Raw genomic sequence first — 57,671 nt, 5'->3', positions numbered from 1 at the left:
ATGCTGAACGTCATGTTCCTGTTAGCCGGAACCGTAAGCACGAACCCTTGGTTGCTCGTCCTCGGCTTCATCGTCTTCACGGCCGGCGCGAACGCCGGACGCTTCGGACTCGACGCGTACTTGCTGCCGCTCCTGCGCAAAGGCTGGGCGAAGCTGACCCATCGTCAAGAGAAGGACGATAACGCCGAGACGTTCGGCGGTCCTAAGAATAAAGTCCTCACGCACTAACGGATTTATACCAATAAACCGGATGGGGAGTGGATGGCTATGTCCATCAAAGAAAAAGCGCAGGAGACGATCCTTACGGCGCAGGACGAAGTGAACCGGCTAGCCGAGAGAGCCAAGCGGGCGCAGGAGGCTTATATGGCGCTCGATCAGGAGCAAATCGACCGGATCGTGCAGCGGATGGCGCTCGCCGGGCTCGATCGGCATATGACGCTCGCCAAGATGGCGGTGGAAGAAACCGGCAGGGGCGTATACGAGGACAAGATCACGAAGAACATTTTCGCCACGGAATACATTTACCACAGCATCAAGAACGAGAGAACGGTCGGCATTATCGAGGATAATCCGTACGAGAGCTACCGCAAAGTCGCGGAACCGGTCGGCGTTATCGCAGGTATCACTCCGGTTACCAATCCGACTTCCACCACCATGTTCAAGGCGCTGATCGCAGCCAAGACGCGGAACCCGATCGTCTTCGCCTTTCACCCATCCGCGCAGCGCTCCAGCGCCGAGGCAGCCAAGACGCTGCTCGACGCCGCGGTAGCGGCGGGAGCGCCCGAGCATTGCATCCAATGGATCGAGAAGCCTTCCGTCGAAGCGACGCAACTGCTCATGAACCACAAGGACGTGGCGCTCGTGCTCGCGACAGGAGGTTCGGCGATGGTCAAAGCGGCGTACAGCACCGGCAAACCGGCGCTCGGCGTCGGTCCAGGCAACGTGCCCTGCTTCATTGAACGCACGGCGAACCTGGAGCAGGCGGTGACCGATCTCATTCTGTCCAAGACGTTCGATAACGGGATGATATGCGCTTCGGAGCAAGCGGTCATCCTCGACGAGCCGATCTACAAAACCGCGAAGAAGCTCATGTCCGAGCTGGGGTGTTGCTTCTTGAACAAAGAAGAGACCGAGTCGGTATCCAAGCTTGTCATCAACGCCGATAAATGCGCGGTCAACGCGGTTATCGTCGGGCAATCCGCGATCAGGATCGCGGAGATGGCGGGCATCACGGTACCTGCCGGCACGAAAGTGCTGGTCGCGGAGCTCGATGGGGTTGGGGCGAAGTATCCGCTCTCCGCCGAGAAGCTGAGTCCCGTGCTTGCCTGCTACAAGGTGAAGTCCCCGGAGCAGGGCATCGAACGAGCGGCGCAAGTCGTCGGCTTCGGCGGCATGGGTCACTCGTCCGTCATCCACTCGAACGATCAGGCCGTCATCGCCGCCTTCTCGGAGAGGCTGCAGACGGGACGCATTATCGTCAACGCTCCTTCGACGCACGGGGCGATCGGCGACATCTACAACACGAACTTGCCGTCGCTTACGCTCGGATGCGGCTCTTACGGCAGCAACTCCACGACTTCGAACGTGACGGCGGTCAACCTGATCAACGTCAAACGCGTCGCTTACCGGACGACGAACATGCAATGGTTCAAAGTGCCGCCGAAAGTGTATTTCGAACGCGGATCGACGCAATATCTCGAGAAAATGCCGGACATAACCCGTATTATGATCGTCACCGACGCGGCCATGGTGAAGCTCGGTTACGTCGAGAAGGTCGAGTACTATCTGCGTAAACGCAAGCTTCCGGTAGCGATCGAAATCTTCTCCGATGTCGAGCCCGATCCTTCGGTCGAGACGGTACGGCGCGGAACGCGGTTGATGGAGCAATTCAAGCCGGACTGCATCATCGCGCTGGGCGGAGGCTCGCCGATGGACGCCGCGAAAGCGATGTGGGTGTTCTACGAATACCCGGATACAAGCTTCGATTCGCTCAAGATGAAGTTTCTGGACATCCGCAAGCGGATCTACAAATATCCGCGACTCGGCCGGAAAGCGAAGTTCGTAGCGATTCCGACGACATCGGGTACCGGCTCGGAAGTGACCTCGTTCGCCGTCATTACCGACAAGGAGAAAGGCAACACCAAGTATCCTCTCGCCGATTACGAGCTGACGCCCGACGTGGCCATTATCGATCCCGAGTACGTGTACAGTCTGCCGAAGACGGCGGTCGCCGACACCGGCATGGACGTCCTGACGCATGCGATCGAAGCGTACGTGTCGGTCATGGCGAACGATTACACCGACGGACTCGCGCTCAAGGCGATCCAGCTCGTGTTCGAGCATTTGGAAAATTCCTTCGCGACGGCGGACCCGCTAGCCCGGGAGAAAATGCACAACGCATCGACGATCGCCGGCATGGCGTTCGCGAACGCCTTCCTGGGCATCAACCACAGCTTGGCGCACAAGTGGGGCGGTCAATATCATACGGCGCACGGACGCACGAACGCGATCCTGATGCCGCACGTCATTCGGTACAACGCGCAGAAGCCGACGAAATTCGCTTCTTTTCCGAAATACGACCATTACGTAGCCGACAAGAGGTACGCCGAAATCGCCAGAATGCTTGGACTGCCGGCGGCGACGACCGAAGAGGGCGTGAACAGCCTGATCGAAGCGATTCGCAAGCTGAACCGGTCGATCGGCATACCCGAGACGTTCCGAGAGCTCGGCTTCGACGACAAAGATTTCGAAGCGAGAGTGGACCACCTGGCGGATCGCGCGTTCGAAGACCAATGCACGACGGCCAACCCGAGGATGCCGCTCGTCACGGAGCTTGCCGACGTCTATCGCAACGCTTTCTACGGGAACTTCTAATCCATCCTAACCGACGCAGCCGTCAACAAAGGCGAGTCGTTCGAGCCCAACGAATAAAAATCTCCATCGAGGAGGAGCACATCATGGCAATTTCGGAAAAGCACGTTCTAGGAGAACCCCCGTCGAACCGATTGGACGGCTGGCGGGGGTTCCGCACAGGCCGCTGGATTCACGACGTCGACGTGGGCGATTTTCTGACGCTTAACCTGACGCCGTACGAAGGAGACGAAAAGTTTCTCGCGCCTCCTACGACAGCGACCAAGAGCCTATGGAATATCGTTCTCGAGCTGATGAAGAAGGAACGCGACAACGGCGGGGTGTTGGACGTCGATACGAACACGGTGTCGACGATCGTCTCCCACGAACCGGGGTATATCGACCCGTGGCTCGAGAAGATCGTCGGCCTGCAGACGGACGCTCCGCTGAAACGGTCCGTACAGCCTTTCGGAGGCATCCGGATGGTCATCGATGCTTGCGAGGCTTACGGTTACAAGCTGCCCGACGAAATCATCCGCACGTTCACCGATATTCGCAAAACCCATAACCAAGGCGTATTCGATGCCTATACGACGGAAATGAAGCTCGCCCGCAAAGCGGGGATCGTCACCGGCTTGCCGGATGCTTACGGCCGCGGCCGCATCATCGGCGACTACCGCAGGGTAGCGCTGTACGGCGTCGATCGTCTCCTCTCGGCCAAGCAAGCGGATTTGAAACGAATGGAGCAAGAGAAGCTGACGGACGACGTCATTCGTGCCCGGGAAGAAGTGTCGGAGCAAATCCGAGCCCTCGGCGAGCTGAAACAGATGGCCGCTTCGTACGGTTTCGATATTTCCGGACCGGCCGCTACGGCGAAGGAAGCGGTGCAATGGCTGTACTTCGCTTACTTAGCCGCCATTAAAGAGCAGAACGGCGCGGCGATGAGCCTCGGTCGCGTATCCAGCTTCCTGGACATCTATATCGAGCGCGATATTCAGGAGAATCGCCTAACCGAAGTCGAAGCGCAAGAGCTCGTCGATCATCTCGTCATGAAGCTCCGCCTCGTCAAATTCCTGCGCACGCCCGACTACAATGAGCTGTTCAGCGGCGACCCGACTTGGGTGACGGAATCGATCGGCGGCATGGGGCTGGACGGGAAGACGAGGGTAACGCGCAACTCGTTCCGCTTCCTCCACACGCTGTACAATCTGGGACCGGCGCCGGAACCGAACTTAACGGTATTATGGTCGACGGAGCTGCCGCAGGGCTTCAAGGAATTCTGCGCCAAAGTGTCGATCGATACGAGCTCGATCCAATACGAGAACGACGATCTGATGCGTCCGATCTACGGCGACGACTATGGGATCGCCTGCTGCGTGTCGGCGATGCGCATCGGCAAGCAGCTTCAGTTCTTCGGAGCGCGGGCGAACTTAGCCAAAGCGCTGCTGTACGCGATCAACGGCGGAGTGGACGAAATGCTCGGCATCCAAGTCGGCCCGGCATCCGCTCCGATCGGCGGAGACGTCCTGAACTTCGAGGAAGTGATGAAGCGGTACGACGAGATGCTCGAGTGGCTAGCCAAACTGTACATGGAAACGCTGAACGTCATTCACTACATGCACGACAAGTATAGTTACGAACGGATCGAGATGGCGCTGCACGATACGGAGATCATACGCACGATGGCTTGCGGAATCGCCGGCTTGTCCGTCGTCGCCGACTCGCTCAGCGCGATCAAATACGCCAAAGTCAAACCGATTCGCAACGACAAAGGGCTTGCCGTCGACTTCGAGATCGAAGGAGAATATCCGCAATACGGCAACAACGACGATCGAGTCGATGAACTGGCCGTGCAATTGACGGAAACGTTCATGAACAAGCTGAAAAAACATCGCACTTATCGCGGAGCGATCCCGACCCAATCGGTCCTGACGATCACATCTAACGTCGTATACGGCAAAAAGACGGGCAGCACGCCCGACGGGCGCAAGCAAGGCGATCCGTTCGCTCCCGGCGCCAACCCGATGCACGGAAGAGACCGCAAAGGCGCACTGGCCTCGCTGAACTCGGTAGCGAAGCTGCCGTACGAGAGCAGCCTGGACGGCATCTCGAACACGTTCTCGCTGATCCCGAAAGCGCTCGGCCGGGAAGCTGACGCGAGAGTACGCAATCTCGTATCGCTGCTCGACGGTTATGCCGCCAAGAGAGGTCATCACTTGAACGTGAACGTGTTCAATCGCGAACAGTTGCTCGACGCGATGGAGCATCCCGAACAATACCCGCAGCTGACGATCCGCGTATCCGGCTACGCCGTCAACTTCATTAAGCTGACCCGCGCGCAGCAGATGGACGTCATCAGCCGCACGTTCCATGGCAGCATGTAACGATTAACCGAACGACGAGAGAGGGGAAACCGCTATGAACGCGATGCACATGGGGAGGATTCACTCTCTCGACACGTTCGGAACCGTCGACGGACCAGGCATTCGTTTCGTCTTATTCATGCAGGGATGTCCGCTTCGTTGCCAATATTGCCACAATCCCGACTCGTGGGAACGAACGGGAGGCACGCTTAGAAGCGTCGAGGAAATTCTGGAGGAGATCGAGCCGTACGTCGATTATTATAAGAACTCGGGCGGAGGGATCACGGTCACAGGCGGAGAGCCTACGCTGCAAGCGTCGTTCGTGGCGGAACTGTTCAAGGCGTGCAAAGCGCGATGGGGACTGAATACCGCGCTCGACACGTCGGGATATTGCGATCAGAACCGCGTAAGCGAATTGTTGGAAGTTACCGATCTTGTCCTGCTCGACCTGAAGCTCATGAGCGCGGACGGTCACCGCAAGCTGACCGGACAGACGAACGAACGGATCCTATCGTTCGCCAAACTCTTATCGAAACGGAGAAAGCGGATTTGGATCCGGCATGTGCTCGTACCCGGTCTTACGGATGGAGCTGGCGATCTGATGGCGTTAGGCCGATTCGTCGAAGGGTTAAACGTCGTCGATAAAATCGAAATATTGCCTTATCACCGAATGGGAGCTTACAAGTGGCAGCAACTTGGCATTCCATACCCGCTTGAAGGAGCGATGGAACCGAGCGCCTTGGAAGTCGATCGCGCGGAACATTATATCGAGCAAGGGAAACTCCTCGGAAGAAATTCCGTCGTGTAGCCGCTGAACAACGCCGCAACGCCGCCAGAACCATAGGTTCCGGCGGCGTTGCGGCGTTGTTTACGCCATCGGTTGAACATGCTGCGCGTTGGCGGGCATCTCGGCATACGTTTTATGGCACATCATGTTGGAAATGCGAGGGATATGAACCGTCTCGCCGGGCTTGAGTTGCTGCGGATTCAAATGCGGGTTAGTTTCTTCAATAATCGCATGCGGCATGTTGTATGCATGGCCTATCGAAGCTAACGTCTCGCCAGGCTGCACTTGGTGCTGCGCGAACAAGGAGGCTTCGCCTCCGCCTTGCTCCGCTCTGAAGAAAGGAAAAAAGAACGGAGAAAAGAAGAAGGTTGGGAACAAAAACCGATTCGGGAAAAACGGGGAAGGGAAAGGCCGGAAGAACGGCCGTCCGAAACCTCCTCCGAATCCGGGCCCGAACCCGCCGCCAGGGAAAAAACCGCGATCCATATGAATACCTCCAGTCGAATAGTCATTCGTCTATAGGATATTGACACGATTGCTTTTGGTTACTGTTGTAAACAAAATAGGCTGCGGTTGCGACGAGCACGCCGACCAATGCGACCGCCATGTCCTTCTGCGTATCGAAGATATCGCCTTGCATCCCGATGAACCGCTCCTCGCCGCCTTTGCCGTATATGGCCGCAGCCAACCATTCGACGATTTCGAAAAACCCGCTAATCCCGGCAATGAACACAATCGGAAGCACGTAGGACCAAACGCGTCGGAATTTCATCGTGTTCTCGAGCAGTTCGCGAATCGGATAAGAGATGAGAACGCCGAAGAAGAAGTGAACGACGCGGTCGTAGTTGCTTCGCTTCGTATGGAACAACGGTTTGAGCCAATGCTCGAACGGAGTTCCCTCGTAAGTATAGTGAGCCGCAACGACATGAAGAGAGAAGAAGATTAACATCATTAAATAGGACGAGTTGGAAAAACGATTGCGCTTATAGGTGAGAACGAGCACGATAAGTATCGCCAGCAGCGGCGTGCTTTCGGCGAACCATTGCAAGCGCTGAACCGGAGATATCGCCATCAGATCGAAGTAAGCGATGAACAGGTAGATCATATTGTGCAGCGGTCGATTGCGAGCGAACGGAATGCTATTGCTCGTCCAACTCGTACGTGAAGAAGGCATGGGAGAGTCCCTCCGTCCATAAGATGTCAATAGGATACCCCAATATCGCCAAAGCAATAGACCCGCCCGAAGGCGGGGCGTGTCGGTTATCGGCGGCGTCTTGACTTAGCGGTTGGCGGAATTCTCCCCAAGGCTCTGGCATATCGCAGCACTTTGCGGTGGATGCGTTTGTCCTTCAAGAACCGGAATAAATAAGGGTCCGGCGCCGTGTTAAGCTCGATGATCCAAGGACGGAACGAGGTATCGAGACCGATATCCGCTCCGACCATGTTAACCGTGGGATAGGCTCGGTTAAGAGCGACGGCGGCATTATACCCGACCGAAGCAATGCGACGTTCGATACGCGCTCTAACCGTCTTGGTCGAAAGCGGAGCCAGCAGCGTTTGCAAAGCCGTCGGCTTTCCGCCGCTATGATAGTTAGTGACGATCTTCCTCGGATGGGCAACTCTCCCGATGATGCCGGTCGTTTCCCAGCGTCCCCGTAAATTCCGTTGGACCATCACGCGAATATCGAATCGGCGGCCCTTATATTTCAATAAGCGAATCCCCCTCTGGACGAGGTAGGACCGTTTAAGTTTATGGCGCGTTATGGAGCGGTATAAATCCTCGACCGTCGCGAAGCTGCGTTTGGTCTGTTCGACCTGATACGTGTAAGCCCCTATGCCGGCTTCGACGCGCATGACGCCTCTACCGTACGTTCCGGATACCGGTTTAACGTATACCATGCCGTAGCGGCGCAGCATGGCTCGGAGCGAGGAAAGGTTCATCAACCTCGTTTCCGGCACCCATCCGCGGACTTTGGCGTCCCGCGCGATCGCTTTCGTTTTCAGCCATTTGTTCGTAAGATGCTTGCTCGCGTACCGCCTCATCTGCCAACCCTCCGCACGTAAACTTTTCGTTTGTGGAACGACAGCGATCGGAACTTATGAACCAGCTTGCGCCGCATGGCACGCGACAAGCGGGAAGGATTGCCGGATAAGCTACGATTAAGCGCGCTCTTGAGACGAACGGATCCCGGGCTTAGCGAGTAAACGTAATTTCCGTACGTCTCGTATTCGGAGAATCCGAACTGCTTCGACCGATTAACGCTCCTCAGAATCGCTTGATACCATCGCGTGCCGTGTCTAGCTTCGATCGTATGCTTAAGCGCGCTGAGCTTCGTCTTGTCGAACAGCATATAGTGGGTCACGAAGGAACGGGGTCTGGACGCTTTCCTGCCCAACAGCTTGCGGTAAGTAACGAAATATTCCGGCTGACTCCAGCCGCGGCAGTAGAAGACGTGTCTGCCGTTCTCGCGAAAGCGATGACGTCTGATCAGCACCGTATCGGCGTCAAGGACGAGGAAATAGCGCCTCCCGGTAATGGAACTGCTGCCAAGCTTCAACAGCTGCTGATAGAGCCAACCGGATCTATCCCATCTCTTGGACCGATAATGGATATGGTGCTTGCGTAACGGGAGAACGTTGCTCTCATGGACGAACGTGCAGCCTTTGCGCTTACAGAGCGCTTGGATGGCGTTGCTGGAGGGAGCTACAATATAAATTCGTCCGATGGGATGAGCAACGTATTTTCTTACGCTGTCGATCGAATAGGGGAGAGTGCCTAAGTCTTTGTCGATGGCCGGAATGACGACGTCGATCTTCATGGGCCCGCTCCGCTCCTTTTCTCTGATTCGTAGGTGATCGCCATAGATCATATGCTTGAGAGGAGAATGTGGAAGCGGCTTTCGCCTTGTCTGTTCAAAAGGGTCATGCCATTTTCACGCAGATATGTTATCGTTAAGACCTGCAGTACAAATCGAGAGGGGCAGCACGGTGAATGTAACGCGTATTTGCATCGTATTCCTATTCGGGATATTCCTTGCGGTTGGAACAGGATGCGCGGACAACGGCGAACGGTACGGGACTTCCCGATCGCCGCAAGCTTCGCAAGCCGAGCAGATCGTGTACACGAGCACGGTCGTAAGCAAATCGATCAAGAGCGACAAATTCCTCGTCGAAATTTCCAGTCCGGATATACACGAGTTTATCGAGGTTACCGCGATCTTATGGGACCGAATTAAAATAAACGATACGGTAGGGTTCAATGCAAGCAAGGAAATTGTCGCGATCAATAACGTTCTGATCGAGTAGCGGGATTTCGATATGAGGAGTGACAATCACGATTTACGTTATTAATACTATTATCGTCGTATTCTCGATCGCGGTCGTACTCGGAGCGATTCAGCTCTTCAAGAAGGACAGGGCATATACGACCGCCCTTAACTACATTAAATCGAACGCCGAAATCCGAAGCATTGTAGGAAGCCGTATGCGCTTCAGCTATTTGCCGAGGGCGGATATCGAAATCGATAACGGTTACGGCAAAGCCGAAATCACGATTAAAGTAAAAGGCGACAAGAAACGCTTAGTCGTTCGGTTCGAGCTGCATAAACAACCGAATAGCGATTGGGTTATCGATCAAGTCACGTACAAGTAGCAAGGCGAATAACAATCGCCCTTCGCCTATCCGAGATAGGCGAGGGGCGATTGTCGTATTGCTATCGGTCTTTCGTAAGATGGTTCGATAATAACAGCATGAGAAAAGATAATACGATCATCGCGATCGCCCAAGCCCAAGCCATCCGCATGTTTCCGCCGTCGGTCGCTACATAGATAGCCGTAGGAATCGTCTGCGTTCTCCCCGGTATGTTGCCTGCCACCATGATGGTAGCCCCGAACTCTCCAAGCCCCCTGCAAAAGCCTAGAATATATCCCGAAGTGAGCGAACGGGAGGCAAGCGGGATAGAAATGTATCGCAGCACTTGCCATTCCGTCGCGCCAAGCGCCCTCGCCGAATCCTCCAGTTCGGCGTCGATGCTCTCGAATCCGGCTCTGAAAGTCCGGTAAGCGAGCGGAAAGGCGACGACGGTCGCCGCGATAATCGCCGAAATCCATGTAAAGACGAGCGGACCTTCGAATAGCCATTCGTAAGCTTGTCCGATCCAACTTCTTCTGCCTAACAGAACGAGCAAGAAGAAACCGATTACGGTCGGAGGAAGCACGAGCGGCAGCAGCAGAATCGTGTCGATCGCGTTCTTCCCGATAAAACGTCGTCTGGCCATTCGCCATGCGAGCAGCGTGGCAAGAACGAACACGAGCACGCTCGCGACAACCGATATTTGCGCGGAAAGAATTACGGGTTCGAAGAAGTCGGACCAATCGATTGCCATTGCCATCATGAGGAACTCATTCCTTAGGTTAGTGTAAAGCCGTAAATCTATTTTATCAGAATAGATGAATAAGCGAATCCCCGGAATGTCCATGACGCCGAATACATAAAGTGTAAGGATTACTTCATGTCCAGGAGAGGAGGACCTTCGCCGTGCATTTGACAATAATGGGCATCGGTACGGCCGTTCCGGCTTCTCGATTGGAACAACGGAACACGGCGGAACGGTTAGAGGAAGCGCTGAAGAACGACCCCGAGCGCTCTAAGTGGGCAACCCGCATATTCGCGCATTGCGGGGTCGAGACGCGATACACCTGCGAGCCGAATTTACTGGAGTCCGCCGGACAATGCCGTTACGTGCCCGTGTCGCCCGAAGTTGCGATTCCCACGACGGAAGAGCGGATGCGGATCTATGAGCGGCAATCCGTTCCTTTGGCTTTGCGGGCCGCGACTCGAGCGCTCGAAGATAGCAGGGTAGCGACCCGCGAGATTACGCATCTGATCGTTGCGAGCTGCACGGGCCTTTTCCTTCCGGGCCTGGATGCGGTGCTTGCGCAGGAGCTCGACCTTCCGCGGGACGTAACGCGGGTTCCGCTCACGTTCTTGGGCTGCGCGGCGGGATTAACGGCGCTTCGCGAAGCCGCGCGGATCGCGCGGGCGGAACCGGCGGCCAAAGCGCTCGTCGTTGCCGTCGAGTTGTGCACGATTCATATTCAGCCGACGTTCGACAAAGAACATTTGTTCACGGCAGCTTTTTTCGGGGACGGTGCGTCGGCCTGCGTCATCGGCCATTCGGAGAAACCGTCAAGCGGTCAGTTTACGCTAGGTCATTCTCGGTGCATCACGCTTCCGGAGACGTCCGATACGATGAAATGGACAGTCGGAGACTACGGCTTTCGTCTTGAGCTGTCTCCTCGTATTCCTCGGATCATCGGGGATGCGGTTCCGCCGATCGTAGAGACGTTCTGGGGCAAGACTCCCATGCCGAAGCTGTGGGCGATTCATCCGGGGGGCCGGGCGATTATCGACGCGGTAGCCCATACGTTCCGGCTGACCGACGAGCAGACGGAAGCAAGCCGGAGCGTTCTAAGGGAGTTCGGGAACATGTCCTCCGCTACGATCCTGTTCGTCATGGATGCGCTCAGAACTCAAGCTCCGGCAACGGACGGGTTGACTGAAGGAATCGCGCTCGCTTTCGGTCCGGGCGTCGTTGCCGAGTTGCTCCGGTTCTCTTACCGGCCATGAGCGGATTTCTTGCGGAACGTTCGCCGGAACCGGAACGGATGGACGACTTCACGACGGGCGGAGCGGAGCTGACGGAAGCGCTCGTCCATCTACGCAGGCTGAACCGGATCTTCGGCGCCTCCGGTCCCGCGCTGTACGGCGTTAGAACGCTATGGGAGCATCTTGGCCGCCCGCGTCAGTTGACTTTGTTGGACGTTGGGGCGGGTTCGGGAGACATTAACGTGCGCCTTCTCCGTTGGGCGCGCAAACAGGGCGTGGAGTTGAACGTGATCTTAGTCGACGTTACGGAGGAGGCGATTGCGGAAGCCGGACGATTGTTCAGAGACGAACCGAGGGTGACTTTCTTTCGAAGCGATCTGTTCGAATTGCCCTCCCGTTGCGCGGATATCGTAACCGCTTCGCAGTTCGCGCATCACTTCGATTCGGGGCTGCTGCCGAACGTTATCGATCGGATGTTGGACGTATCGAGAGCAGGCATCGTCATCAACGACATTCATCGTCATTGGATCGCATGGAGCGCGGTATGGCTCGCGACGCGACTCCTCTCGGCTAACCGCTATATCCGGCATGACGGGCCTTTGTCCGTAGCCAAAGGCTTCCGGAGAAGCGACTTTCGCGATGCTGCTCGGAAGCTGGACATTCCGAAGATGACGGTCAGCTGGAGGCCGTTATTCCGTTATTCGGCGATCGTTCCGAAGCCGTGGGAATAGGAGGAATGCACGGATGCGCATCGAATCTGATGTCGTCGTGATCGGAGCAGGCATCGCGGGAAGCAGTATGGCTTACAGGCTTGCCAAAGACGGCTGGAAAGTCGTCTTGCTGGACAAGAACAAGTATCCCCGGCACAAAGCCTGCGGGGAGTTTCTGTCTCCCGAAGCACGTTCCACGCTGCGCCGGTTCGAACTGGAGGAACATGTCCGCGCTTTGAATCCGGCTGAAATCGTCACGGTCCGCATTCATTCGGAAAGCGGCGGCAGATTGGAGATTCCATTGCCCGGACAGGCCTGGGGAGTCAGCCGGTACGCGCTAGACGCGGCGCTGCAGGAAGCCGCTGCGATGAAGGGAGCTAGCATTCATACGCCGTGCGCCGTTTCCCGGGTGACGCAGTCCGAGCGCGGCAATCGCGTCGAGGGAGCAAGCGAGAACGGTCCGCTGGAGTTGTTCGGCCGCGTTGCGATCGGCGCCTGGGGACGAAGGCCGTTCTCCGCTAATCGAACGAATGCGCACGCCGGCGGCCGGACTTACGTCGGCATCAAGTCCCACTATGCCAGTTCGGATCGTCAGCCGATCGTCGATCTTTATTTTTTCCGCGGCGGTTATGTCGGAGTATCTCCGGTCGAAGGCAATCGGCTCAACGTTGCCGCGCTCGTCACCTGCTCCGCATTCCAATCGCTCGGAGCTTCTTCCGCATTGGAACGGATATTGGACGGCGCATGCAAGCATGTTCCCGAATGGAAAGAGAGATTAGCAGGCGCGACGCCGCTGACGGAAACCCGCTCGGCGACCTCGCCCGTACTCGTTCGCCGGACGCCGACCGCCTGGAGCGATATTCCTTGCATCGGCGATTCCCTCGCGGTTATTCCGCCTTTTTGCGGGGACGGCATGTCGATGGCGCTTCGGTCGTCCGAGTTGTGCGCGCCGTTGGCGGATGACTATTTAAGAGGAATTATTACGGAAACCGAATGGAGAATCCAATATACCGGTCTGATCGAGCGGCAATTCAGCGGCGCTCTGCGGTGGGGCAGCGTGCTGGAACGGACGCTGACCCAGTCCGTTCTATGCGGGGTATTGCTTAGATTAGGCGCCATATGGCCTAAAGCGGCGCAGGCGCTCGTTCGCGCGACAAGACTCGGTAGCGATTAAGGATGGGGACGAGAATGACCGAGAGAGTTGTTGTGACAGGAATGGGCTGCGTCACTCCGATCGGCATTGGCAAGGAGATCGCATGGCGCAATGCCTTGAACGGAGTTTGCGGCATTCGCAAGCTGCCCGAGAGCAACAAGCTGCCTGCGAAGCTGGCGGCTTATATTCGCGATTTCGAGACAGCCGCGTACATTGATCCTAAAGAGGCCAGGAGGATGGATCGCTTCGTTCATTTCGCGATCGCCTCGGCCGACGAAGCGGTACGGGATAGCGGGCTCGCAATCGGCGACAATGCCGACCCTTTCCGTACCGGCGTATGGATCGGAAGCGGCGTTGGCGGCATCGCGACGTTCGAGAACGGCATGAAAGACGTGCTTGCGCGCGGATACGGGAGGGTTTCACCTTACGCGTTAACGATGTATTTGCCCAATACGGCGGCCAGCCAAGTGGCCATACGATACGGGGCAAGAGGTCCGACGGAATGCTCGGTCACCGCATGCGCATCCGGATCGAACGCCATCGGCGGTGCGTTCAGAGCAATACAGAGAGGGGATGCGGACGTCATAATCGCCGGCGGAACGGAGGCGCCGCTATGCGATATCGGCATCGCTTCGTTCGCCGCGATGAGGGCTCTATCTCTGCAGGACGAGCCCGAATCGGGAAGCCGTCCTTTCGATCGGCGGAGGGACGGTCTGATCATGGGAGAAGGCGCGGGGATACTCGTACTCGAGTCTTGGCGTCATGCGCGAGCGCGCGGAGCCATGCCGTATGCGGAAGTGCTTGGATACGGCGCTTGCGGGGAAGCGTACCATATCGCCGCCCCCCGCCCGGACGGCAGCGACTGGTCGCGGGCGATGACCCTCGCGCTGAAGGATGCTGGTCTACGGCCGGAGCAGATTGACTATATGAACGCTCATGGAACGGGCACGATCGCGGGCGACCTGGCCGAGACCAGGGCGATCCGAAGCGTATTCGGACAATACGCCTACGAAGTGAGCATCAGCTCGACGAAATCGATGTCCGGCCATTTGCTGGGGGCATCGGGAGCCGTGGAAGCGATATGGTCCGTACTTGCGTTGCATGACCAGATCGTACCGCCGACGATTCATTACGAAGAGCCGGACGAGGAGATGGATTTGGACTACACGCCGAACGAAGCCAGAAAAAGACCGGTCGAGACGGCGATGTCCAACACGTTCGCGTTCGGAGGCCACAATGCCGTGTTGGTATTCGGACGCATGCCTGAACGCGGGGACGCAAGCGATGGGCTGCCGTAAGCTTGCCGAATTCTCGATTCGACGCTTCAAGGGGATCATCGCCTGCTGGGCGGTCATCGCCTGCTTGTCCGCCGCGTTCGCCGTAAAACTGCCCGATGTACTCGGCGACCACGGGCTGCGGACGAATGGCCCGTACGCTCAGGCGCAAGAGCTGCTCCGGAGCGAATGGGGCATCCCGGGCGAGCCGATTATCGTTCTCTTCGAGAACAAGCAAGAAAGCTCGGCTCAAGTCTTCCGATCGTACGTCGCCCGTTCTCTGGCAAGAGTGGAGGCGATTAGCGGAGTCGATGTCTCCGCTTCTCCTCTCGAGCGCAGGGAGCTGCGGGACGACCGATACGCGTACGCCATCGTGTCCGCGCTTGGTTCGTCCGAAGCCGTGACCAAGGCGATCGATCGCATTCGCGGAGAGATGAAGGCCGATCCGCGCTTCGGCATCCGTCTAACCGGCAAACCGGTCGTACAGGATGATGTGAATAGATCGAGCCGAAGCGATCTGAAGTCGGCCGAGGCGATGGGCATTCCCGTTGCGTTGTTCTTGCTGCTGATTACCTTCGGCGGGCTGTGGCCTGCCTTGATCCCCATTCTCGCGGGCGTCGTGTCGGTTGTCATTGCCATGGGCTTGACGTACGCGATCGGGGCGCTGAAACTCGCCGAGTTATCCGTGTTCGTCTATAACGTCATTCCGATGGCCGGTATGGCCGTATGTATCGATTTCGCCTTGTTGATGGTCAGCCGATACAGGGAAGAGAAGGCAGCCTATTCTGCTCCTGAGGCGATCATCCGGGCAACGGCCTATTCCGGTAGAGCCGTCGCGGTGTCCGTTGCATGCGTGATCCTCGCTTTATTAGGCATGCTGTTTATTCGCATGCCGATATTCCATAGCGTCGCCTTGACCGCGATGATCGTCGTCGCGACGGCGGCTTTGATCAATCTGACTTTCGTGCCTGCGTTGATCTATGCATGGAGACATCGAATCGGCGAATCGGACAGCGGAGGGAAAGCGAGGAAGGCACAACGCCGTCTGCTGGCTAAGGTAGTCGAAACGGCCATGCAAAGACCATTCGCTGCCGTCGTTCTATCCGCGATTATCCTTGTCCTCTGTCTACTTCCTATTCGCGATATGCGGTTGACCGTTCCCGGCCCCGAATCGCTGCCGATATCGACGGAATCGCGGGAGGCCGCGGCTATCGTCGCCGATCGCTTACAGCCTCCCGGCGTATCGCAGCTGCAGCTCATGGGGAGCGAGCGGAGCTTAGAGCGAATTCAAGCCGCATGGGCTTCGGATCCGGGCGTGATTAGATTCGTACCCGAAGCGCGGCACACCGGTGGGGATACGCGATTGCTTACCGTTCTCATTCGAGGCGACGCCTCGTCCGAAACGGCGAGAGAGTGGATTCGCGACCGCGAGCATACTCTCGGCGAGCTGGATGTGATCGTCGGCGGCGAATCGAAATATCGGCAAGAGATTCATGATGAAATATTCGGACGGATGAAGCACGCGCTAGCCTTTATTATCGCTTCCAACTACATCGTTCTGGCCTGGGCATTCCGTTCACTGCTGCTACCCGCCAAAGCGATCGCCATGAACTTCTTGAGCATCGGAGCTTCATTGGGCATCGTCGCCTTGGTTTTCGAACGAGGCCTAGGGGGGATAGAACCTTCGGACATCGCTATCATGATCCCGGTATTCCTATTCGGATTAACGTTCGGAATCAGCATGGATTACGGTATATTCCTTTATTCGAGAATGTTCGAAAGCTATAACCGCACTCGTGATAACGAGGCTTCGGTGCGGGACGGCATGGCTTCATCGGCGGGCATCATTACTTCCGCCGCTGCGATAATGATCGCCGTGACGGCGCCCTTCGCGCTTGCAGGCGTTTCCGGTGTCAAACAGCTCGGCGTAGGCATCGCGGCAGCGTTGTTCATCGATGCGACCGTCATTCGGTTGATGCTCGTCCCTTCCCTGATGAAACTGTTCGGCAAATGGAATTGGAGGTTTCCTTTTGTGAGAAGCTAAGCCATAATCATGCAGCAAAGGAGCCTCATCATGGCACAGCTTCCGCAATTTCCCGAGTCGTATTGGACAACCTCCGTCGACATTCCTTCGTTCCCGGAACTGAGTAGCGATCTATCCGCCGACGTCGTCATCGTCGGAGCAGGCATTACAGGCATAACCGCGGGATATTTACTCTCCAAGCAAGGAGTCAAAGTCGCGATCCTGGAAGCAGGACGCATTCTTCACGGCACGACCGGACATACGACCGCCAAAATTACCGTCCAGCACGACGTGATCTACGACGAGTTGATCGGCCATTTCGGAGAGGAGCAAGCGCGTTTGTATTACGAGGCCAACCGCGATGCGTTGCAATTCATGAAGCGCACGGTGGAGACCGAGAACATCGCCTGCGATTATGCCATAGAGGATGCCGTTCTTTACGCGCAGACGTTCGAATCCGCCGACAAGCTCGAGAAGGAGCTCCGGGCATACGAGAAGCTCGGCATCCCCGGCGAGCTCAAGGATTCGATAGATTTGCCGTTGAAGATCACGTCCGCGTTAGCCGTTAAGGAGCAAGCGCGGTTTCATCCGATCCCCTACTTAACGACGTTAATCGATCGGATCACGAACGCCGGATCTCACGTTTTCGAACATACGACCGTCATGAAAGTGGAGGATGGCGCTTCGCCCGTCGTCGTGACGGAGAAGGGACAGCGCTTGACTTGCAAGCATGTCCTATCGGCATCCCATTTTCCGTTCTTGGATTGGAAAGGCATGTATTTCGCGAGATTGCACGCGGAGCGTTCCTACGTCCTCGCCGTAAAGATCAAGCAGCCGTACGGGGGCGGCATGTATTTAAGCATCGATAAGCCTTCGCGTTCGATCCGGTTGGCGCAAGACGGGGACGAGCCTCTGATCTTGATCGGCGGGGAAGGACATAAAGCCGGCCAAAGCCCGTGCACGATCAAGCACTACGAGGCGCTGCAGACGTTCGCGGCAACGACGTTCGACGTGAAGGAGATCGCTTATCGTTGGTCGACGCAAGATTTGGTCACGACCGATAAAGTGCCTTACGTCGGGCGTATCAACGCCGATAACCCTAATATTCTTGTCGCGACCGGCTATCGCAAGTGGGGGATGACGAACAGCACCGCGGCCGCGCATATGCTGACGAATATCGTACTAGGCAACGAAGATCGTTACTTGAAGCTGTACGATCCGGCGCGGTTCCACGCCGATCCGGACCTCAGGACGATCATTTCCCAGAATGCGAACGTAGCCAAAGAGCTCATCTCAGGCAAATTGGAGACGACTCACCGCAGCGTGGACGAAGTGCTCGAGAACGAAGGAGCGGTCGTTAACATAGGCGGCAAAAAGGCCGGCGCCTATCGGGATCCGAACGGCGTCCTTCACGTCGTCGATACGACGTGCACGCACATGGGCTGCGAGACGCATTGGAACGACGGAGACCGCACTTGGGATTGCCCTTGCCACGGCTCCAGATATTCTTACACCGGAGAAGTGATCGAAGGACCCGCGAAGGAGCCGCTGGCAAAAATAGAAGTTTGATCGGATAACAACAAGGCAGCGATCTCCGCTAGGAGCGCTGCCTTGTTCTACATGCTCTCGTTCCCGGTCCGGCCTTGGTAGGCATGAACGTGCGGATGCCGGCCATTCACCGTCGTATATCCCGAGAAATAATGAATGTGCCCTCCGCCCGGCAGCGGAACCGCTTCGCCGGTCGTACCGCGAATGAAATGGGTGTGGCCGTCGTTGAATGTCGTTTCCGTCTGAAAGGCATGTACGTGAGGGACGCCCGTCGGAGCGGGGGCCGTAACGCCGGCATATTGATGGGCGTGACCGTCATCCACGGTGGTCATTCCAGCAAAACCGTGCACGTGTACTTGCCTGCCGTCCCATGTGGTGATGAACAGCCGATGCGAGTGATGATCTCCGGAATCGTTCGTGCACAGCACGTATCCCGTGACCGGAATGTCCATCGAAACCGCTCCTTATTCGTTCGGATTTCCTTTAGGTTATGAAAAGCACAAGCCGTCCTGACACAGGAATTGTGCTATAATAATTGCTTCAGGTTATAGCAGGACATTTCGCGGAAGGAAGAGGCCGTACATGGACAAGTTTATCGCACAATGGACAACGAAGCGCCAAATGGGGAAGAGAGCCTATATCCTTCGGTACGGCGTCCTGTATATGGGAATGATCAGCACCGTTCTGTTCACGCTGCCCGAGCTCATTAACGAAGGGAAGATCAACGTCTGGTTTTTCATTATCCGATTGTTCTGCTTCCCGACGATCGGCGCGATGATCGTAGGCCAGCGTTGGGACGGCAGGGAACAGAAGTATGCGAAACGGGTCGCCGAGATCGGCAATTAGACGTTGAATTTTACTTCCCAGCATGATAAGATGCATTTAATTTAAGGATTGGAGCTGAAAAGATGGATATTTCTTGCTAACGAAAGATAAAACAGCCAAACGATTTGTTTCGCGCGTTTTATTTTCGTGTGCAAGAAAGTTACTCTATCTTTTCGCTCAAACGGGATCTCCTCGTCCGGCTTCGTACCGGGTTGGATTTGCTGTAGATAGGTTGAGCTGCGAGAAAGGTAACTTTCTTGCGGCTTTTATTATTTTCAGCGGGAGGTCACGCTTAATGTCATTAATTAAAGTATCTAATCTTACGTTTGCCTACGAGGGCAGCTACGATAACATTTTCGAGAACGTCAGCTTTCACATCGATACCGATTGGAAGCTGGGCTTTACGGGCAGGAACGGGCGGGGAAAAACGACGTTTCTGAACTTGCTGCTTGGCCGGTACGAGTATAGCGGTCATATTACGGCGAGCGTCGGCTTCGATTATTTTCCGTTCGCCGTAGAGAACAAGGAACGCCGCACGATCGACATCGTCGCCGGCATCGTTCCCGACTTCGCGGAGTGGGAGCTTGCGCGCGAGTTGAGCTTGCTGAAGGTGTCCGATGACGTGCTGGACCGTCCATTCGAGACGTTGTCGAACGGGGAACGGACGAAGGTATTGCTGGCGGCTTTATTCCTGAAGGAAAACAGCTTCCTGCTCATCGACGAACCGACCAACCATCTGGATATGACCGGCCGGCGGATCGTCGGCGACTATCTCCGTTCGAAGAGCGGATTTATACTCGTGTCTCACGACCGGTCGTTCCTGGATCGATGCATTGACCACGTCCTGTCCATTAACAAGACGAACATCGACGTGCAGAAGGGCAATTTCTCGGACTGGTGGACCGGCAAACAACGCCAAGACAACTTCGAGCTCGCGGAGAACGATCGGCTGCAGAAGGATATCAAACGGTTGTCCGAAGCGGAGAAACGAACGAACCATTGGTCGCACGAGGTAGAGAAAACGAAGATCGGACACGGCGTACCCGACCGGGGTTATGTCGGCCACAAAGCCGCCAAAATGATGAAGCGCTCCAAAGCGATCGAGCATCGGCAACATGCCGCCATCGAGGAGAAGTCGAAGCTGCTGAGGAACATCGAAACATCGGAAAGCTTAAAGCTGTCGCAGCTTTCCTATCATAAACGGCTGCTTGCGGAATTCGACGGCGTGACCGTTCATTACGGAGACAAACCGGTATGCAACGGAGTCAGCTTTACGATCGAGCAGGGGGACCGGATCGCGTTGTCGGGCAACAACGGTTCGGGCAAGTCGAGCTTAGTGAAGCTGATTTGCGGCGAACCGTTAGATTACGCGGGATCGTTCAGACGGGGCAGCCAGTTGAAGATCTCCTACGTGTCTCAGGACACGTCGCATTTGAGGGGAAACTTAAAGGACTACGCGATAGAGCAGGGGATCGACGAGAGCTTGTTCAAAGCGATCCTGCGCAAGCTTGACTTCGCCAGGGTTCAATTCGAGAAGGATATGTCCGCGTTCAGCGGAGGGCAGAAGAAGAAGGTGCTCATCGCGCGAAGCTTGTGCGAGCAAGCTCATCTGCTCGTATGGGACGAACCGCTCAACTACGTCGACGTCATCTCCCGGATGCAGATCGAGGATTTGCTGCTGGAATACGAGCCGACGATCGTATTCGTGGAGCATGATCGCGAATTCCGCGATCGGATCGCAACGAAGGTCGTTGCCCTTTAAAGCAAGTCCGTAAAAGACGATGTAGGTTGCCGCATGCAACCGAACATCGTCTTTTACTTCTTGTTCAGCGCCGAGGCGCTAACATCCGTCGAATGAAACGAAAAGCAACGTAGAACAAGCCGACCCAGATCAACACAGCCAGCAAATTGAACCCGCCGAAGCCGAGTCCGCCGTATCCGAACGGGTTGAACAAGCTGCCAAGCAAGCTGCCTGCGAACAATCCCCCGAAGAACCCGCCGAAGCCGCCCCAACGCGATGCTGGCGCGCGCGTTACCGGAGTGCTTGAGACGGGACGCTGACCGGTTCGAGTCGCGCCGGGCGCCTGCACGCCCGTATTGCCGCCGCGCGCCGGAGCCCGGTATGTTCTTCGCCCGGAGCGAAACGCGTTCGTTTCGACCTGACCGGGAGCGTCCGGGCCAGGAGCCGGAGACCGGATTTCCGTCGCCGTGCGAACGGTAATGAGGGAGCTATCCATGACGAACGGGGCAACAATAGCGCAACAGACGACGATCCCTGCAACAAGCCGTTTCAAGCCTATACCTCCTCGTCTTCGATTAGAGGAACGCAATCTCTGCTAGTTTTAACGAATGAACGGAGCTTATTCCTGCTTTCGCCATACGTTCGAGTTGCTCTTCTTGCATGTTCTCGATTTCCGCGAGTATGTTAGGATAATGCGACTTTCGAGAACGGGGGAATAGGCGTGGGATATTACGTAACGGTAGAGACAGGCATTAAGCTCTACATTGAGGATTTGAATCCCGGGGGAAGCAGGACGATCGTGTTCCTGCACGGATGGCCGCTGAGCCATAAACAATTCGAATATCAGTTCGACGTATTGCCGACTATGGGTTTCCGTTGCATCGGCATTGACTGGAGAGGATTCGGTGCGTCCGATAAACCGATCGGCGGTTACAACCTCGAACGGTTGGCGGATGACGTTCGCATGGTCGTCGAAGCGCTGAAGCTGAACCGTTTTACGCTAGCGGGGCACTCTACGGGAGGAGCGATCGCGGTCAAATACATGTCGCGTTATAACGGCTTCGGCGTATCGAAGCTCATCCTGATCGATGCCGCCGTTCCGACGGGGTTTACGAAGGAAACCGCCGCTCGTTTCATGAAGCTGTGCCTGAACGACAGGCCGCAGATGATGCAGGAGGTGACCGATCAATTTTTCTTCCGGTACGTGACGAAACCTTTCGCGGGATGGTTCAACGCGATAGGGTTAGAGGCGGCCGGATGGTCGACGGCGGCGATCATTCAGTTGCTGAGCGAATTCGACTTGAATGCCGATTTGCCGTTTATCGCCGTGCCGACTTTAATCGTACACGGCATTCACGACAAAGTGATCCCGTTCGCGCAAGCGGAGGAGATGCAGCGGGCGATCAGGAACGCGCAGCTCGTTCCGTTCTCCTACAGCGGCCATGGTTCGTTCTACGATGAACGCGACAAGTTCAATCTGTTGGTCAATCAATTCGTTGGCGCGTAAAGTTTAACGAATCGGCTTCCAATCATAGTATTTCGTCGTTTCGTCCTCCGCCTCGGGCATGCCGGGGAGGATCAAACCGCCGTCTACTTTTAGACTCGTGCCCGTAATATAAGAGGCCGCATCCGACGCGAGCCACAGTACCGCTTCGCCGATATCCTTCGGCTTGCCGACTCGCCGAAGCGGTATTTTCCTGCCTAATTTGCCGTAATATTCATCGCTGACCCGCTCCAGTTCCGTCGCGCCGGGAGCTACGTTATTCACGCGAATGCCATGCATGGCGAGTTCGATTGCGATAGACTCGCTCGCGCGGCGAAGGCCGGCCTTCATTCCTCCATATACCGAATCGTGCGGATAAGCGCGTTCGGCTCTCGTAGAAGTAATGTTGACGATGCTGCCTTGGATGCCGCGCTCCAACATCTGACGGGCGACGAGCTTCATCAGAATCATCGGAGCGACGAAGTCGATTTTGATGAAGCGCATCATCTCATCAGGCTCTAGTTCTAACAATTTCTTCGCGTAACCGGCCCCGGCATTATTGACAAGCAGATGGACTTGGCCTAGCGCGCGGATCGCCGTGTCCGCATAGCTTTCGGCGAAGCCGGGATCGGACAAGTCGCCTTTCATGACGTGCAGCCGTCTGCCATGATTCACGGTAACGATCTGCTCGAGCTCCCGTATGCCGTCGTCGTTGGAGCGGTATACGGTGGAGAGGTCGTATCCTTCTCGCGCGAGCACGGCGCATATGCCTTTGCCGATGCCGCTGCTGGCTCCGGTAACGATCGCCGTCTTGTTCTTACCCATTCCGCATTCACCACCCGTTATGTTGTGTAGGTTTTAGCGGTAGCGAATCTTTTATGCAACGAACAGGCAGCTTCGTGATGGATCGTGTTGGAGATCGCCGTGCCGTAGCAAAGGATGAAGCCATAAACCCGCACATGATCTTGTCGCGAGAATGCAAGCAGGAGAACTCGAAGCTCTGGAATGATCGGAGCCAACGCTTATTTAGGCGTTGGTATTTTTTTTACCGTTTGACATACGGGTGGGGGGTATATTATGATGGAATCAGAAAATGGAATGATATCCTACAGACCAGAACGATTAGGGTGATGATACAGATGACGAATAACCGACAAGCAACGCTGCAAATTACGGGTATGACCTGCGCGGCCTGCGCGAATCGCATCGAGAAAGGCTTAAACAAGCTGGACGGCGTGAAGGCTTCGGTCAATCTCGCCTTGGAAACCGCCCATATCGAATACGTGCCGTCGATGACCAATACAACCGATGTGATTCGTAAAGTCGAGTCGCTAGGCTATAAAGCGAAGCTGAAATCCGAAGCCAAAGGGGACGGGGATCACCGGTACGAAGAGATTCGCCGGCAACAATGGACGCTGCTGATCTCCGCCGTACTGACCATCCCTCTCCTGTGGGCGATGGTGGGACATTTTTCATTCACCTCGTGGATTTGGTCGCCGGAGCTCTTCATGGAGCCTTGGTTTCAGTTCGCCTTAGCAACGCCCGTACAATTCGCGATCGGGGCGCGATTCTACGTCGGTGCCTACAAAGCTCTGCGTAACGGCAGCGCGAACATGGACGTTCTGGTGGCACTCGGGACATCCGCGGCTTATTTCTATAGTCTGTATATCACCCTATGGGACGTCCCCGACGCGCTTTACTACGAGACTAGCGCCGTCTTAATTACCTTGATTCTGCTCGGAAAGCTCTTCGAAGCGTTGGCCAAAGGGCGGTCGTCGGAAGCGATTAAATCTCTGATGGGATTGCAAGCGAAGACGGCAACGATCGTTCGCGACGGCCAAGAAGTGAACGTTCCGGTGGAGGAAGTGATCGTCGGCGACGTCTTCTTGGTCAGGCCGGGCGAGAAAGTCCCGGTTGACGGAATCGTCTTGGAAGGCGCGTCCGCGGTCGATGAATCGATGCTTACCGGGGAAAGCATACCGGTCGACAAACGTTCCGGCGAGACGGTGATCGGAGCGACGCTGAACAAGAACGGAGTACTGAAAGTCCAAGCGACTAAAGTCGGCAAAGAGACCGCGCTTGCGCAAATCATTAAAGTGGTGGAGGAAGCGCAGGGCTCCAAAGCGCCGATCCAGCGGGTTGCCGACGTCATATCCGGTATCTTCGTTCCGATCGTCGTCGGGATTGCCGCCGCAACTTTCGCGGTTTGGTACTTTGCCGTGGAATCGGGCGACGTCGCCGCCGCGCTGGAAAAAGCGATCGCCGTTCTCGTCATTGCGTGCCCATGCGCTTTAGGTTTGGCCACTCCGACGTCCATTATGGCAGGATCGGGACGCGCCGCTGAGCTCGGCATTCTGTTCAAAGGCGGAGAACACCTAGAAAATACCCACCGCATCGATACCGTCGTGCTGGACAAAACCGGTACGGTTACGAAGGGCAAACCGGAATTGACCGATATCGTCGCGGCAGACGGATTCGACGAGACGCGGCTATTAGCTTGGGTTGGCGCAGCCGAGCGAAATTCCGAGCATCCGCTTGCCGAAGCGATCGTGAGCGGAGTAAGAAATAAAGGAATCGCGCTGCCGCAGACCGATTCCTTCCAAGCGATTCCCGGTTACGGAGTTATGGCCGTCGTCGAAGGCAAAGGCGTCATGGTCGGCACGAAGAAGCTGATGGCCGAGTACAGCGTACAAGCGGACGTCGCGTTCGAGACGATGGCGAGACTGGAATCCGAAGGTAAAACCGCCATGCTCATCGCCGTCGACGGCAAGTACGCCGGGATGGTCGCGGTTGCGGACACGATTAAAGAAACTTCCGCGGAAGCGATCGCTCGCATGAAGGCTCTTCGCTTGGAAGTCGTCATGATTACCGGCGACAACGAGCGTACGGCCAAAGCGATCGCCGAACAAGTCGGCATCGATCAGGTGCGGGCGGAAGTCCTTCCGGACGGCAAAGCGGGGGAAGTCAAGAAGTTGCAAGAAGCCGGACGAACGGTCGCGATGGTCGGAGACGGCATCAACGACGCTCCTGCATTAGCGACGGCGGATATTGGAATGGCGATCGGAACCGGCACCGATGTAGCGATGGAAGCCGCGGATGTTACGCTGATGCGCGGAGACCTGAACAGCATCCCCGACGCCATCTCGATGAGCAAGAAGACGATGGCGAACATCAAGCAGAATTTGTTCTGGGCGCTGGCGTACAACGTGATCGGAATACCCGTAGCGGCGCTTGGCTACTTAGAGCCATGGCTAGCCGGCGCGGCCATGGCGTTAAGCTCCGTATCCGTCGTGCTCAACGCTTTAAGATTACAGAACGTGGATCGTAAACCCGGGGAGAGAAACAATCGAATGAATGGGAAGCTTCGGTTTATCGTAGTGCTCGTACTCGTCGTCCTGTCGTTCTTGGCCGGCTACGGCTTCGGCAAGCAAAGCAATGAAAGCTCGTCCACCCGGCCAGTCGAGCAGGGGCATGGACACGGCGGTTCACCTTCTCATGGAGACGAAACAGGGGAAGAAAACGCATTAAAGACGAACGTCGTCTGGGAGACGTCGAATGCCAAGGCCGGTGAAGACACGGGAATCCGTATCGTCATCCGGGACGAACAAGATCAGCCGGTCGATAACTTCGACATCGAGCACGAAAAGCTGCTTCACCTGATCGTGGTCAGTAAGGACATGTCCTACTTCAACCACATTCATCCCGAATATATCGGTGACGGGGTATTCGAGATTACGAACCGTTTTCCGGCGGGAGGGGAATACAAGCTGATCGCCGATTACGTACCGGGCGGAGGCGGCAAGACGACCGCTATGGAATGGGTGACGATCGAAGGCGCCGCTGCCGATCCGATCACGCTTACGCCGGATAAGTCGCATGCCAAAGTGGTCGAAGGTATTGAAGCCGCGCTCGCGAACGACCATCCGGAACCAGGCGAAGACTTTGAATTATCGTTCCGGCTTTCCGATGCGAATACGGGGCAGCCAATCAAGGATTTGGAACCGTACTTAGGCGCGGTCGGACACGTCGTCGCGCTCAGCGAAGATACGGAGCAGTATCTCCACGTTCACGCGTTGGACGAAGAGGCGAGAGGACCGGAAGCCCAATTCATGACGGGCTTCCCGCATGCCGGCATCTATAAACTGTGGGCGCAGTTCCAACGAGAAGGCAAAGTCATTACCGTTCCGTTCGTTATCAACGTGCAATAAGGCGAATAGCCGATTCCGAGTTTGTCGGGATCGGCTTTTTTGATAAAAAATTAAACTCGAACGCGACTCGGATTTGTTATGATAAAGATGCCTATAGGAAAATAATGACTATTCATGCGACTGGGTATAGGGGGGGGCCATGCGCACAGCCGAACTGATCGAACAAGCCATCGATTATATCGAGGAGCATCTTCACGAGCCGATCGAGCTGGATCGGATCGCCGAAGCAAGCAGAATGTCCGTTCCGAACTTGTACCGGATGTTCTATGCGATGACGGGCCACCCCGTTAAGGAATACATACGCAAGAGGAGAACGAGCGAGGCGGCTTTTCTGCTGCGGCAATCGGAGCTGCCGGCTAACGAGATCGGCTATCGGCTCGGGTTCGACGCATACCAGACTTTTAACAACGCGTTCAAACGTTATACGTGTCTGACCCCGGCGACGTACCGTCAATCGGAGTTCATCTTCAGCTTCGAGCGGATTAGACTTCTAGAGCAAGTATCTTATATCGAGGATCGCGAGGTATCCGAGCGTTATTCGGACGTCAGAGTCATACGGTTGGCTCCTCAAAGCGGTATCGGTTATTTGCACCTAGCGGACTCCGAAGAAGGAATCGAAGACGAAGCCATTCGCAGGTTCAGGAACGCATTGGCAGCATGCGATATCGATCTCGGTAAAATGAAGCTTTGGGGCTGGAACGTGGACAAGGACGCTGTTGCGCCGAAGTTCGGATACCAGCTTGTCGCGACCGGCGATACGGCGAGTATTCCGGGACACCCGCGGCTCCGAACGGTTGATGTTCCCGGCGGACTATACGCCGCAACCTGGGTCGCCGCGCAGTCCGGTTCCGCCATCGTTGCCGCATGGAATCGAATGCTGTCGGAATGGTTGCCCGGAAGCACGTTCGAGCTCGGCAGCCACGGTTTTCTCGAAGAGTTCCAGCAATATAACGGGAGGATCGTGCGCTTAAAGCTATTCCTTCCCGTCAGCCGCAGACAAGCAACGGAGACGATCGATATCGTTACTCGCAAGGAAGCGCGAACGATTCGGTTTCGGGCCGAAGGTCCCGATTGCGCGAAGCTTGCCGACGAAGCGGCGGTAGAGTGGATTTTGAAGCATAATCGTGTCGGTGACGCAAGCTTCCAACTGCTCATGAGCTGCAGTTACGGGAATGCGTCGGAGGACGAAGGCTATTGCGAAATTTATGTTTCCGTGCCGGAATCGTTCGTCCCCTCGGAGGAGGACGCTCCCCGAATGTTCCAGTTGGAAGGCGGAAGTTATGCTTGCGTGACAACCGGAGCGTACGGCGCGATGACAGGCGTGCTTGATCGGCTTTACCGCTGGCTCGGTTCGTCCGAAGACTATATGCCGGACGGTAAGAGAGCGTGGTTCGCGCGATACTTGCCGGATCGTTCAGCCGACCTGGAACATACGGATTTCGAGCGCGCGGTCGGCGTCGAATGTTACGTGCCGGTTATTGTACGACATGAATTAAAGGGGGCGTAAGAAGCATGAACGAGCAGTCTCGGCGAAGAGAATCGCCGGATAACTATAAACCGGCGATAGTGCCTAAAGCTTTAAGAATGATTATAGGAGGAAAAGCAATGAATGAACGACAAGCCACGGCGAACAACGTACGCAGCAGCCCCGTCAACAATAAAATCGGCAATGTATTCATCCCGGTAAAGGACATCGAAGAATCCCGCGGTTGGTACTGCCGCATTCTCGGATTGAACGAGAACGATTGCGAACTTTGGCACGGGCATTTATGCGGATTGCCGATGGAAGGCACCGGGATCATATTGGATACGATGCCGATGTGGAGAGACAACGAAGAGGTAGGGGCACCCGTATTCCAAACGCCGGCGTTCATGTTCATGACCGAGGATGTTCATCAATCGTTCCAATATATCAAGGGGCTCGGCGTGGAACTCGTCACGGAAATCGAGAACGGCAAGTGGTTCGTCATTAAAGATCCTAACGGCAATCAAATCATGATTTGCGGAGAGTAAGCTGAGGGAGGACCCTATGGACAATAGCGCTTGGCAGATTAAAAAAGAGAAGCATCCAGTAAGACGCAACGCCGACGGCTATAAGCCGAAGCTCGTACCGAACGCGTTAAAGACGATCGAAGGAAACGCGAATCGCAACCCGAGAGGAGAGGACGACAACATGCAAGAGACGAATTCGATTCAAGTCGTCGATATCGCCCCGTTCAAAGCGTTGGCGGTTCGTACGGCGATGACGCCCGACAAGAGCGGAACGCGCGCAGCCTGGAGCAAGCTGAGCGAGAAAGTGCCTCTTGACGACGCTCGAATAACGGATGAGCCTTCGGTGTTCGTGTTTATCCCGCAAGACCAATGGGGAAACAAAGTCGATACGCTTTGGGTAGGGATAGCGGTACGCGAATTCGGAGACGTACCCGAAGGCGTCGAGGCGTTGGAGCTTCCTGGCGGACCGTGCGCAAGCGCTCGCGTATCCGGAGACGAAGCGCACATGTGGCGCGTTTATGATGAGATGTTCGGAGGGCTGGACCAATCTCCCGAATACGAGCTCGATCGCCAACCAGGCGTTCTCGGCATGGAGACCGTACCGTTCGAACCGTTCAACTCGCTTACGGTGCCTTATTCGGAGCTCGAAACGTTCCATTTTACGATGTTATATCCCGTACGCAAGAGAGTATGATTTTAATGAGAGCCAGCCGCCCATGGCGGCTGGTTTTATTTACATTCCTTCTTGAAGGAATAATTCGATTCTGTCTTTGATGGCATCTCGTGTCGCTCGGAACAGCGCCATGATTTCCTCTTCGGCGATGTTAATCAAAATATTTTGATTAACTATTGCAAAGTACATTTTGCCATGTTAGGATGAATTCATCAAAAGATTTTGATTAAGAATAAGGCGGGGATCGTCTTGATAAAGGAACTTCCAGTGAACGTACAAACCGCATCTCCTGTCGACTTCTCCGTGTTCGAAACGAAATTTAAGGCGTTGGCGGACGAGAAGCGGCTGCAGATCATGCACGAACTGACCCGAAGAGGGAACACTTGCGTATGCGACTTAACGGAAATCGTCGATATGCCGCAATCGAAGCTCTCGTATCATCTGAAGATACTGCTGGACGCCGGACTAATCAAACGCGAAACGAGAGGAACTTGGAGCTTCTACGAGCTGAATCACGATGAAGTGAATCGTCTTCTTTCTCCGGAGCTATGCTGCATATTCCGCAACGAAGGTATTCCATCAGGCGATTTCTGCTAAAGCTTTCGTCTGTCGAATAGATCAAAAAAAATTGATTAATTAGGGAGCGATAATCGATGAACCAAGTAAAACACGACGAAATTCGTCAGCATGTTCGTAACCGTTACAAGCAAATCGCGATGCAAGGAGCGTCCGAAGAAGGCTGCTGCGGTCCTTCAAGCGGTTGCTGCGATACGCATTCCGAAGCAAATGCCGTCTCTTCCGTTCTCGGCTATTCCGACGCGGAATTAGGCGACGTGCCGAGCGGCGCGAATTTAGGACTTGGATGCGGGAATCCGCAGGCTATCGCTTCGTTACGCGGAGGCGAAGTCGTGCTCGATCTAGGGAGCGGCGGAGGATTCGACTGCTTTTTAGCCTCGCGGCAGGTCGGAGAAACCGGTCAAGTGATCGGGGTCGACATGACGCCGGAGATGATTAGCCGCGCGCGCTCGAACGCGGCGAACGGATCTTATCGCAATACCGAGTTCCGCCTAGGCGAGATCGAACACTTGCCCGTTGCGGATAACAGCGTAGACGTGATTATTTCGAATTGCGTAATCAACCTATCGCCGAATAAACCGCAAGTATTCAATGAAGCGTATCGGGTTCTGAGACCCGGCGGTCGTCTTGCGATTTCGGACGTGGTCGCGACGGCGACGATGCCCGAAGAATGGAAATCCGACCCGGAGTCGCTCTCCGCATGCATCTCGGGAGCTTCGACTGTCGATGAAATGGAACAGATGCTGCGCGCGGCGGGTTTCCGCGACATAAGAATTCAACCGAAGGATGAGTCCCGATCTTTTATTAAAGAGTGGGTTCCGGGAGCCAGCATCGACGATTATATTGTATCCGCGACGATTCAGGCCCTTAAGTAAAGGAATATTGCCAAAAATCCCTTCGACGACTAAGATGATAGACAGTCAGCAATCCGGAGGGGTAAATCAGATGACAAGAATCGGTTGTTTCCACGCCCATTATTCGAATATCGAACAAATCGATGACGCTTTGAGCGATTACGACGTCGAGTGTATCCACTTCGTAGATCCCGGACTTGACCGAATCAAGAACGAACCGGATTTCACCCGCGAACAAGCCGAACGCAAAGTGCTTGATACGTTGAACTGGATCGCCCGCAGCCAGGTGGATGCGATCCTGGTGACATGCACATTCTACGCGGCGCTGATTCGCGACGATATTCATCGTTTTCCGGTACCGATCGTTAAGATCGACGAGCCTCTCTTTCAAGACTTGTTGAACGGCGCTCAACCGATCGTCCTCGTATTTACGAACCCGAACACGGTAGACGGTACGCTGGGGCGACTGCGCCGGTATTTCGAAGAGCATGGAGCTGCGTTGGATGCGAGCGCTCGCATAGTGCCCGGCACGTTCGAATTGATCATGCAGGGGAAGAAGGATCAATACCTCGAGCAAGTTGCAAGCGGAATGATCGGAATTGCGCGGGAACTCCCGGATCAGACCATCGTCGCCGCGCAACTCTCGATGGTTCCCGCGGCGCGGAAAGCCTCGGAGGCGACCGGGACCGCGATAGGCAACGCCGCAGTTTCCTTGGCCGAGTATTTAAGCCGACTATTATCACTGGAGTTCAAGCCGCGATAATCTCGCGGCTTTTTTAATAGCATGACTATTGCTATGATTGAGATAACGAACGGGATGAGAGGAGAGGCGTATCGACTATGGACCAGAAAGACTTGCACATCCAAGAGTTGACTACGCTGAAGACGATCGCCGAGACGCTCAACGAGTCCAACGACCTGAACGCCATGGTGAACGTCGCCATCGAGAAGCTGTTGGAGCTCACGGGATTATCGACCGGATGGATGTATCTCGTGGATGAGCATGGCGACTATGAATTTAAAGCCGGTATCAACCTGCCTCCGGGCCTTACCCATAAAGAGAATGAGCCCATGCGCTGCGGCGGCTGCTGGTGTCTGGACCGCTACGGAGACGGCAGGCTGAAGAACGCCGTCAACATCATGACTTGCAGACGAATCGACAAAGCGAAAGCTTGTTCCTGGGGCGATACGCGCGGGATTACTCATCACGCTACCGTGCCGATCCGATCGGGAAGCAGGCGGTTCGGCTTGTTGAACGTGGCGGCGCCGGGTAAAATCCATTTCGACGAGGCGGAACTCGCATTGCTGCAATCCGTTGCGTTCCAAATCGGAAGCGCAATGGAGCGGATGCGTCTGTACGCCGCGGAACGGCGCAGGGCGACTTTGTTCGCCAAGCTAGGCGAATACGGATCGGCGCTCGGCGTTGCGGCTTCCCAATACGGCGAGTTGGCCGAACTATGGGAACAGGCGATGACGCTGATCGGTCGGAATTTCGACTGGCCAAGCGCAGCGCTGCTTGAACCATCGGGCGGCAACTGGACCGTTCGGGCCGTCTATTCGGAAGGTCGGACGATCGTTCCGCAAGTGCAAGTGCCGATGGATGGGATCGAAGGTTACTTGGATCGCGCGGTTCAACGCCCATCTGAACCGCTATGCTATGAATACGCAAAGAAACTGGCCGCATGGCTCGCGCAGCAGGAATTGCTGCCCGAGGCCGCGCATGCGGCAGCGGCTTTGATCCGTTCGCCCGGAAAAAAAGCGACGGGAATTTTACTCATCGGTTATGAGACGAGAGACGAACGCTATCTATCGGATTCCGAGATTACCGAGGCGCTGGCGGAGCTGATCGGCGTCACGTTCGAACGGGTTCGGCTGGAAGACAACCGAAGGGAGCTCGTGCGAATGGATGAGCGCAATAAGCTGGCGCGGGATTTGCACGATTCGGTCAGCCAGACGTTATTCTCTCTCACGATGATGTCCAAAGGCTCGTCCGGACTGCTGTCTTCGGGCAACGAGGAACTGCTGCGGAGGACTTTGCAAGAAATGCAGGCGCTGTCCCAAAGCGCGCTCAAGGAAATGCGCGAGCTCATCATGCAGCTTCGGCCAGCAGGGTTGGAGGCGGGGTTGGCGACAGCGCTCAAGCATTACGGGGAACGGTTAAGGCTTCATGTGTCCACCAAAGTTAATGGCATTAACGAATTACCGAGGGCAGTCGAAGAGGCTTTATGGCGAATCGGCCAAGAGGCGCTCAATAACGTAAGCAAGCACTCGGGTTCGAATGATGTCGGGGTTTCTTTGCATCTAGGCAGAGAGAGAGCGGGTTTGACAATAGCCGACCGCGGACAGGGGATAACCCCGCAAAGGCTGAACGAGTTGAAGCGGCATTCGATCGGCTTATCGACGATGAGAGAAAGAGCGGTGGCGCTCGGAGGATCGTTCGCGCTTCACACAGTCCCTTACGGCGGAACTACGATCGAAGTCGTCATCCCCCTCGATCGCGCGGATGATTGATAGTTAACGAGGAGAGATCAGTTATGGCAATCCGATTATTCATCGCCGACGATCATGCCATGGTCCGACGCGGTCTGCAAGTTTTCCTCGCGACGCAATCGGATATCGTATGGGTAGGTGAAGCGGCGAACGGCCAGGAAACGTTGGATCGAATCGCCGAGGCGCGGCCGGACGTCGTTCTCATGGATTTGAACATGCCCGTGATGAACGGAATCGAGACGACGGCGTCGCTGGTTCAAACTTGGCCGGATACGAAAGTCATCGTCCTCACCTCGTTCGTGGATCAGGACCATGTGTTGCCAGCCATCCAAGCCGGCGCCAAAGGCTTCTTGTTGAAAGATATCGAACCGGAAGCGTTGGTCGAGGCGATTCGGCGCGTCCACGAAGGACGAGTCGAACTGCATCCGGACGCAGCCGGTTTGCTCGTCCATCATTTATCCGGAGCAGAACGTCAAGGGGACGGGAAGGCAGGCACGGATGATGCGCTGAACCAGCTCACGCCCAGGGAGTTGGACGTATTGCGACTCATCGCGTCGGGCAAGTCGAATAAAGAAATTAGCGAATCGCTCGTCATTACGGAGAAAACCGTCAAAACCCACGTCAGTCATCTTCTGGATAAACTCGGATTCAGCGACCGTACGCAAGCAGCGATCTACGCGGTTAAACGCGGGATCGATTCGTAGCTCAGGAAAGCAAGAAGACATGACCTCATCCTAAAGTCGTAGAAGAATGAACGAAAGTTCATCCTGTATGCCGACGCGATCCCAAATGCCGTCTCGCTACAATGTAACTAATCTTAGAGAAGCCTCATTGGACATAGGAGCGAGAAGGGGAGCGAAATCAATGAAAATCGCGTTTCTGACGGGAAGCAACAGGAAAGGCGCCTCAAGCACGATATTGGCTAAATCGATGGCCGAACGAATGGAACGGATGCATGTGCAAGCAAGCGTGTTCGATCTGGCGGAATGGCAGTTGCCGATTTATTCGCCGGACTCAGATTACTCGAATCACGACGGCGTACAAAGGATGAGCCGGTTCATGATGGAAGCCGACGGCATCGTTCTCTCGACGCCGGAGTTCCATGGCTCGATCAGCGGCGCGCTCAAAAACGCGCTCGATTATTTGGGGCAAGCGCATTTTGCGGACAAACCGGTGCTGTCGATCGGCTCCGCGGGAGGACCGGTGGGCGTCAGTTCTTTGACGCAGCTTCAAGCGATCGTGCGCAACCTGCACGGCATTAACTGCCCGCACTGGATCTCGATCGGAGGAGACGGGCGCGCAAGATACGCGAGCGCGTCAACCGCGGAGCTCGATAACCGGGCCGAACAGGCGATGGAGGCGTTGCTCGATTTGGCGGGAAGATTGATGCGTTCCCGCGTGTAATCGCGCCAGCGCGACGTAAGTCGTACGATAAAGAGGGGATATCGAATATGGAAGTCGTTATTTTCGATATGGATGGCGTTATTATCGATTCGCATTCGATCGCCATCCGGCTTTTGCGCGAAGCCGCGAACAGTTACGGCTGCAACTTGTCGGACGAGGAAATCCAGTCGTGGGGAAGCTTAAGCTCCCGCCAGTTCTGGACGAAGGTAAAAGAAGATTTCCAGCTTCCTCACGAGTTGAATGAATTGATCCAGTCCTATAACGTGGATCGAGAAATCGATTTATATAGAGAGATCGAGCTCATTCCAGGCGTTAGGGATTTTCTTGTCGCCCTGAGGGAACGCGGCATTAAGACTGCATTGGCCACCAGCGCTTCCAGAAAGCGGATGAATGCCGTGCTGGACATTTTTAATATCGGGAAATACTTCGATCAATGCGTATGCGATGATGAAGTGGAAGCGTCCAAGCCGGATCCGGAAATTTTCTTGCTTGCTGCAAGCAAGCTGCAGGTTGATCCGACTCGTTGCGTCGTCATCGAGGATTCCCGCAACGGGCTGCTTGCGGCGAAGTCTGCGGGAATGAAGTGCGTCGCCTTTAAAGGCTTGGCCCACGTTCAAGAGAAGATGGATGGAGCGGATATCGTCCTGACCGATTTTAATGATCGAGAAATCCTACATACAATGAGATAATAGTGTGTAATGCCTTTAGTGAATGCCGCGATAAAGGAGAAAACGCATGCAAGCATGGAAGCGCAACTTAGAGAAGTACGCGGAGCTCGTCGTTAAAGTCGGCGTCAATCTTCAGAGCGGACAAGACTTGATGATCGAATCGCCGCTGGAATGCCTATCATTAACGAGATTAATCGTAGATCGAGCGTATGCGGCCGGGGCGGGCTACGTACAAGTGAACTGGCTGGATGACACGATAACGAGGAGCCGGTTCGTCCACGGCGATGAATCGTCGGCCGACTATTATCCGGATTGGCATGCGGATATGCTGGCGCGATTCGCGGAGAGAGGCGGGGCTGTGCTGCATATCAAGGTGCCCGACCCCGATCTCTATCATGGCATCGATGCCGAGCTCGTGTCGCGCGCTTCTAAAGCGGCGGCAGTGGCGCGCAAGACGTATCAGCATTACGTCCGCACGAGCAAGTTCAGTTGGTGCTTGATCAAAGCGCCGACGAGCGCGTGGGCGTCCAAGGTATTCCCCGATCTCCCCGAAGAGACACGGGTGGAAGCGATGTGGGACGCGATCTTCCGCATGAACCGCATCTATGAGGAAGATCCGGTAGCGTCATGGAAAGCGCATCTGGAACAACTGCGACTCATTCGAAAATTTCTGAACGGGAAGAGATATGCCGCGCTTCATTATCGCTCTCCGGGAACCGACCTTCGCGTCGAGTTGCCGGATGGCCACATCTGGCTAGGCGGCGATAAAGACAACGAGTCGGGTTTGCGGTTCGTGGCCAATATGCCGACGGAAGAAGTGTTTACGATGCCGAAGCGAACGGGCGTGAACGGTACGGTAACGAGTACGAAGCCGCTTAACGTGAACGGCACGATCGTGGACGGTTTCTCGTTCGCGTTCGAGCACGGGAAGGTTGTCCGACACGACGCGAAAGTCGGCATTGAGCATCTGAATCATCTTCTCGCGATAGATGAAGGAAGCCGCTATTTAGGCGAAGTCGCGCTCGTGCCTCATCGTTCGCCGATTTCGGACATGAATCGAATCTTCTACAATACCGGTATCGACGAGAATGCGTCTTGTCATTTTGCGCTCGGAAGCTGCTATCCGACGAATCTAGAGAACGGAACGAAACTTTCCGAGGAAGAACTGGTGCAGCGCGGGGGAAATACTTCGCTCATCCACGTCGACTTCATGATGGGAGCAGAGGATTTGGACATAGACGGCATCCTCGAAGACGGCCGTTCCGAACCTCTTTTTAGACAGGGAAATTGGGCGGTGAGCTTTGAACCGCAGAACAAGCCATAACGAAGGCGAAGGCGACAATCCGGAATCGGAATGCCGCCTTCGTGATTTTACGCGAACGTATAAGAATGGAATCTCATCGCATTGCGCAAGCTCGCCCACACGTCGACGCTTCGCCGCCTATATACCAGAAACCGTAACCGGCCAACGAGAAAGATCCGCCAATCGTCACTTTCTTGGCTAAAGAACGGCCGTCCTCCATCCAAATCCGATTAAGCAGGGTTGGCTCGGAGTATTGGGCATAATATTGGCCAAGGAAATCGGCCCATACGGACTTAAGCATATTGTCGATTACCGCCGCGCGCGCGATGGGCTTGTCAGGCTCGAAGGTATGTATTCCGGTCGTTGAAACCCGGAAAGCGCAATCGCGTATATTTAATGACCGAATGCTTAGGCTTCCAACGGTATTCACATCATATGGAGGGACTATTGACGAATGTCATCAGACAGCGAGAGTAGAAGTTTCTGGAAATTACTCAAGAGAGGCAACACATCAAGCGCAACTGCGGCAATTGGCAACACGGGCATCGCGATCATTAAAGGGTTCGCGGCATTCATGACGGGGAGCGGCGCCATGTTCGCTTCGACGATGCACTCCATCGCGGACGCGATCAACCAAGCGTTCGTATTCACGGGGAGCGTGCTTGCCGAGAAAAAAGCGACCAAGCGATTTCCGACGGGCTTCGGCAGGGTCATCAACTTATTCTGCATGGTTGCCGTTATCGTCGTAACGGTAATGGCGTACGAGACGATAAGAGAAGGTATTCATTTGCTCCAACATCCCGCGGAATCGCAGGGGTTCTGGATCAACTTCGTCATCCTCGTTCTATCGATAATCGTTGACGGTTTCGTTTTATGGAAGGCCATGAAAGAAATCGTTCTTGAATCGAGAAGCGAAGTGAAAGGATCTTCGGTCATCACCGCCGCCTTCGCGAACGTGGGACGAGCCGCCCCTCCGACGCGATTGGTGTTCTATGAGGATTTAGTAGCTACGACAGGCGCGCTGTTGGCGTTGATCGCGGTCGTGTTCACGGCTTTCACAAGCTTTTCGTTCCTGGACGGCGTATCGACGATACTTATCGGGTTGCTGATGATCGTCGTCGCTTTCAGAGTCGGTTACGACAATATGGTCGGATTGATCGGAGTCGCCGCACCGCCGGACGTGGAAGAGAGAGTGGCGAACCTTATTTTCTCCCATACGGAAGTGACGGACATCTACTCGATGCGAATCCTGCAAGAGGGCAGGTACTATCACGTCGAGGGATTAATCGAGCTTAAGCCCGGAATGACGCTGGCCGAAGCCGACGACATCAAATTCAAAGTGCGGGACAGCCTGATGCTCGATCCATCGATCGCGGACGTCACGATCGGCATTATCGAGGACAACGGCGTTCGCAATTGGCAGCCGGAATCCGTTAACGCATAAGCATAGATGATCTTTCAAGTCTTCATCGGCATCCGGCCGAATGAAGGCTTTTTCTATGTAATGGGATGTGGAAGCGAAGGGAAGAGCGACAAATTTCTAAACATTGATAGGTAGGAAACTATACCCGTCCTCTTATACAATGAAAGATACGACTTCAAAGAGAGGAATTCAGCCATGCCTGCGACTAAACCGAACGACCAACTTGCATTGAACCGATCACCGACATTGTTCGCCCTGACATGGCCGATTTTCATCGAATTAGCGCTTAACATGCTGATCGGCATCGTCGATACCTTCATGCTGGGGCAATACGACGATAGAGCCGTCGCGGCCGTCGGCGTCGTCAACCAACTTAACAATACGATGAATTTGATTTTCGCCGTTGTGGCTACGGGTACGACAATCTTGATCGCCCGCCAGATCGGAGCCGGCAACCGCAGCGACGTCCCGCGATTCGCCGCTACCGCGATCACGTTGAACTTCGCTTTCGGACTCATCATCAGCTTGGCGATACTCGCCGCCGGAGAGCCGATCCTTCGCATGATGGGCTTGCAAGACGAACTGATGCCCTACGCGCTGCAGTACTTGAACATTACGGGCGGATTTATTTTCGTTCAGGCGCTTATGCTGACGGCATCGGCCGGATTGAAAAGCCATGGACTGACGCGACAAGTCATGTTCGTGTCGATCATCATGAATCTCGTACACATCGGCGGCAACTACGTTGCTTTGAACGGCATATTCGGCATCCCGTCCTTCGGCGTTTCCGGCGTTGCCGTATCGACCGTGTGCAGCCGCGCTTTCGGCTTCGTCGTCATGTTTTTCCTGCTGATGAAGGTGCTGGAGAAGAAACCAGGCTTCCGGGATTACATTCGGCTTCGCATCCAATACGTCAAAGAGCTGCTCGGCATCGGCGTTCCGGCGGCTGGAGAACAGTTATCGTACAACATCTCGCAGCTCGTCATTACGAGCTTCATCGCCATGCTGGGCGTTACCGCCATGATTACGCGCGTCTACACGTTCCAGATCATCTATCTGATCACGCTATTCTCGCTTGCGATCGCGCAGGGCACGCAAATTCTCGTCGCGCGGCTGATCGGCGCGCAAGACAACCAAGGCGCCTACCGCATCGGATTTCGCAGCCTCGCGTACGGCGTCGGAATCAGCCTTGTCATAGCCGGATTTTATAATCTAATCGGCGGGTATATGCTCGAACTGCTAAGCGGCAACGAGGAGGTCGTAGAGCTAGGCCGGAAGCTGCTGCTGCTTTCGTTCCTTCTGGAGCCCGGCCGCGCCTTCAATCTCATCCTGATCAGCGCGTTGCGCGCCGCGGGCGACGTACGTTATCCCGTCTATGTCGGCATCCTGTTCATGTGGGGGCTGGCGGTACCGAGTGCCTATCTTTTCGGTATCCATTTCGGCTGGGGGTTGTTCGGCATACTCACCGCGTTCGTCATGGACGAATGGATTCGCGGATTGATGATGGCTTACCGATGGAAGAGCAGGCGATGGGCGATGCCGCGCGAACACCGCGTATCAACTAATGCGGCGGAAGCATAAAAGGAGAGAATCTTGACCGAATAGGGGTCAAGATTCTTTTTTATTAAAAATATATTTATTGATTTCTATTCTCAATCATATTATAACTTTAATTGTAGTAATTCTAATTTAGAATTTAATATAAATTGATTGGAGATGTTGAAATGGATTCCATGGCTACTGCTAATGCTGGAAAATGCCCGTTCTTGCATGGAAGCGCTACGACTCACAACCCCGCGATCACATCGAACAAACATTGGTGGCCTAATCAACTGAACCTTAATATTCTCCATCAGCACGACCGCAAATCGAACCCGATGGGCGATGATTTCGATTACGCGGAGGAATTCAAGAAACTAGACTATCAAGCGCTGAAGCAAGATTTACGCGACCTCATGACGAAGAGCCAAGACTGGTGGCCGGCAGACTATGGGCATTACGGGCCGTTGTTTATTCGCATGGCTTGGCATTCGGCCGGTACATATCGCACGGGCGACGGCCGCGGCGGCGCGAATACGGGGACGCAGCGATTCGCTCCGCTGAACAGCTGGCCGGACAACGGCAACCTGGATAAGGGTCGCAGGCTGCTATGGCCGATCAAGCAGAAGTACGGCAACCGAATTTCCTGGGCCGACTTGTATATTCTTGCGGGCAACGTCGCGATCGAATCGATGGGCGGCAGAACGTTCGGCTTCGGCGGAGGACGGGCGGACGTCTGGCATCCGGAAGAAGACATCTACTGGGGCGCCGAGAAGGAATGGCTCGGAGACAATCGCTATACGGGCGATCGCGAGCTGGAGAATCCGCTGGCAGCCGTTCAGATGGGCTTGATCTATGTTAATCCGGAAGGACCTAACGGCAATCCGGACCCGCTGGCGAGCGGACGCGACATTCGCGAAACGTTCGCGCGGATGGGAATGAACGATGAAGAGACGGTCGCGCTCATCGCCGGCGGACATACGTTCGGCAAGGCGCACGGCGCCGGCGATCCTGCTCACGTCGGGCCTGAACCTGAAGCGGCTCCGGTCGAAGCGATGGGTCTAGGCTGGCTGAGCACGCACAGCACCGGCAAAGGCCGCGACGCGATCACCAGCGGAGTCGAAGGCGCATGGACATCCAATCCAACGAAATGGGACAACGGCTTCTTCGATAATCTGTTCGGTTATGAATGGGAGCTTACGAAAAGCCCGGCGGGCGCGCATCAATGGGCGCCGGTCAATCCTAAAGACGAGCACCTCGCGCCGGACGCGGAGGATCCGTCGATCCGCGTCAGCACGATGATGACGACTGCCGATATGGCTTTGCGCGTCGACCCGATCTATGAGCCGATCGCTCGCCGTTATCATCAGAATCCGGAAGCGTTCGCCGAAGCTTTCGCGCGCGCTTGGTTTAAGCTTACCCACCGGGACATGGGACCTCGCGCCAGATATCTTGGACCGGAAGTTCCATCCGAAGAGTTGATCTGGCAAGACCCGATTCCGGCTGCCGATTACACGTTGACTGATGCGGATGTAGAGGAGCTGAAGACGAAGATTCTAGACTCCGGACTTACGATCAGCGAACTCGTTACGACGGCTTGGGCTTCCGCCAGCACGTTCCGCGGCTCCGATATGCGCGGCGGCGCGAACGGCGCCCGCGTTCGGCTTGCTCCGCAGAAAGATTGGGAAGTCAATCAGCCGGCCCAGCTTTCGAAAGTGCTGACGATTCTCGAAGGCATTCAAGAAGACTTCGGCAAGAAGGTCAGCTTGGCCGATCTGATCGTCCTGGGCGGCAGCGCCGCGGTCGAGAAAGCCGCTCGCGAAGCAGGATTCGACGTATCCGTTCCGTTCGCGCCGGGACGCGGCGATGCGACGCAAGAGCAAACCGACGCGGAAAGCTTCGCGGTATTGGAGCCAGTCGCGGACGGCTTCCGGAACTATCAGAAGAAGCCATACCGCGTAAGTTCCGCCGAGCTGTTAGTCGACAAAGCGCAGTTGCTCGGATTGACCGCGCCGGAAACGGCCGTGCTCGTCGGCGGCATGCGCGTACTCGGCGCCAACTATGGCGGCGCCCCGCACGGCGTATTCGCCGACCGCGTCGGAACGCTCACCAACGACTTCTTCGTCAATCTGCTCGACATGGGCGTACAGTGGCAGCCTGTAGGCGGCGACGTGTACGAAGGACGCAGCCGTAAGACGGGCGAAGTCGTCCGCACGGCGACTACGGTCGATCTCGTGTTCGGGTCGAACTCCGTCCTGCGGGCAATCGCCGAAGTTTACGCGCAAGAGGATAATAAAGAAAAGTTCGTGCGCGACTTTGCGGCGGCATGGGTTAAAGTCATGAACGCGGACCGGTTCGACCTCAAGGCGTAAGGGGAGAACGATGAGCAAGGACGCCGTATTGGACCGAATGAAACAAGCCGGTTTACGCCATACGCCCCAGCGCTCTCACATTGTCGAGCTCTTATTGGAATTATCCCATCCGACCGCGGAGCAGATTTATGCAGCGATGTCCGAGCGCTATCCTTATGTCAGTCAAGCGACCGTATATAGCACGTTGAAGAAGCTGAAGGAACTGGGGATCGTCAGCGAGCTCTCTTACGGCGACAAATCCAGTCATTTCGAATTGGCCGACAACGACCACTGGCATTTCAATTGCAAAGTTTGCGGGGAAATTTACGATCTGGAAGCCGGAGAAGCCGACGCTTTAATGCAGGTCGGTTCTAACCGCGGCGTTTTTCAAGTCGAAGGTTATCGGGTCGAGTTTTACGGCATATGTCCGAAATGCAGTTGATAAGAGGATGTCCCGAAGGTCGATTCGACCCGAGGGACGCCTCTTTTCGTATTATCAGGTCAACCAGAGATTTCTGGTTGGCCTATTTTTATAGGCGTTCTATGATGGCGGTAGCCGGGAGAACGTGGCTCTTTTTGGGGTAGTGACCCCGTAATAAAAACTGTTCTCCCACTACCTCCAATGACCATGTTTGAGCTGGTTGGGGCAATTGACCTCGCATCACAAGCGAAGCTATGGGTTTGGAACCATCGTGGGATTGCCGGCTAATTTTACATCAGGAGGTGCTGACATGGAACCGGTTATCGGACTGGATGTATCAAAAGGAGCGAGCGTATTTCAAGCGTTTGTCAGACGAAATGAAGCACACGGAAAGCCGGAAACAATTCGGCATACAGAAAACGGGTTCAGCAGACTTGGTAACGTGATTCAAGAGCTTAAGGAGCGTACCAAAAAGGAACCTGTTGTCATACTCGAGGCAACTGGTCATTATCATCGCATTATCGTAGCGTATTTGGCGGACATCGGAGTTAAACACTTCATCATCAATCCTTTGCTGTCCAAACGCGCCAAGAGCGCGCAACTCCGCAAAGTAAAAACGGATGCAGCAGATGCTTGGCATCTAGCCGAAATGTACTATCGAGGCGATGTAGAGCCGCATCGGAGCTGGAACGAGTGCTATACGGAGCTTCAGCATGTGACTCGGCAACATGAATTCATCACTTCGCTATATGTACAGGCAAAGCTCAATATGCGTGCGTTGTTGGATCAGGTGTTTCCAACCTTTGAGAGTGTGTTTTACGATTTGTTTTCAGTTACAGCGCTTGCTACATTGCAGGTTTGTTTGTCCGGTCAGGATCAAGAATGGGAAGAAGCCATTCGAAAGCAAGCAGGTAAATCGCGCTCGACATCCTGGATTCGAACGAAAGTCGAGCATTTAGAGGTCATCTATGAGCAATGGAGCAAGAGCAAGAAAAGCGCTACTCAGATACAGATGCTGAGAAGCATGGTATCGTTGCTTCTCTCCATGCAGGAGCAACTCGAAGCGATTGAGAAGCAGATGAAACAGCTAGCAGAACAACTGCCAGAAGTGGGGCTTGTTAAGAGTATCCCAGGGGTGGGCGATAAACTTGCTGCAACGATCATATCGGAAGTTGGGGACGCACAGCAGTTCGGGGATGCAAAGCAACTGGTCGCATATGCGGGGCTAGATCCAGGTGTTTACAGCTCAGGACAGTTTGTGGCCACAAGCAATCGAATAACAAAGCGAGGTTCAAAGCGGTTACGCAGAGCGTTATATCTGGCCGTACAGTGCGGACTCAGGGGAAGTACGAACGAGAGACTTCGAGGATATTATGACAAAAAAAGAGAAGAGGGCAAGCCCTACAAGGTGACGGTGATTGCTTGCGCCAACAAGCTACTGCATCACATCTACGCCATCTTGAAGAAGGGCCAGCCCTACCAAGCATAAACCATATTTAACCAAAACCCTCCACGCCAATGGAGGTTATTTGGTGTGCGGTAAAATTATATCAGGTTCTTGCTGTCCGGCCAACACACTAAAGCTTGACAAACATTAGCTGGTTTTTATTGATCGATATCAACCAGACCGACGCGGCGTCACCATCCACTCGACACGAACTGTATTCCATGCTGTTGAGGCGGAAATTGGTTGTACGTTACTTTCCCCGATCCGAACGATCACGGACCCAAGCCATGATTGTAATCTACCATTTTCTATGGCAGGCGTGAGCAAACTTAGTATAATAGAACTAGTTTATGTCTAACGTCCCAATCCTTAGGAGCGGAAATCGATGCCAGAAGTTCGCAACCGAACGATACGAACACGATTTGCCCTTATCTCTGTCTGTATGCTCTTCTTAGCTATGATCGGCCTCGCAATCTCGCAATCCGATGTTTCGTCGCGTCAAGTTAAACCGGAAGCAAAGCGCGGGCAATTGGATGCAAGGCAGTGGAGCTTTAGCGAAGACGGCATTCTTAAGCTGAATGGAGAGTGGGCGTTCTATTGGGAGCAGCTTCTGACTCCTGAAGATTTCGCATCCGATTCCGTTCCTCGGCCAAGCGGCTTCTTCGTCGCACCGGATGTGTGGACCGATTATCGCGAAGACGGTAAGCGTATGCACGGACATGGCTATGCGACATATCGTCTCAGCGTGAGAACCGGCGGCAGTCAAGAGGAGCTAGCCTTGAATATCCCGGCGATGGCGCCTTCCTATAAAGTGATCGTAGCAGGAAGGACCGTTGCCGAAAGCGGCATCGTCGCGCCCGATGAAGAACATGCCAGATCAGCTTATCGGCCAACGATCGTCACGTTCACGGCGCCGGCGAATGAATTCGATATTATCGTTCAAATATCGAACTACTTATTCGCGCGAGGCGGCATGTGGTTCGGGCTTGAGCTCGGCACCGAAGATAAGATTTACGCGGCTCGCGAAGAGAATCTTGCCATTGATATGATTTTTTTCGGCTGCGCCATCCTGTTAGGTTGCTATCACTTGCTCGTTTTTGCGCTGCGCCGGTCAGACCGGTCTTCGCTCTATTTCGGAATTTGTTGTTTGATGGGGGCATTATGGCAGTTGGTCGTAGGAGAACTGTATATTCTGCATGCGTTCCCGGGCGCCAGCGTTCAACTCATCAACTGCCTAGGATATTTGGCCTATTACGGCGGAGTCGGGTGCGGCGCGTTGTTCATGCGCGAGCTGTTCCCGCATGAATTCTCCGCCAAAGCCATAAGGGGCTTGGCGGGCATCTGCGTCGCGTTTATGGCATTGGCCGTTGTACTGCCGATCGAAATCTATACGCAATGGATCGGTGTATTTCATGCGATAGCCATTACGGGAGGACTCTATTTCATCTGGGGATTGGTCATGGCCGTCATCCGCAATCGAAGCGGCGCCATGCTGCAATTGGTCGGTTGGCTGCTCTTCCTCGCGACTTGCTTGCACGACATTCTGTACAATGCCAATTACATCGTTTGGCTGGATGAACAATTAACGCCATACGGGTTGTTCATTCTAGCGCTCATCGAGGCGACGGAGCTCGCACGCCGATTCTCGCGAGCTTTTCAGACGATTCAATCCATGTCCAATCAATTGTTGTCCATGAACCGACTGAAGGATGATTTCCTCGCCAATACGTCGCACGAGCTAAAGACGCCATTGCATGGCATCATTAATCTGTCGGAGGCGATGCTGGAGGGAGGAGCCGGCACGATGAACGACGTTCAACGCGAGCAACTGGGTGTGGTCGTATCGGTCGCGCGCAGAATGTCCAATCTAATCAACGACATTCTTGATTTCTCGCGTTTGAAGCATAGCGATATTCCGCTCAGCCTGCGGAGCGTCGACCTCCGTGCGATCTTGTCGGCGAACATGGATATATTCCGTCATTACATTCGCGACAAGCAAGTGACGATCAAGCTTCAACTGCCGGAGAGACTGCCTAACGTGCATGCAGACGAGAACAGACTGCTGCAGATTATGTACAATTTAATCAGCAATGCGATCAAATTTACCCCGCAAGGCGAAATTATCGTCACGGCGCAGCAAGAAGAGGGAAGGTTGAGAATTGACGTGACCGATACGGGCATCGGAATACCGGAAGATAAACGCGAAGTCATCTTTCAGTCGTTCGAGCAAATCGGAACGTCAGTAGCCAGGGAATACGGGGGAACGGGTCTTGGACTCGGAATCTCAAAGCGTCTGGTGGAGATGCATGGCGGGAAATTGACCGTAATCTCCGAGGTTGGTCAAGGTTCCACGTTCTCATTTACTCTCCCGATCAGCGAAGTGACGAGTCAAGACGATAATAGGGTCGGGGCAGGCGGTCGGATCGTCGCCGATCTCGATTCGCAACATAAGCAGATCGCCGCCGCGCACGAACAGACGCGGTCAGAGGATAGCCTGTATACGATTCTTGCCGTAGATGACGATCCCATTAACTTGAAAGTGCTGAAGGGTGCGCTTGCGAACGAATCCTACGCGATTCTGACGGTATCCAGCGGCGAAGCCGCGCTCGCTGTGCTCGCGGAAGGTCATTCGGTCGATCTCGTCATTCTGGACGTGATGATGCCGGGAATGTCCGGATACGAAACATGCCTACGGATTCGCAGTCAATATTCCGTGCTGGATTTGCCCGTCTTGCTCACGACCGTGAAGAACGAGCCGGAGGATTTGATTAACGGGTTTGACGCGGGAGCGAACGATTTTCTGACCAAACCTTTTTACTCGCGCGAACTGCGCGCACGTGTGAGGACGCTCCTCGAGATGAAGCGGTCGGCGGAAGAAGCGGTTCGCACGGAGATGGCGTTCCTGCAAGCGCAGATCAAACCGCATTTTCTTTTCAACACGCTTAATGCCATTATCGCGATGTCGCAGAGCAAGCCGCAGCTGACGCATGATATGCTGATGGAGCTAAGCAAATACTTGCGCAACAGCTTCGATTTCGGCAACAGGAACAAGAATACGTCGCTATTCAAGGAATTGGAGCTTGCCGAAGCGTACTTGTTCATCGAAAAAATCCGGTTCGGCGATCGGCTCCGAGTCGCATACGACCTTGAGGAAGGGCTGGAAGGAATACTGCCTCCGCTTACGATTCAACCGCTCGTTGAGAATGCGGTTCGCCACGGCGTAACGAAGCGCTGGTCCGGCGGAACCGTAACGATATCCGTTCGATCGACGGATCAAGGGATCGTCATTCGCGTCCATGACGACGGGGTAGGAATCCCTAAAGAGAAGCTCGATCATATTTTCGAGGCGAGACAAGAGACCTCCGGCGTAGGATTGCGGAATATTCATCAGCGGATGCTTCGGATGTACGGGCACGGATTGGAGATCGAAAGCGAGCCGGTCCTTGGAACGACGGTGTCGGTGAGAATCCCGCAAGTCGAACAGTCTAAACCAACCGGCAGACACGAGGAAAACTTATAGCGCTTTACGGCGGGGGGACGGGGGAAATGGAGAACGAAGAGGTTCGCTCGGTATACGATGATTATCCGATGATGAAAGCGGTTGTCGATCGAATCGTCCCTGCGGATGCGTGGCCTTCGGCTACGGAGGTTGGCGTTCTCGCATACGTCGAGCGATATATTCGCGAGAATGCCGCGATTTGGAACGATCATCTTGAGCCTGGATTAAGAGCTTTGCAAACCATGGCGATCGCCCGGGAAGGTCAACCTTTCGAAGCGTTGTCCGCGGATCAACAGGATCGCCTATTGGAAGAGCTGGAGCTCGATTCGATTCAAGATTGGCCGGGCTCGGCCAAGCGGTGGTTCGATACGTTGGCAAGCCTTGCGATCGAAGGCTACTATGGCAATCCGGAAGCTCGGGGCGGCTCGGATACGAAGCCGTGGGACATGCTCGGATTTCGTCCCGGCACGCTCGATAAAGATAAACCTTCCGCTCGGGAAGTCGATCTACAATTAACCCCATTAAATAAATTGAAAAACCGATACGATGCCGTTATAGTCGGGGCGGGGGCGGGAGGCTCGATCGCCGCGGCCGTACTGGCGGAATCCGGACGGAGCGTGCTCGTCGTCGAGCGAGGCAGTTGGCTTCGTTACGAGGAAGTCGGCAACGACCACTTGCGCAACCATCGGCTTAGCAAATACGGTCATAACACGGGGCCGGACCTTGCCGGCAACCCTCGCACGATGGAGTTAGATAACGGCGGGGAGCGGATCACTCTCCCCTATGAAGGAGACTATCACAACAACGCGATGACGGTCGGCGGCGGGACGCGGGTCTACGGCGCGCAGGCATGGCGGTTCCATGCGGACGACTTTCGGATGGCGACGCGCTATGGCATCCCGGACGGAAGTTCGCTAAGCGATTGGCCGATCGGCTACAGGGAGCTTGAGCCGTATTATGAGCGGGCAGAGTGGGAGGTCGGCGTCTCCGGCGACGGCGAAGCTCACCCAAGCTACGGGCGCAGGCAACGTCCTTATCCGATGCCTGCGCTCCCCGGAACGGCGGAAGCCGCGCTCTTGGCGAGAGGAGCGGCGAAATTAGGCTGGGAAACCGGTCCGGTGCCGCTGCTCATCAATTCGGTTGAACGAGACGGAAGGCCGGCTTGCGGCAGATGCGGCCAGTGCGTGGGATTCGCGTGCCCGACGAACAGCAAGAACGGCGGGCACAATACGATGCTCGTGCGCGCTCTGGCAACCGGCAATTGCGATTTGATCCCGGATACGATCGCGGAGAGGATCCTAACGGAGAACGGCAAGCATGCGACGGGCGTCGTCTTGGCGCAAGAAGTCGAAGGCGCGATCGTCCGCAAGCAAGTGCAAGCCGGGCACGTCGTCGCGGCGGCCGGAGCGATCGAGAGCGCGCGTCTCTTGCTTAACTCTTCAAGCGACGCGGAGCCTGACGGAATCGGCAACCGCAACGGACTTGTCGGACGCAATCTGCAAGGTCACGTCTATTCGGGCGCTTTCGGGCTGTACGACGAGCGGGTTCAAGACGGACTAGGTCCTGGCGTGAGCATCGCTTCATTGCGATTCGCGCACGGCAACCGCGACGGGATCATCGGCGGCGGACTGCTGGCGAATGAATTTACGCGGCTGCCGCTCATTCATTACTACCGCGCGTTGGCACCTAACGCTCCCAGATGGGGGATCGCAGGCAAAGACGCGATGCGCACGAGTTACTTGCGTACAAGCCAGCTTATGGGACCCATTCAAGAGATTCCGAATCCAGACGCTAGAGTTCGGTTGTCCAAGACCGTCAAGGATCGGTACGGCATTCCCGTCGCGATGTTGTCCGGAAGCGCTCATCCGGAATCGATACGCGCTTCGCGGATGCTTGCGGAGAAAGCGGAGGAGTGGCAACGGGCATCGGGCGCGCGTCAAGTATGGCGTGCCGAACCCGGTACGGGACTTAGCGGCGGCCAGCATCAATCGGGCACGCTGCGCATGGGCGAAGACCCCGCGACGTCCGTCACGGACCCGTCGGGTCGCGTACACGGCTACGACAATCTATGGGTGTGCGACGGCTCCGTTCATGTCACCAACGGCGGCGTGAACCCGGTGCTGACGATTATGGCGCTGGCCTTCCGGACAGCGGACAAGCTGCTGAAGCAGGGGGAGTAATCCGATACCCGCGATTCTCGAAATCGCGGGTATTTTATTTAATCCCATCAATTCATGACTGCGAACGATGGCGAATGCGGATGGATATTCTCTAGATTTGTTAGATGCTGTCGAAGCTTCGTTGCTGCTAGCAAAAACATATTGACTGAATAAAAAGCTGTTGCTACACTTAAACAGTAAATTTTACTAGATATAGATTCGTGAGGTAATTAACTAACTAAATAACAGGAATCCTGTGTAGGAGCTGATGTTGGATGCCGCCCCGCAGTCTGGATGAAAGGGCGTTCGAACGACAAGCGATGTCGTTCTGGAAAACGGCTCTAGCCGGATGGGTGAACGAGCCCTTCCTGGAACCCGATCTCATCGGCGCCTCGAGACGCTTGCGCACGATCGAATTCCGAATACCCGAATCGATCACGAGCGCCATGGAACGTACTTGCAGGCAGCGCGACGATCTCAGGTTTATCTATTACGTCGCCGCGATGGCAATCGTATTGGCGGCATTCTCGCGCGAACGACGCACGATGGCCGTCGCCGTACCTGCGGCGCCCGATTCCGCGGCGGGTCCGCTGATCCCGATCTTGTACGGGAATCCGCGGGAAGAGGGCACCTTTAAATCGTGGCTAACGCGAATGTTCGAGACGTTCAAGCTGGCTTATCGATATGCCGATTATGCTTGGAACGCGCCGGCGGACGAGCACGAGAAGACCGGCTTGAAGCGATTCCGGTTATCCGATCAAACATGGCAAGGGAGGGAATTAGCGAATTCGTCCGGAGAGTCGGACGACAACGAGGTTTGGATTCATTTCATCTTGAACGAAGTCGGCGACAGGACCGCGATTGTTCGTTTCGACGAGGGACGATATAGCGAACCTCTCATTAGGAGCGTCATGGATAGCTTCCTTGCCGTATTGACACAATCCGCGGATAATCCCGAAATTCCGCTCGCCTCCTTGGATATGCGATCTTCGGAAGAGAAGTCGCGCCAACGGGCATGGAACGACACGGGAGCTTTTTTCGAGCAGGAACTTACGATTCACGAAAGATTCGCGCGGCTCGCCGGGTCGCAGCCGGAGCGCCTGGCCGTCATGGACGGTACGCGCAGCCTGACGTACGGAGCGCTTCATGAACGCTCGGATGAGCTTGCGCACCGTCTGCTCGGGGAAGGAATTTCTCCGGGAGATCGCGTAGCCGTTATGCTGGAGCGATCCGCGGAATGGGCTGCGACTTTTCTCGCCGTGCTTAAAGCCGGCGGCGTATACACGCCGATCGACCCTTCTTACCCGACGGAACGGATCGCTTATATGCTATCGGACAGCCAAGCGACGGCTTTAGTCGTGTCCGAAGCACCGGCAACGGCGCTCGACTTCCGCGGACGGATCGTGCATCTTGCCGAATCTTCGCCGAAGGCGAGTCCGGAAGTTAACCGTCATCCGCCTGGGATGCCCCGCCGATCTGCCGACGATTTGGCTTACTTGCTGTATACGTCTGGCTCTACCGGCGTACCGAAAGGGGTCATGGTCGAGCATCGCGGCGTCAGTAACTTGCGTAGCTTCTTCGAAGACCGTCTTGGCATCGGGCCGAACGATCGCGTGCTGCAATTCGCGAGCTTATCGTTCGACGCTTCCGTCTGGGAGCTGACTATGGCGCTGTTGACCGGAGCGGAGCTTCATATTGCGGGCGCCGACATCATCGGCGACGTGCCGCGATTCACGCGGTTTATGGAGGATAGGCGCGTGACGGTGTCGACGCTGCCGCCTACCTACGCCGTGCATGTGAACCCGGAACAGCTCGGATCGCTTCGGTTGCTCGTCACCGCGGGTTCGGAAGCCGGCAAGGAATTGCTCGAGCGATGGCGCGAACGCGTTACCTATATCAATGCCTATGGTCCGACGGAAACGACCGTTTGCGCGACGTATTGGAACGGGAGCTTAGAGCCGTTGCCGTCGTCGGCTCCCGTCCCGATCGGGATTCCGCTGCCTAACACGCAAGCATGGATCGTAAACGAAGATCTTGAGCCCCTTCCGGCGAACGTTGCCGGCGAATTGGTCATCGCGGGGACCGGACTGGCTCGGGGTTACTGGAACAAGCCCGAGATGTCGGAGCAGCGGTTCGTCCAGCTCCCTTCCGAAGGAATACGGGTGTACCGAACGGGAGACTTGGCGAGATGGACGCCGGACGGACGGCTTGTTTTCTTGGGCCGGATCGACCGCCAAGTGAAAATCCGAGGGTACCGGATCGAGACGGAAGAGGTTCGGCTTGCGCTGCTTGCGCATTCCGGCATTCGGGACGCCGTCGTCACCGTCAAACCGGATGCTCTAGGCGAACCCGCCTTGATTGCCTATTATGCAGCCGATGCGGATGGGAATAACCGAAGGCCGGATCCCGAATCTCTTCGAACGACTTTAGCCGGTCGCCTGCCAAGCTACATGATTCCTTCGTATTTCATCGAGCTTGCGGCTATTCCGTTAACGCCGAACGGGAAACCGGACTTGAAGAGCCTCCCGGATCCAGCCGACGCGGCGGAGAGCGAGGAGCGGACGGAAGGAGAGACTCCTCTCGGCGAGACGGAGACGAAGCTGGCCGAAATGTGGACAAGCTTGCTGGGCTTGCGTCGCGTTCGCCGAGACGACGATTTCTTCAAGCTCGGAGGGCATTCCATGAAGGCGGTCAACATGGCCGCGCAAATCCATGAGACGTTCGGAGTAAACCTTCCGCTCGAGATGATGTTCCGATACGCTACGCTAGCCGAAATGGCTAACCGTATCGAACGAATGAGCGAGGAAGGGACGAGGATCGCACCGATCGAACCTGCTCCGGCGCGGCCGGGTTATCGGTTGTCTCCGGCCCAGACGAGGGTATTCACGATCGAAAGCTCTCGTTCCGCCAGTACGCTGTATGTGCTTCCGTTCGCATTCTGGCTTAATCCGGCTCCTCCGTTCGATCTACTTGAAACCGCTTTCAACCGATTGATCGAACGCCACGAGCCGCTTCGCACATCGTTCGGCTGGGACAAGAGCGAGCCCGTTCAGATCGTCCATCCGTTCGTTCCCTTCGGCCTGCGTCGGATCGAAGGGGACCCCGATCAATTAGACGATTTAACCGGAAAGTTCGCGGAACCGTTCGATCTCGCGTGCCCGCCCCTGATTCGGGCCACGGCCGTGGAATTCCGGGACGGACGATTGATGCTGTTGCTGCATCTCCATCACATTATCGCGGACGGTATATCGCTAAGCATCTTGATGAACGACCTCATGTCTTTGCTCGCCGGGCGGGAGTTGCCTCCTTTGACCTTGCAATACAAAGATTACTGCGAATGGCTGAGCACCCGGGACATGTCCGAGAACCGCGAAGCTTACTGGTCCGATAGGTTCCTAAATTACGCTTCGACTCCCGACTTGCCGCTCGATCGTCCAAGGACTTCCGTGCGGAGCTACGAAGGAGATACATTAGCGCTTCATTGGGACGAAGCAACCGCAGCTTCCGTCCGAGAGCTTGCCGCCCGATGCGGAACGACTTTACACCTCACGATGTTAGCAGCCTATTACGTACTCCTGTCCAAACTGACGGGAACGGAGGAAAGCATCATCGGTTCACTTCATGCCGGGAGAGACCATCCCGCCGCCTCCAATATGGTCGGAATGTTCGTCCACACGCTAGCGCACCGCATCAAAGTTAACCCGCAGCTTACTTTTGAAGCCTTCACGCAAGAAGTCAAGAATCGCATATCGGAAGACTACGAGCACGCGGATTATCCGTTCGAACGGCTTGTGCGAAGATTGAAACTGCAACCCGGTTCCCGCAACCCGCTGTTCGATACGATGTTCGTTCTGCAAAATTTGGAGTTGCCGGAGCCGGAAATCGGACAAACCCGCGCCATTCCTCACGTGCTCAAGGAAACATGGTCGCGCTTCGATCTCGTGTTGCAAGCCTGGGAAAACCCGAACGGCTTGCTGCTTTGGATTACCTATTCCGTCGCCCTGTTTCGGCGGGACACCGTGGTTAAGTTGGCGGAAGAGTACCGGAAACTGATCGAACAACTGACGAGACAACCGGACATCGTGCTAAGAGAACTAACCATGACCTCGGAATACCGGCCGATCGCCGCTTCGCGCCACTCGCTGGATTTTCAATTTTGATGCTTTATCGATACGAGGAGGGTACCTTTATGGGAGTCCGAAAAGTATTGCCGATCGCCGAGCCCGATATTACGTCCTATGCGCACTTGTCGTATTCGTTGTCCGTGATGCACACGGACGAAAGTTGCCTGGATTGGATATACAGCAATTTCATCCAGCTGTACACCATGGATCGCGGCGAATCCCTCTTTCTGGACTATTTCAGTCCGACGGTCACCGATTATCCGATTCCGGCCTTTTACGGCAAATCGCATTTGAACCGGGATTTGATATTGCGAAATTATGAGCGCTTCGGCGACTTTCTTCGGGAAAGCATCGATGACGGACGTTATGTGTCGACTTACGTGGACGATTACTTCATCCCGGGAACGGTCGCCTATCAGAACCGCAGCAATCCGCACGGCATTCTGGTATACGGTTACGACGATGACAAGCGCCATTTCCAAATAACCGGCTATTTGGCCAATCAGACCTACGGGCATACGACCGTAGACTACGATAACATCGAAACCGCCTTCAAAGAAATACGCCTGTCGGACGAGTCGGATTATAAGAATTTCACGCATTTGTTCAAGCTGAATCCGAAGTACGGCTACGACTTTAACCTGCAATGGGTCATGGATCAGCTGGAGGATTATACGTTCGGGAAGTCTTCCGTCTGGCGATGGGAAGGGTTTCAAGGCAAAGACGGCCAGCGCCGCGTATGGGGAATCGGGATATACGACGAACTCATACGGAAAGTGCGGGAACAGATGGAAGGAACGTTCATCCTCGACCATCGGCCGATCCATGTCATATGGGAACACAAAAGGATGATGAACAAGCGCATTGCTTATATGGAGAGCCGCGATTATTACTTCTGCACGCACGAAGTTAAGGAAGGGTATGCCCGGCTTGAGAGGATGGCGGCGACCAGCCGTCATCAGATCTTGAAATACTGGATGACGAAAGACAACCGGAGATTGGAAGAGTTGATCAATCAATTGAATCAATTGAAACAAGAAGAGGCGCAAGTCAACGAACGGATGCTTCAGGAATACCGGAACGCTTGAACGTTCGCGAGGAGGAACCGAAGATGGCAGCCCGCCGACTATTGCCGATTACCGAACCCGATCTCGTCTCCTACCCTCATCTGGCGTTTCCGCTTGCGATGCTGCAGACGGATTCCGAGGCTCAGCGATGGGTGTACAGCAATTACGTCCAGTTGTACTTGAGCGATCGGACGGACGAGATGATGATGGATTTCTTCACGCCGAATCCGTTCGACTATTTCGTTCCCATCCTGCACGGCTCTCCGCGCATGAATCGGACGCTGGTGCGCAGATCGTACCCGAGCTTCGCCGAGTTCGTCCGGGTCAGCATCGACGAGAGTTATTACTTGTGGACGCACGTCGACGAATACTACATCCCCGGGACGTCATCGTATCGGAACAAATCTTTCCCGCACGGGATTATGATCCACGGGTATGACGACGAGCAAAGGGTGTTCCACGTCGTCGGTTTCCTGTCCCATCAACGATACGGCAGCGGCGAAGTCGGATATGACGACATGGAGAAAGCCTACTTCGATTTCGAACCTCCCGAATGGAAGGCTTATACCGAGCATTCGATTCTGTTGAAGACGTATCCCGGCTTTCTGAAAGCCAACGCGTTCAACTTGCGATGGGTAATGGAACAACTGCACGATTACTTGCGCGCCAAGCCGTCGGACCAGCGGATGCCGGCGTTCGAATTGCAGCTGCCCAGTTCGCACGCATGGGGGATGGCCGTCTACGACAGATTGCAGGAACGACTCCGTCTGAACATCGAGAATGCGTACATCGTCGACCACCGATCCTTCTACGTGCTGTGGGAGCACAAAAAAATGATGAATCGGCGCATCGCCTATATGGCCCGCGAAGGTTATTACTTATGTTCGTCGGCGACGATGGAAGGCTGGAGCAATCTGGAGAAACAAGCCTCCCTGAATCTTAATTTGATTCTGAAATATTGGATGACACGGGACCCTAAACATCTAGAGACGCTGATCGATCGAATAGACAGGATGAAGGCGGACGAGACGCTGATCATCGAGCGGATGCTGCGAGAATACGAAGCTTTTTCGAGTCGAGGTACCGCGTGACCGTGCGACCCGATTCATCGCTTCCGAGACACCCCCATTACCTTTTGCAAGGAGGAGATTGAATGAGTCTAGATGCATTGGAGATTCAGAAAATCATATCGAGCGGCAAGCTGGACAAGGAGAGGAACTTCTGGTCGGAATTGCTTTCCGGCGACAAAGAGCTGACCCGGTTTCCCGAGGATCGCCAGTCGGGAAGCGAGGGCGCGGCAATCGAAAGGAGAGAGTGGAGAACGGCTTTCGGCAGCGAGCTTTCCGAACGAATCCGGTCGCTGTCCGGAGGCTCGGACATCGCCGCGTTCCTCGTGATGCTGTTCGGCGTTCAATTGGTCGCGAGCAAGTACGCCTACGCCGCCGAGACGCTGCTCGTCACGCCCGTCTTCGATTGGCCGGAGGACGGCGCCTCCGTCAACGAGCTGCTCGTCATTCCGTTCGAACCGGACCCGAACGCCTCGTTCCGGGCGAACTTGAACGCGTTAAGAGCGAGGTTCGCCGCCATTCTCGAGCATCAGAACTATCCGTTCAACCAGCTCGTGAAAGAGCGAGGCTGGGGAGACGAAGAGGGGGCGGACTTCCGCATCCCGATCGCCGTCGGCAGCAGGCGGCTTCATCCCGACCGGATGCGCGATGGAACGGCGGCGGATTGCCGCTTTTGGTTCGAAGAACAAGACGGCGGATGGTCCCTCGATATCGGCTGGCATTCCGGACGTTACTCGGAAGCTTTAGCCCAAGCGATCGCTTCCCATTACGTTGAGGCGTTATCGCAACTATTAAGCCGGCCGGACGCCCCGATCTCCGAGTTAAACCTGTTGCCTGATTCTGAATGGGATCGGGTCGTACGCGTTTTCAACGACACGGAGGGACCGTTCCCCGGCGATCGGACGCTTCATGAGCTGTTCATCGGACAGGCGGCGCGAACACCCGATGCCGTCGCCGCGATGTACAAGGATCAAACGATGACATACGGGGAACTGGACGAGGCATCGAATCGCCTTGCCTCAGCGTTGCGCCAAGCGGGAGTGGGACCGGAAGTAAAGGTAGGTCTTCTGTGCAAGCGGTCGTTCGATATGCTAACGGGCGTACTAGGCATTCTGAAAGCGGGCGGCGCTTACGTGCCGATCGATACGGCTTGGCCGAAACGCCGGGTGCAGACGGTGCTGGAGCAAATCGGCGCCAAGCATCTCGTAACTCAGCGCGAGGCGGTCGGACCGTTCTCCGATCTGCTATGGAGGAGCGCGGAGCTCGAGCATATCGTGCTGTTGGACGAGAAGGGAAACGAACCCGCGATCGTCTTGCCGGACCGCGAATCGATCGTCCGCATGTTCGACGATGTCGCGGCCAAAGCCGAAGACCGAATCCAGGCGGGCGGATTCTTCAGCTCTTATACGGGGCTTCCGTTCACCGAATCGGAAGTGAACGAATATCGCGACCGGGTCGCGGAACTGACCGCGCCGTTCGCGGGCGCCGATGCGAAGGCGCTGGAAATCGGCTGCGGCTCGGGACTCATTCTATTCGAGCTGGCCGAACGGTTCGGCCGGTACGTCGGGTTGGATCCGTCGCCGGTTACGCAGGAGCGCAATCGCAGCCGCTTAGAGGAATGCGGATTAACGGATCGCGTCGAATTGATCACCGGGTTCGCGGAAGACATCGGCGGGATGCCGGACGGCTCGTTCGACGTCGTGCTTCTCCCGAGCACGATTCAATTTTTCTCCGATCATTTCTATTTGGAGAAGGTGCTGCGGGATGCCGTTCGGCTGCTCCGTCCCGGCGGCGCGCTGATCGTCGCGGACGTGCTCGACGAAGAAGCCAAAGAAGATTTCCGCTCGTCCTTGGAAGAGTTCAAACGAAATCACGGCACGTTCTATAAGTCGCGTTCGAACTTCGATCAGCAATTGTACGTGCACGAGGACTTCTTCGGCGGAATCGCGGGACAGTATCCGGGGATGCGGGCGGAAGTCTTCAAGCGGACGGCAAGCTTCAAGAACGAGCTTCGGTTCCGCTACGACGTCGTGCTGACGAA

At 55.4% G+C, this 57,671-nt stretch carries 45 protein-coding genes and 1 pseudogene (2 of these 46 cut by a window edge); 38 read left to right on the top strand and 8 right to left on the bottom strand.

Features of this window, described 5'->3' with window-relative positions; genetic code table 11:
- From COHPA_RS0102620 to pflA, 4 genes are all read left to right on the top strand, one after another.
- Positions 1-228, top strand: the 3' end of a protein-coding gene (locus tag COHPA_RS0102620; protein ID WP_027084641.1) for a DoxX family membrane protein. Its footprint begins 330 nt before the window's first position; the window shows 228 of its 558 coding nt (coding positions 331-558); its start codon lies off the left edge, out of view; it ends in the stop codon at positions 226-228.
- Positions 229-267: 39 nt separating this feature from the next.
- Entirely contained in the window at positions 268-2,874 is a 2,607-nt protein-coding gene (adhE, locus tag COHPA_RS0102615; RefSeq protein WP_027084640.1) for a bifunctional acetaldehyde-CoA/alcohol dehydrogenase, read from the top strand.
- An 83-nt stretch (positions 2,875-2,957) separates the two neighbouring features.
- Positions 2,958-5,234, top strand: a complete 2,277-nt coding sequence (gene pflB / locus COHPA_RS0102610; protein WP_027084639.1) for a formate C-acetyltransferase — start codon at positions 2,958-2,960, stop codon at positions 5,232-5,234.
- Between the two features lie 43 nt (positions 5,235-5,277).
- A complete protein-coding gene (pflA, locus tag COHPA_RS0102605; protein ID WP_035119931.1) occupies positions 5,278-6,021 on the top strand; it encodes a pyruvate formate-lyase-activating protein in 744 nt (247 codons plus the stop codon).
- A 60-nt stretch (positions 6,022-6,081) separates the two neighbouring features.
- Here the strand turns inward: pflA and COHPA_RS0102600 are convergent, their stop codons facing one another.
- The 4 genes from COHPA_RS0102600 to COHPA_RS0102585 all read right to left on the bottom strand — a co-directional run bounded on the left by COHPA_RS0102600 (position 6,082) and on the right by COHPA_RS0102585 (position 8,819).
- A complete protein-coding gene (locus COHPA_RS0102600; protein ID WP_027084637.1) occupies positions 6,082-6,486 on the bottom strand; it encodes a LysM peptidoglycan-binding domain-containing protein in 405 nt (134 codons plus the stop codon).
- A 22-nt stretch (positions 6,487-6,508) separates the two neighbouring features.
- Positions 6,509-7,174, bottom strand: coding sequence for a DUF2238 domain-containing protein (locus tag COHPA_RS22865; RefSeq protein ID WP_027084636.1), 666 nt, complete (start codon positions 7,172-7,174; stop codon positions 6,509-6,511).
- Between the two features lie 86 nt (positions 7,175-7,260).
- A complete protein-coding gene (locus COHPA_RS0102590) occupies positions 7,261-8,043 on the bottom strand; it encodes a YheC/YheD family protein (protein ID WP_027084635.1) in 783 nt (260 codons plus the stop codon).
- Positions 8,040-8,819, bottom strand: coding sequence for a DUF6492 family protein (locus COHPA_RS0102585; protein WP_027084634.1), 780 nt, complete (start codon positions 8,817-8,819; stop codon positions 8,040-8,042). Before COHPA_RS0102585 ends, COHPA_RS0102590 begins: the two co-directional genes overlap by 4 nt.
- Before the next feature lie 169 nt (positions 8,820-8,988).
- Here COHPA_RS0102585 and COHPA_RS0102580 point away from each other — a divergent pair, with 169 nt between their 5' ends.
- Positions 8,989-9,306 carry a hypothetical protein gene (locus tag COHPA_RS0102580; protein WP_027084633.1) on the top strand — a complete coding sequence of 106 codons (318 nt, stop codon included), beginning with the start codon at positions 8,989-8,991 and terminating at the stop codon, positions 9,304-9,306.
- Between the two features lie 19 nt (positions 9,307-9,325).
- Positions 9,326-9,652 carry a cytochrome c oxidase assembly factor Coa1 family protein gene (locus tag COHPA_RS0102575; protein ID WP_027084632.1) on the top strand — a complete coding sequence of 109 codons (327 nt, stop codon included), beginning with the start codon at positions 9,326-9,328 and terminating at the stop codon, positions 9,650-9,652.
- 61 nt (positions 9,653-9,713) lie between these two features.
- Here COHPA_RS0102575 and modB read toward each other — a convergent pair whose 3' ends face one another.
- On the bottom strand, positions 9,714-10,394 hold the full coding sequence (gene modB / locus COHPA_RS0102570; RefSeq protein WP_027084631.1) for a molybdate ABC transporter permease subunit: 681 nt from the start codon (positions 10,392-10,394) through the stop codon (positions 9,714-9,716).
- Positions 10,395-10,537: 143 nt separating this feature from the next.
- Between modB and COHPA_RS0102565 the strand changes: the two genes are divergently transcribed.
- The 6 genes from COHPA_RS0102565 to COHPA_RS0102540 are packed head-to-tail and all read left to right on the top strand — an operon-like array spanning position 10,538 to position 18,337.
- On the top strand, positions 10,538-11,629 hold the full coding sequence (locus COHPA_RS0102565) for a type III polyketide synthase (protein ID WP_035119927.1): 1,092 nt from the start codon (positions 10,538-10,540) through the stop codon (positions 11,627-11,629).
- Positions 11,626-12,339 carry a methyltransferase domain-containing protein gene (locus COHPA_RS0102560; protein ID WP_027084629.1) on the top strand — a complete coding sequence of 238 codons (714 nt, stop codon included), beginning with the start codon at positions 11,626-11,628 and terminating at the stop codon, positions 12,337-12,339. The genes COHPA_RS0102565 and COHPA_RS0102560 overlap by 4 nt, the downstream gene beginning before the upstream one ends.
- A gap of 13 nt (positions 12,340-12,352) precedes the next feature.
- A complete protein-coding gene (locus COHPA_RS0102555; RefSeq protein WP_027084628.1) occupies positions 12,353-13,492 on the top strand; it encodes an NAD(P)/FAD-dependent oxidoreductase in 1,140 nt (379 codons plus the stop codon).
- Between the two features lie 14 nt (positions 13,493-13,506).
- A complete protein-coding gene (fabF, locus tag COHPA_RS0102550; protein ID WP_027084627.1) occupies positions 13,507-14,769 on the top strand; it encodes a beta-ketoacyl-ACP synthase II in 1,263 nt (420 codons plus the stop codon).
- Positions 14,708-16,789: an MMPL family transporter gene (locus tag COHPA_RS0102545; RefSeq protein ID WP_084760297.1), complete on the top strand. Its 2,082-nt coding sequence runs from the start codon at positions 14,708-14,710 to the stop codon at positions 16,787-16,789. Before fabF ends, COHPA_RS0102545 begins: the two co-directional genes overlap by 62 nt.
- 30 nt (positions 16,790-16,819) lie before the next feature.
- Positions 16,820-18,337 (top strand): FAD-dependent oxidoreductase, encoded by a 1,518-nt coding sequence (locus tag COHPA_RS0102540; RefSeq protein ID WP_027084625.1) that lies wholly within the window; start codon positions 16,820-16,822, stop codon positions 18,335-18,337.
- A 47-nt stretch (positions 18,338-18,384) separates the two neighbouring features.
- Here COHPA_RS0102540 and COHPA_RS0102535 read toward each other — a convergent pair whose 3' ends face one another.
- Positions 18,385-18,768: a YmaF family protein gene (locus COHPA_RS0102535; protein WP_027084624.1), complete on the bottom strand. Its 384-nt coding sequence runs from the start codon at positions 18,766-18,768 to the stop codon at positions 18,385-18,387.
- Between the two features lie 130 nt (positions 18,769-18,898).
- Between COHPA_RS0102535 and COHPA_RS0102530 the strand changes: the two genes are divergently transcribed.
- Positions 18,899-19,162, top strand: coding sequence for a hypothetical protein (locus COHPA_RS0102530; protein ID WP_027084623.1), 264 nt, complete (start codon positions 18,899-18,901; stop codon positions 19,160-19,162).
- 274 nt (positions 19,163-19,436) lie between these two features.
- On the top strand, positions 19,437-20,903 hold the full coding sequence (abc-f, locus tag COHPA_RS0102525) for a ribosomal protection-like ABC-F family protein (protein WP_027084622.1): 1,467 nt from the start codon (positions 19,437-19,439) through the stop codon (positions 20,901-20,903).
- A gap of 64 nt (positions 20,904-20,967) precedes the next feature.
- Here the strand turns inward: abc-f and COHPA_RS24145 are convergent, their stop codons facing one another.
- Entirely contained in the window at positions 20,968-21,435 is a 468-nt protein-coding gene (locus COHPA_RS24145; RefSeq protein WP_027084621.1) for a hypothetical protein, read from the bottom strand.
- 168 nt (positions 21,436-21,603) lie between these two features.
- Between COHPA_RS24145 and COHPA_RS0102515 the strand changes: the two genes are divergently transcribed.
- Positions 21,604-22,389: an alpha/beta fold hydrolase gene (locus COHPA_RS0102515; RefSeq protein ID WP_027084620.1), complete on the top strand. Its 786-nt coding sequence runs from the start codon at positions 21,604-21,606 to the stop codon at positions 22,387-22,389.
- A 3-nt stretch (positions 22,390-22,392) separates the two neighbouring features.
- Here COHPA_RS0102515 and COHPA_RS0102510 read toward each other — a convergent pair whose 3' ends face one another.
- A complete protein-coding gene (locus COHPA_RS0102510) occupies positions 22,393-23,190 on the bottom strand; it encodes an SDR family NAD(P)-dependent oxidoreductase (RefSeq protein ID WP_027084619.1) in 798 nt (265 codons plus the stop codon).
- A 305-nt stretch (positions 23,191-23,495) separates the two neighbouring features.
- Here COHPA_RS0102510 and COHPA_RS22855 point away from each other — a divergent pair.
- The 23 genes and pseudogenes from COHPA_RS22855 to COHPA_RS0102395 form a co-directional block, all read left to right on the top strand.
- Positions 23,496-25,685 (top strand): annotated as a pseudogene (locus COHPA_RS22855) (heavy metal translocating P-type ATPase); the annotation flags it as partial.
- Positions 25,686-26,712: 1,027 nt separating this feature from the next.
- The gene (locus COHPA_RS0102500; RefSeq protein ID WP_027084617.1) at positions 26,713-28,080 is read left to right on the top strand and encodes a helix-turn-helix domain-containing protein; all 1,368 of its coding nucleotides are present in this window, start codon (positions 26,713-26,715) and stop codon (positions 28,078-28,080) included.
- A gap of 98 nt (positions 28,081-28,178) precedes the next feature.
- On the top strand, positions 28,179-28,586 hold the full coding sequence (locus tag COHPA_RS0102495; protein ID WP_027084616.1) for a VOC family protein: 408 nt from the start codon (positions 28,179-28,181) through the stop codon (positions 28,584-28,586).
- Positions 28,587-28,602: 16 nt separating this feature from the next.
- A complete protein-coding gene (locus COHPA_RS0102490) occupies positions 28,603-29,259 on the top strand; it encodes a GyrI-like domain-containing protein (RefSeq protein WP_027084615.1) in 657 nt (218 codons plus the stop codon).
- A gap of 231 nt (positions 29,260-29,490) precedes the next feature.
- The gene (locus COHPA_RS22850; RefSeq protein ID WP_281173021.1) at positions 29,491-29,835 is read left to right on the top strand and encodes an ArsR/SmtB family transcription factor; all 345 of its coding nucleotides are present in this window, start codon (positions 29,491-29,493) and stop codon (positions 29,833-29,835) included.
- Between the two features lie 56 nt (positions 29,836-29,891).
- The gene (locus tag COHPA_RS0102480) at positions 29,892-30,689 is read left to right on the top strand and encodes an arsenite methyltransferase (protein WP_027084613.1); all 798 of its coding nucleotides are present in this window, start codon (positions 29,892-29,894) and stop codon (positions 30,687-30,689) included.
- A gap of 70 nt (positions 30,690-30,759) precedes the next feature.
- Positions 30,760-31,431, top strand: a complete 672-nt coding sequence (locus COHPA_RS0102475; RefSeq protein WP_027084612.1) for an aspartate/glutamate racemase family protein — start codon at positions 30,760-30,762, stop codon at positions 31,429-31,431.
- Between the two features lie 77 nt (positions 31,432-31,508).
- Positions 31,509-33,179 (top strand): GAF domain-containing sensor histidine kinase, encoded by a 1,671-nt coding sequence (locus COHPA_RS0102470; protein WP_027084611.1) that lies wholly within the window; start codon positions 31,509-31,511, stop codon positions 33,177-33,179.
- A 23-nt stretch (positions 33,180-33,202) separates the two neighbouring features.
- Positions 33,203-33,862: a response regulator gene (locus COHPA_RS0102465; RefSeq protein WP_027084610.1), complete on the top strand. Its 660-nt coding sequence runs from the start codon at positions 33,203-33,205 to the stop codon at positions 33,860-33,862.
- Positions 33,863-34,022: 160 nt separating this feature from the next.
- Positions 34,023-34,562, top strand: a complete 540-nt coding sequence (locus COHPA_RS0102460; RefSeq protein ID WP_027084609.1) for an NADPH-dependent FMN reductase — start codon at positions 34,023-34,025, stop codon at positions 34,560-34,562.
- Between the two features lie 47 nt (positions 34,563-34,609).
- On the top strand, positions 34,610-35,251 hold the full coding sequence (locus COHPA_RS0102455) for an HAD family hydrolase (RefSeq protein ID WP_027084608.1): 642 nt from the start codon (positions 34,610-34,612) through the stop codon (positions 35,249-35,251).
- A 46-nt stretch (positions 35,252-35,297) separates the two neighbouring features.
- A complete protein-coding gene (locus COHPA_RS0102450) occupies positions 35,298-36,554 on the top strand; it encodes an aminopeptidase (RefSeq protein WP_027084607.1) in 1,257 nt (418 codons plus the stop codon).
- A 433-nt stretch (positions 36,555-36,987) separates the two neighbouring features.
- Positions 36,988-37,977 (top strand): cation diffusion facilitator family transporter, encoded by a 990-nt coding sequence (locus tag COHPA_RS0102445; RefSeq protein WP_027084606.1) that lies wholly within the window; start codon positions 36,988-36,990, stop codon positions 37,975-37,977.
- A gap of 174 nt (positions 37,978-38,151) precedes the next feature.
- Entirely contained in the window at positions 38,152-39,537 is a 1,386-nt protein-coding gene (locus COHPA_RS0102440; RefSeq protein WP_027084605.1) for an MATE family efflux transporter, read from the top strand.
- Between the two features lie 143 nt (positions 39,538-39,680).
- Positions 39,681-41,867 carry a catalase/peroxidase HPI gene (katG, locus tag COHPA_RS0102435; protein WP_027084604.1) on the top strand — a complete coding sequence of 729 codons (2,187 nt, stop codon included), beginning with the start codon at positions 39,681-39,683 and terminating at the stop codon, positions 41,865-41,867.
- Positions 41,868-41,877: 10 nt separating this feature from the next.
- Positions 41,878-42,288 carry a Fur family transcriptional regulator gene (locus COHPA_RS0102430; RefSeq protein WP_027084603.1) on the top strand — a complete coding sequence of 137 codons (411 nt, stop codon included), beginning with the start codon at positions 41,878-41,880 and terminating at the stop codon, positions 42,286-42,288.
- 289 nt (positions 42,289-42,577) lie between these two features.
- Complete coding sequence (locus COHPA_RS0102425) at positions 42,578-43,756, top strand: IS110 family RNA-guided transposase (protein WP_027084602.1); 1,179 nt, start codon at positions 42,578-42,580, stop codon at positions 43,754-43,756.
- Between the two features lie 487 nt (positions 43,757-44,243).
- Positions 44,244-47,234 (top strand): ATP-binding protein, encoded by a 2,991-nt coding sequence (locus COHPA_RS0102420; RefSeq protein WP_169733240.1) that lies wholly within the window; start codon positions 44,244-44,246, stop codon positions 47,232-47,234.
- Positions 47,235-47,260: 26 nt separating this feature from the next.
- The gene (locus tag COHPA_RS0102415; RefSeq protein ID WP_027084600.1) at positions 47,261-49,393 is read left to right on the top strand and encodes a GMC family oxidoreductase; all 2,133 of its coding nucleotides are present in this window, start codon (positions 47,261-47,263) and stop codon (positions 49,391-49,393) included.
- Positions 49,394-49,647: 254 nt separating this feature from the next.
- Positions 49,648-53,532: a non-ribosomal peptide synthetase gene (locus COHPA_RS0102410; protein ID WP_027084599.1), complete on the top strand. Its 3,885-nt coding sequence runs from the start codon at positions 49,648-49,650 to the stop codon at positions 53,530-53,532.
- A gap of 29 nt (positions 53,533-53,561) precedes the next feature.
- Positions 53,562-54,584 carry a cysteine peptidase family C39 domain-containing protein gene (locus COHPA_RS0102405; protein ID WP_027084598.1) on the top strand — a complete coding sequence of 341 codons (1,023 nt, stop codon included), beginning with the start codon at positions 53,562-53,564 and terminating at the stop codon, positions 54,582-54,584.
- A gap of 23 nt (positions 54,585-54,607) precedes the next feature.
- The gene (locus COHPA_RS0102400; RefSeq protein ID WP_027084597.1) at positions 54,608-55,654 is read left to right on the top strand and encodes a hypothetical protein; all 1,047 of its coding nucleotides are present in this window, start codon (positions 54,608-54,610) and stop codon (positions 55,652-55,654) included.
- A 62-nt stretch (positions 55,655-55,716) separates the two neighbouring features.
- Positions 55,717-57,671, top strand: the 5' portion of a protein-coding gene (locus tag COHPA_RS0102395) for a non-ribosomal peptide synthetase (RefSeq protein ID WP_027084596.1). 1,456 nt of this gene lie beyond the right edge of the window; the window shows 1,955 of its 3,411 coding nt (coding positions 1-1,955); it begins with the start codon at positions 55,717-55,719; its stop codon lies beyond the right edge, outside the window.

The organism is Cohnella panacarvi Gsoil 349, from assembly GCF_000515335.1.
GTDB lineage: Bacteria > Bacillota > Bacilli > Paenibacillales > Paenibacillaceae > Cohnella > Cohnella panacarvi.
The sequence above is the reverse complement of the archived record's forward strand: the minus strand, read 5'-3'. Positions and strand labels throughout refer to the sequence as shown.

Excerpts from the sequence above, each read along its gene's own strand:
- adhE (WP_027084640.1), top strand. The coding sequence starts at position 268 with ATGTCCATCAAAGAAAAAGCGCAGGAGACGATCCTTACGGCGCAGGAC.
- pflB (WP_027084639.1), top strand. The coding sequence starts at position 2,958 with ATGGCAATTTCGGAAAAGCACGTTCTAGGAGAACCCCCGTCGAACCGA.
- pflA (WP_035119931.1), top strand. The coding sequence starts at position 5,278 with ATGCACATGGGGAGGATTCACTCTCTCGACACGTTCGGAACCGTCGAC.
- COHPA_RS0102600 (WP_027084637.1), bottom strand. The coding sequence starts at position 6,486 with ATGGATCGCGGTTTTTTCCCTGGCGGCGGGTTCGGGCCCGGATTCGGA.
- COHPA_RS22865 (WP_027084636.1), bottom strand. The coding sequence starts at position 7,174 with ATGCCTTCTTCACGTACGAGTTGGACGAGCAATAGCATTCCGTTCGCT.
- COHPA_RS0102590 (WP_027084635.1), bottom strand. The coding sequence starts at position 8,043 with ATGAGGCGGTACGCGAGCAAGCATCTTACGAACAAATGGCTGAAAACG.
- COHPA_RS0102585 (WP_027084634.1), bottom strand. The coding sequence starts at position 8,819 with ATGAAGATCGACGTCGTCATTCCGGCCATCGACAAAGACTTAGGCACT.
- modB (WP_027084631.1), bottom strand. The coding sequence starts at position 10,394 with ATGATGGCAATGGCAATCGATTGGTCCGACTTCTTCGAACCCGTAATT.
- COHPA_RS0102560 (WP_027084629.1), top strand. The coding sequence starts at position 11,626 with ATGAGCGGATTTCTTGCGGAACGTTCGCCGGAACCGGAACGGATGGAC.
- COHPA_RS0102555 (WP_027084628.1), top strand. The coding sequence starts at position 12,353 with ATGCGCATCGAATCTGATGTCGTCGTGATCGGAGCAGGCATCGCGGGA.
- fabF (WP_027084627.1), top strand. The coding sequence starts at position 13,507 with ATGACCGAGAGAGTTGTTGTGACAGGAATGGGCTGCGTCACTCCGATC.
- COHPA_RS0102545 (WP_084760297.1), top strand. The coding sequence starts at position 14,708 with ATGCCGTGTTGGTATTCGGACGCATGCCTGAACGCGGGGACGCAAGCG.
- COHPA_RS0102540 (WP_027084625.1), top strand. The coding sequence starts at position 16,820 with ATGGCACAGCTTCCGCAATTTCCCGAGTCGTATTGGACAACCTCCGTC.
- COHPA_RS0102535 (WP_027084624.1), bottom strand. The coding sequence starts at position 18,768 with ATGGACATTCCGGTCACGGGATACGTGCTGTGCACGAACGATTCCGGA.
- COHPA_RS0102530 (WP_027084623.1), top strand. The coding sequence starts at position 18,899 with ATGGACAAGTTTATCGCACAATGGACAACGAAGCGCCAAATGGGGAAG.
- abc-f (WP_027084622.1), top strand. The coding sequence starts at position 19,437 with ATGTCATTAATTAAAGTATCTAATCTTACGTTTGCCTACGAGGGCAGC.
- COHPA_RS0102510 (WP_027084619.1), bottom strand. The coding sequence starts at position 23,190 with ATGGGTAAGAACAAGACGGCGATCGTTACCGGAGCCAGCAGCGGCATC.
- COHPA_RS0102500 (WP_027084617.1), top strand. The coding sequence starts at position 26,713 with ATGCGCACAGCCGAACTGATCGAACAAGCCATCGATTATATCGAGGAG.
- COHPA_RS0102495 (WP_027084616.1), top strand. The coding sequence starts at position 28,179 with ATGAATGAACGACAAGCCACGGCGAACAACGTACGCAGCAGCCCCGTC.
- COHPA_RS0102490 (WP_027084615.1), top strand. The coding sequence starts at position 28,603 with ATGGACAATAGCGCTTGGCAGATTAAAAAAGAGAAGCATCCAGTAAGA.
- COHPA_RS0102480 (WP_027084613.1), top strand. The coding sequence starts at position 29,892 with ATGAACCAAGTAAAACACGACGAAATTCGTCAGCATGTTCGTAACCGT.
- COHPA_RS0102475 (WP_027084612.1), top strand. The coding sequence starts at position 30,760 with ATGACAAGAATCGGTTGTTTCCACGCCCATTATTCGAATATCGAACAA.
- COHPA_RS0102470 (WP_027084611.1), top strand. The coding sequence starts at position 31,509 with ATGGACCAGAAAGACTTGCACATCCAAGAGTTGACTACGCTGAAGACG.
- COHPA_RS0102465 (WP_027084610.1), top strand. The coding sequence starts at position 33,203 with ATGGCAATCCGATTATTCATCGCCGACGATCATGCCATGGTCCGACGC.
- COHPA_RS0102460 (WP_027084609.1), top strand. The coding sequence starts at position 34,023 with ATGAAAATCGCGTTTCTGACGGGAAGCAACAGGAAAGGCGCCTCAAGC.
- COHPA_RS0102455 (WP_027084608.1), top strand. The coding sequence starts at position 34,610 with ATGGAAGTCGTTATTTTCGATATGGATGGCGTTATTATCGATTCGCAT.
- COHPA_RS0102450 (WP_027084607.1), top strand. The coding sequence starts at position 35,298 with ATGCAAGCATGGAAGCGCAACTTAGAGAAGTACGCGGAGCTCGTCGTT.
- COHPA_RS0102445 (WP_027084606.1), top strand. The coding sequence starts at position 36,988 with ATGTCATCAGACAGCGAGAGTAGAAGTTTCTGGAAATTACTCAAGAGA.
- COHPA_RS0102440 (WP_027084605.1), top strand. The coding sequence starts at position 38,152 with ATGCCTGCGACTAAACCGAACGACCAACTTGCATTGAACCGATCACCG.
- katG (WP_027084604.1), top strand. The coding sequence starts at position 39,681 with ATGGATTCCATGGCTACTGCTAATGCTGGAAAATGCCCGTTCTTGCAT.
- COHPA_RS0102430 (WP_027084603.1), top strand. The coding sequence starts at position 41,878 with ATGAGCAAGGACGCCGTATTGGACCGAATGAAACAAGCCGGTTTACGC.
- COHPA_RS0102425 (WP_027084602.1), top strand. The coding sequence starts at position 42,578 with ATGGAACCGGTTATCGGACTGGATGTATCAAAAGGAGCGAGCGTATTT.
- COHPA_RS0102415 (WP_027084600.1), top strand. The coding sequence starts at position 47,261 with ATGGAGAACGAAGAGGTTCGCTCGGTATACGATGATTATCCGATGATG.
- COHPA_RS0102410 (WP_027084599.1), top strand. The coding sequence starts at position 49,648 with ATGCCGCCCCGCAGTCTGGATGAAAGGGCGTTCGAACGACAAGCGATG.
- COHPA_RS0102405 (WP_027084598.1), top strand. The coding sequence starts at position 53,562 with ATGGGAGTCCGAAAAGTATTGCCGATCGCCGAGCCCGATATTACGTCC.
- COHPA_RS0102400 (WP_027084597.1), top strand. The coding sequence starts at position 54,608 with ATGGCAGCCCGCCGACTATTGCCGATTACCGAACCCGATCTCGTCTCC.